The following is a 57,671-nucleotide window of genomic DNA, read 5'->3' on the forward strand; positions in this document are numbered from 1 at the left end:
ACGGCTCATTGGTTTTAGCTCGCTCAATGCGGAAAGCGAATGTAAAGAGCATCGTATTTAGCTCATCTGCAACCGTCTATGGTGATCCTGCCATTGTTCCTATTACTGAAAGTTCACCAACAGGTGCAACAACCAACCCATATGGCCGCAGTAAATACATGGTTGAAGAGTGTTTCTCTGATTTGTTTAATGCAGAGAACGATTGGAGCATCACCTTACTTCGCTATTTCAACCCAGTAGGTGCACACCCATCAGGCACTATGGGTGAAGATCCTCAAGGTATTCCAAATAATCTAATGCCATTTATTGCTCAAGTTGCTGTCGGTCGTCGTGAATCATTGTCTGTATTTGGTAATGATTATCCGACACCAGATGGAACAGGGGTTCGTGATTACATTCATGTAATGGATTTAGCCGATGGGCACATCGCCGCATTAAAAGCGGTGGGTGAAAAATCAGGCCTGCATATTTACAACTTAGGTACTGGTAAAGGCTCAAGTGTATTAGAAATGGTTGAGGCATTTTCTCAAGCATCAGGTAAGCCAGTTCCTTATACATTGTGCCCACGTCGTGCAGGTGATATTGCTGAATGTTGGGCCAGTACAGAAAAAGCAGAAAAAGAATTGGGATGGAAAGCGACTCGCAATGTAATGGAAATGAGCGCAGACACATGGCGCTGGCAGTCGAATAATCCTGAAGGTTATTAAAAGAGCTAAGGTTTCAGGTTTCAGGCTTCAGGCTTCAGGGAGGAGATTTATAAGATAGCTCTTCCTTGAATTAGCTAATCACTTTTAAAGAATTGAGTATAAAAATTATGTCAAATGTTGAGTTTAATCCTGTCGATCATCCGCATCGTCGTTATAACCCATTAACGGGTCAATGGATTTTAGTATCACCACATCGTGCGAAACGCCCATGGAGTGGTCAAGATGAAAAGCCATCGACAGAGCAACTACCACAATACGACAAAGGCTGTTTCTTATGCCCAACCAATGCTCGTATCTCTGGTGACACCAACCCAGATTATAAAGGCACTTACGTATTCAGTAATGATTTTGCTGCACTGATGACAGATTCACCAGAAGCGCCGCAATCATCTAATCCGCTATTTAAAACACAAGGGGTTCGTGGATTAAGTCGAGTGATTTGTTTCTCGCCAGATCACAGTAAAACCTTGCCTGAATTACCTGTAGGTCAAATTCGTAATGTGATTGATACATGGAATGATCAAATTGAAGAGTTAGGAAAAGAATACCTTTGGGTTCAAGCATTTGAGAATAAAGGCGAGACAATGGGCTGCTCTCAACCGCATCCTCACGGCCAAATCTGGGCAAACAGCTTCTTACCTAATGAGATTGAACGTAAAGAAAAACACCTTAAAGAGTATTACCAAGAACACGGTTCAAACTTGTTAGTTGATTATGTTGAATCAGAACGAAAAGATGGCGAGCGCACAGTCGTAGAAACGGAACATTGGATTGCAGTTGTTCCTTATTGGGCTGCATGGCCATTTGAAACCATGTTATTACCAAAAACACACATTCGTCGTATGAGTGAACTGACAGACGAACAACGTGATGATTTGGCGTTAGCCATTAAAAAACTAACCAGCCGTTACGACAACTTATTCCAGTGTTCATTCCCATATTCAATGGGTTGGCATTATGCGCCTTTCTTTGAAGAGGGCACTGACATTGAGCATTGGCAATTACATGCATTGTTTTATCCGCCACTGCTTCGTTCTGCATCGGTTCGTAAATTCATGGTGGGCTACGAAATGTTAGCCGAAAGCCAACGAGACTTAACTGCAGAGCAAGCCGCGCAAAAACTGCGTGATGTGAGTGATGTGCATTATAAGGATTAGGGACGAGGACGCTTCGCTAAAGGGTTCAGGGGTATTTTTTGTGACTATGGTATCTAACGAAGGTCACCCTGAAACCTGCAAGGAAGCTTGCGACCGACCTGAAACCTAAAAATAGAATTCCCTACAAAATTTTGAGAAAAGACTATGACAAACCTAATTAAAAACGTAAAAGACGCATTCAACTCAGTACTTTCTTACGCACCAACGCACATTGTCCAAGCGCCGGGTCGTGTAAATTTAATTGGTGAACACACCGATTATAATGACGGTTTCGTATTACCTTGTGCGATCAATTATCAAACGGTAGTGGCAGCGGCAAAGCGTGATGACAACATCGTTCGCGTGGTGTCGGTTGATTATGGTAATGAAACGGATGAGTTTGATATTACCCAAGAGATCACTTTCCAAGAAAACAAAATGTGGTCGAATTACATTCGAGGCGTAGTGAAATGTTTAATTGGTCGTGGCTATGAGTTTAAAGGTGCGGATATTTCGGTATCGGGTAACGTACCTCAAGGTGCCGGTCTTAGTTCATCAGCCGCATTAGAAGTCGTTATTGGTCAGACGTTTAAAGAACTGTATAACCTAAACATTAGCCAAGCAGAAATCGCACTGAATGGTCAGCAAGCTGAGAACGAATTTGTTGGTTGTAACTGCGGTATCATGGATCAAATGATCTCAGCAGAAGGCAACGAAAACCACGCGATGTTATTGGATTGTCGTTCATTAGAAACTACTGCGGTATCCATGCCAGAAGACATGTCAGTGGTTATTATTAACTCAAATAAAAAACGTGGATTAGTGGATTCGGAATACAACACTCGTCGCGAGCAATGTGAAGAAGCGGCTCGTATCTTTGGTGTGAAAGCACTGCGTGATGTGACTATCGAAGAATTTAACGCAAAAGCACATGAATTGGATGAAATGGTCGCAAAACGTGCGCGCCACGTGATTACAGAAAATGATCGTACCGAAGAAGCGGCAAAAGTGTTAGCGTCAGGGGACATGAAACGCATGGCGGTTTTAATGGCTGAATCTCATGCCTCAATGCGTGATGATTTTGAAATCACGGTTAGTGAAGTGGACACCTTGGTTGATATCGTTAAAAACGTGATTGGCGCAGAAGGTGGTGTACGTATGACAGGTGGTGGTTTTGGTGGATGTATTGTTGCCTTAGTTCCACCTATGTTAGTGGATGAAGTGAAAGCGGCCGTTGAAGAATTATATGAAGCGAAAACAGGCTTAAAAGAATCCATTTATGTTTGCCAAGCAACCAATGGTGCCGGTCTGGTTTTATAAGGAATAAAGATGATAGAACAATCAACATTGTTCGAAACCATGACTAAGGAGGCGACCAGCGATGGTCGCCTTGCTCAGTTATTCGAACTGAAAAATCAACATGGAATGTGTGCCGTATTTATGGATATTGGCGCAACGTGGTTAAGTTGCAAAGTGCCGGTTAAAGGTCAATTACGTGAAGTGTTGTTAGGGCAGTCAACCATGGCTGATTTTTTAGAACAACAAAGTTATATGGGGGTCACTGTTGGCCGCTATGCAAATCGTATCGCAAATGGCCAATTTAAAATTGATGGTATTAAACATCAAGTTGAAACTAATCAAGCAGGAAACACCTTACATGGTGGGCCTGAAGGGTTTAATAAACGTCGTTGGAACGTAGTAGAAGTAACAGAAAACAGTGTTGAATTTGGTTTGGTATCATCAGATGGGGATCAAGGTTTTCCCGGTGATCTCGATGTGACCGTAAAATATCAACTTACCAATGATAATGAAGTAGCCATTAGCTACAAAGCGAAAACGAATAAGACAACACCGGTTAACTTAACTAATCATGCTTATTTTAATTTACTTGGAGCGGACAGTGGACACTTAGGGATAGATCATATCTTAAGTATTAATTCGCAAGAGTTTGTACCAACGACAGAGTTTGGTATTCCTAAAGGGCAATGGAAACGAGTTAAAAACACGAATTTTGATTTCACTTCACCTAAAGTGATTTCGCAAGATTTCATGCTCGATAAAGACCAAGAAAAAGCCAAGGGATACGATCACTCTTTTGTTCTTGATAAATCTTGTTCTAAGGGAGAGAGCGCTGCGAGTTTAACCTCTCCAGACAGCTTGGTAACCATGCATGTATTTACCACTAAGCCGGCAATGCAGCTGTATACCGGAAATTGGTTAGCTAGCACACCAAATCGAGTGGGAGGGAGTATCAGGATTATTCTGGTATTGCATTAGAGACTCAATTCCTGCCTGATGCGTTAAATCACCCAGAATGGGATCACCCAAGTACCATTTTGCAACCAAATGAAACGTATCAACATCAAACTTGCTATCAATTTATTGTTTGATAGTTAAGGTCATTAGATAGAAAAAAGGAGCGATCATTCGCTCCTTTTGATTTCGTTCTTTTTATGGACGATGTTACTCTTCAATCGCTTTGATTCTGAAGAACATGGCATAGAACAATGGAATCACGATTAACGTCAGGATTGTTGCAAATAACAAACCAAACATAATGGTTACTGCCATACTCTTGAAGAATGGGTCAATCAGTAATGGTGCAACCCCTAAGATAGTGGTTAATGCGCCAAGTAATACTGGTCGAGCACGACTTAAAGAGGCGTCGATAATGGCATTATATGGCAGCTTACCTTCTCTAATTTCAGCATCGGCTTGGTCTACTAATACAATGGCATTCTTCACCATCATACCAATTAAGCTTAAGAAACCTAATATCGCCATAAACTCAAATGGGGTTTGGAATATGATCAATCCAACCGTAACCCCAATGATAGCAAGTGGAGCAGTTAACCAAATTACGAGTGGCTGACGTAGCGCATTAAACATGAAAATAACCGATAAGATCATTGCAGCAAAACCATAAGGAGCTGAAATTACTAATCCTTCATTCGCATCTTTAGACGCTTTATATTCACCATACCAAATTAACTCGTATCCTGATGGCAGCTCGATCGCTTCGATTTTTTGACGAACTTGATTAAATGCATCAGCGGTTAATACGCCCGGAGCGGGGTCCGCTTGCACCAGAATCGTCGGCATTCTATCAATACGACGCAAAATCGCATCTTCCCAAACCACATCAGTGGATTCAACTAATTGGCTAACAGAGATAAAACCACCAACAGCATGGCTGTATACTTCTGTGTTTTCAATTGCACGTTGGTGACTACGCTCTGTTTCTGGTGAACGTGCCACAATCGGATAAGATCATTACCTTCACGGTAAACACCGATATTACGTCCAGATAAGGTCTGTGCAATGGCCTGGTTAATTTCTTGTGTTGTTAAGCCAAATTGTTGTGCTTTTTCTTCTGAATAACGAGGACGTAGCACAGGTACTTGTTGACGCCAATCATCTTGAACTGCAATCAATTGTGGATCATTTAGCATGATGGTTTTTGCTTGTTCCGCTAATTGACGAAGTACGGCACTGTCTGGACCTTTAAAGCCAGCTTCAATTTTTTTACCGCCCCACGACCCAGCATGAACTTCCATACTTTGATTGATGCATCTGTGTATTTTTCATCAAGCTCACTTTGTAATTCTCCCAATAATGGCGCAATGTTTTGGTAATCATCAATATCAATTAATAATTGACCGTAACTTGGATTACGCGCCTCTGGAGAATAAGTCAGCATAAAGCGTAGACCACCGCCACCAACAAAGCTGGTGATGTTAGTAATGCCTGCTTTTTGTTTTATGTCTTGCTCAATACTTGCAATAGTTTGCTCTGTACGTTTTATATCTGAGCCTTGAGGTAAATACACATCAACAACAAATTGTGCACGTTGAGATTCGGGCATAAAACCTGGTGGAATATATTTCGCTCCGTAAATAGAGGTAAATAACACCATCAATAGTAGGCTTAGGCTAATTACTCTGTGTTTAATTACCCAAGTTAATAATTGACGATACCAACGGCTTACTCGACCAACAGGTGCTTGTGTGTCTACTGGTTTTACTTTCAAAAAGTCATAACACAGCATCGGTGTAATGGTAACGGCAAATACCCAGCTTAGTAACATAGAGTATAGGATTACCCAAAATAGCGAACCAGCATATTCCCCCATATCAGATGGAGATAAACCAATTGCACTGAATGCACAGATACCAACAACCGTACCACCAAGTAGAGGCCATTTGGTGGCATTAACCACATCAGATACGATGTCATCTCGGCTATCGTTTGGCGTGGTTTGTAAGCGAACCAAAATCCCATCAGTCACTACAATGGCGTTATCCACTAGCATCCCTAATGCGATGATTAAGGCGCCTAATGAAATGCGTTGCATCGCAATGTCTTCAATCAACATTATGCATAAGGTTCCAGCAACGGTTAGTAGCAATACAAAGCCGATGATGATCCCTGAGCGAACGCCCATAAAGAGAAGAAGTACAATAAATACGATCACAACCGCAGCAATCAAGTTATCGATAAAGTTTGTTACCGACGCTCGAACCGAATCTGATTGCATTGAAATAACATTGAGCTCAATGCCTAAAGGACGTTGGTTTTCTAATTCAGCAATACGTGCTTTTACGGCATCACCCATATCAACTACGTTGCCACCTGCGACATTCGAAATACCAAATCCAACCGCTCGTTGACCATTGTAGCGAACCATCATACTTTGCGGTTCTTGATAACCACGAGTTACCGTTGCAATATCACCTAAGCGAAGTACCGCATTGTTATCTCCAAGATTGATTTGCAGATTAATGAGATCATTAAACGAGTTCACATTTGAGCTTGGAATAACAGGGATACGCATTGAATCGGTTTCAATACTTCCTGCAACCGTTACCATGTTCTGCTTTTGCAATACTTGGTACACTTTTTCTGCTGAAACACCAAACTTAGCCATACGCTCGCCAGACATTTCAATAAAAATGGTCTCTTGGCGTTCACCTAACGTGGCTGTTTTTGCTACACCTGGAACCAATACCAGTTCTCGTCTGAGATCATCAACATAATCTTGCAGCTGTTTATCACTAAACCCATCACCAGTAACGGCGAAGAATAGGGCGTAAACGTCTGAGAAATCATCGTTAACGATGGAGGCACCAGCACCCGGAGGTAACATACGTTGTGCATCACCCACTTTACGGCGTAATTTGTCCCACACTTGTTGTAATGCGGCTTGACTACCTGCAAATTCAAGTTTGATCTCAACAGTCACTTCAGACATGCCTTGTTTCGATACCGACTTTATCTCTTTCACTTCTTGAAGAGATTGAACGGCACCTTCAATGATATCAGTAACTTCATCAGAGACTTCTTGTGCAGTCGCACCTGAATAAGGGGTATTTATCACCGCTTGGCGAATAACAAATTCAGGATCTTCAAATCGTCCGAGTTTTAAGTAACTTAAATAGCCACCAAATAAAATTAACGCAATAAGCACCCACACGGAGGTACGCTTAGCAATAGTGTAACGTGCGATATCCATTTGTTATTTCTCAACCTGTGAAGAAAGTGTGTCGGTATATGGTCTCACTTCCATGCCTTCTTTTAAGCTAGAAGCTCCTGCAGTAATAATACGCTCACCAGTATGCAAACCATCATTAATGACAATTCGATTTGATACTAAGGTACCTGCGCTAATAATGCGTTTTTGAACTTTATTCTCTTGAGTTACAACCCATACAAATTGACCACCTTGGTTGTCCGGTACAACCGCTGTTAATGGTACAGTAATGAGTAATGACGCTTGATCTTGTTTATCTGAATAAACAGGTACGACTTTAACGGTCATGCCTGGAAGTACATTGAAGCCACGAAGATCTTCAAATGTAAGAACCACAGGGTAAGTTTGTGTAATTGGATCCGCTTGCGTTCCATAAGTGCTAAGCACAAGAGGGAAGGTTTCATTACGAAGTGCACTGATTTGAGCCAGTGCTTTCGAGCCTTTTAAATCCCCTAACATTACGCTATCAGGAATATTGATGAGTACTTCTAAATCATCAACATTATGAACCGTTAATACTGGACTATTCGCTTGAATTTGGACGTGATTATCAATCATTTTTTTGCCAATTACACCATCAAATGGTGCATGCAACTGCGTATATTCAAGCTGGCGTTGTGCTTCATCTAAACGATTTTTGGCTAGTTGATGACGAGTGGTTAAGGTATCTAAATCACTTTTTGCTATCGCTTGGCTTTTTTCATAAATGGCTTTGCCACGAGTGTATTCAGCTTTACTGTTTTTGTATTCAACACGAGCAGATTCTAGTGCTGTTTGTGCATCACGAGGATCAAGTTGAGCTAATAGTTGTCCTTTTTTAACTTGTTGACCTTCATCAACCAACACACTGATCACACGACCGCTCATTCTAAAAGCTAAATCTGCGCGTTGTGCTGAACGAACTACGCCATTAAAACGCAGTTGTGCGTTAGCACTAGGAGATACTATCTCAGTCAGTGCTGGTCTAATTGTTGGTTGTGAGATCTCTTTAGCTACTTCATTAGTGTCACAACCAGAAATTACTATGGAGCCAACAGCAAGACTTACAGCGATGGCCGTTTTTTTAATTAACATTAATGTAGAAGTGGTAGAACGCATTTACTCAGTCCTCATGAAAGAGCGATTAATCCAATAAATTGATTGAAGGAGTTTTACAGTTATAAAGTAAACTCTTGAGTTTATTTTATACGTAAAAACTATAAAGTAAACTCAAAAGTATACATTTGTTTTTGGAATGGTTAGACTAGGTCATATAGCTTGGAGGGGACATGCAAAAGAAATTGACAAGATCGCAGCAAAAACACTTAGATATCATTAACGCAGCAAAAGAAGAGTTTATTGAATTCGGCTTTTTAGCCGCGAATATGGATAGGATTACCGCGTCTGCAGAAGTGTCTAAACGAACGCTTTATCGACACTTTGAAAGTAAAGAAGTATTGTTTGAATCAGTATTGACCATTATTAATGACTCAGTGAACGAAAGTATCTCTTATCATTTTGACCCAAATAAGAGTACGGAAGAGCAGTTAACAGAGATTGCTTATAAAGAGATTGATGTTCTTTATAATACTTATGGGATAGCTTTAGCTCGAACAATCGTGATGGAGTTTCTACGTCAACCAGAAATGGCCAAAACGCTTATCCAAAATATCTATAGTATCCGAGCTATTACCCAGTGGTTTAGAAGTGCAATTGAAGCGAAAAGACTTAAAGATGCAGATCCAAAACTAATGACAGATGTGTATGTCAGTTTGTTTCAAGGGTTATTTTTTTGGCCTCAAGTAATGCATTTAGATCTAGAGCCTCACGGGGAAGAGCTAAGTCAAAAAATAGAAACATTAACCAGCATTTTTATTCAAAGCTATGAAATAAAATGAGCTAGACCATTTGCATCACTAATGCAATTTCGCTTTATTGTTAACAAAAATTAATGAGGCTTAGATCATAATTAATCGTGTTTTTATGCGACAAAATACCTAGGAAGATTATAGTTAATAATTATATCTACAAATAAAGTGCTAGGTTTTTATGAATAATAATATGTCATTAAAGAAAAAGAGCATTCTTGCTTTAGCTTGCTATGTTTGCTTCTTAATTGCGGTTATTGGTAGTGTTACCTATTATGTTGTTGAACCTCCTATTCGTGAAAACCTTGAGAATAACCTCGATTTACGCACTCAGCTTTTAGCAAGAGAAATTGAGGACCCACTGAATCAATCTCTTTCAACGCTGCATGCTCTTGTCGGTGTTGCTGTAAGTGGTTACTCTAAAAATGTTCTTGAAGATATGATTTATTCTGTTTTTAAAGAAAGTGACGACATTATAATTAGTGGTGGGATCTGGCCTGAGCCAAATACGCTTGAGCCATCTAAGAAGCTAGCCAGTATTTTCTTCTCACGAGATGATGCAGGGAAAATTAGTCTTATAAATGATTACAACCTTTCAAGTAACACGCCTTACCAACAAGAATCATGGTATACGTCAGTGTCTCATGAAAACAGCAGTCAGAACATTTCATGGTCAGAAGTTTACATAGATCCTTTTACTAAACAGAAAATGATTACCGCATCACAACCTTATTTTGAAAATAATCAATTTGTTGGTGTGGCAACCATTGATATTTCATTGAAAGGATTAATAGGTGTTATTGAATCACAAGCAGAGAAGCATCAGTTAGGTATATCTATTTATGATGGGCGTACAATCATTACAGAGTATAAGTTTTCCGTTAATAAAAACATGTACGTTGTTGAACGTCTAATGAGTGAACTTAATTGGGAGTTGAAAGTTGTTAATTCCGTTCTTACTGTAGCTGATGAGACTTTTGCTCAGGTTGTCAATATTGAATTAGGTATTGTACCTATTTTGTTGGCTTGTGTGATTTTGGCTTATTACTTTATTAACCGAAGCTTAATTAATCCAATCGTCTTGATTTCACGACAAGTAAATGAAAGAGAATCAAGTGAAAAAATTGATATTAATTATAGCTATAAAGATGAAATTGGTGATTTGATATATTCATTTAATCAGAAAACAGAATATTTAGAAATTGAAAAAACAAAAGCAGAAGCGTTAGCAAAAGCCAAAAGTTCGTTTTTAGCCAATATGTCTCATGAAATACGAACACCATTAAATGGCATTATTGGTATGTCAGATATTTTAGCAGAAACTGATTTAACACCGGTTCAGTCTGAATATGTTGAAACCATTGATACTTCATCACAAACATTGCTTTTATTAATTAATGACATTCTTGATTTATCAAAAATAGAATCTGGAAATTTAGTTATTGTCCCTCAAGAATCGAATGTTGAAGAAGTTGCCTACGATACTCTGACTGTCATTTTGAGCAAAGCGACGGAAAAAGGCTTGGCGTTACAAGTTGACATTGCTAATGATTTACCTGAACTCGTCATGCTTGATGAACATCGATTGCGCCAAGTACTGATGAACTTAATGTCTAATGCCGTTAAATTTACTCAGGATGGAGCCGTCATTTTATCCATTAATTATCAACAGAAAGAGAATGGAAGAGGGTTATTATTCTTTTCAATTAAAGATACGGGCATTGGAATTAGCAAAGATAAATGTGAACAGATTTTTGAACCGTTTACGCAAGAAGATAGCTCAATAACTCGTCAGTTTGGTGGAACGGGTCTAGGGTTGGCAATATGTCGCCAGTTAGTTGAAATGCTTGGTGGTGAGTTGAAAGTTGATTCAGAAAAAGGGTTTGGAAGTAAATTTCATTTCATATTAGATGTTGAGGTGATTGAGCCAACACATAAAGGATTAGAAGAATATGCTCAGTCCTCATGTGTCATTGTGGGTAATCATATGCTTTATGCAACTCAGCTTGAGATGGAATGTAAAAAGTTGGGAATTAATAGCAGAATCGTCCAAAAATTTGTTCCGCAGGATGATCTAATCAGTCAAAGTGATGTGGTTATTTATTGTCAAAAATCCTCTTCAGAGGCATTAAATCATGTGAGGTTAATGAATGAGTATAAGCATCGACCAGCGATTATCATTTGTAAAAAGCATCAAGATGAAAAGGTGGATTTTGAACGTACAATTGAAGGTGTCATTACTTATCCATTACTTGGTAAACGTTTTTATAAGGTAATGAAGCAAGCGTTTATTGCGAGTGGATCTTTCTCTGAAATAGAGCAAGAAAATACACAATGCGATAAATTAGAGATTGACCAAGTTATAAAAGAACCACATGAAATAGGAAATACATCAAGTGTTGAAAAAACCGTTCTTGTTGTTGAAGATAACGCCATTAATCAAAAAGTAGCGTCATTATTACTTAAAAAAGCCGGATTTTCTGTTGAAATCGCTAATAATGGGCAAGAAGCATTAGATATGGTTATGGCAAAAACGTCGTCTTATAGTTTGGTTCTTATGGATTGTATGATGCCTATAATGGATGGATTTGCTGCGACTGAAGCGATAAGAAAGTGGGAAGAGAATCAAGAACAGAAACGTTTACCTATCATTGCGCTAACCGCAAGTGTTTTCGTTGAAGATATAGACAAATGCTACCAATCGGGCATGGATGATTATGTAGCAAAACCATTTAGAAAAGAGCTTATACTAGAAAAACTGGAAGCGTATACATAAGTAATAATTTATATATACGCTCATTGTTTCTATAGAGTATGTACTGAGTTACGTTTAATGAGTGTTGGTGTATATACTTTTTTCTCTGTTTCTGGTTTTTCATCTTTTGCTAGCAATAGCGATAACATGGCAGCTTGTGAGGCCATCTCACTAATAGGGTAGTCAATGGTTGTTAATTTAGGGTGTAGATATTTGGCAATTAGACCGTTATCGAAACCAATAATGGAAACCTGTTCTGGTACTGAAATACCTGCTTTTTCAAGAGCAGCAATAGCTCCAGCTGCCATGTAATCGTTATAACAAACAACACCCGTAAATGATTGTTTATTTTTAATTAATTCATTCATCGCTTTTTCACCCCCTTCGTCAGTGGGTTCATCTTCACTCAATAAAGAATTATTAATGGTCAGTTCATGCTTTTCTAAGGCTTGAATAAAACCGTGCTTTCGATCAATACAATCATCAATTTGTTGATTAGAGTTAATGTAGGCTAAATGTTGGTGACCACTTTCAATAAGGTGTTCTGTGGCAAGTCTTGACCCAAGTTGGTTATCTAGATAAATACATTTATTAGCTATTTGAGGGATATGACGATTAATAATGACTAATCCAGGTACTTCTTGTGAAAATTGAATTAATTCCTCATCACTTAATCCTTTAGAGTGAATAATCAGAGATTCACAACGGTTGTGGATTAATAGTTCTATGGCCTCTTTCTCAACTTCAGCATTGTGATAGCCATTACCAATTAATAAATGCTTGTTGTTGGCTCTAGCTACACCATCAACGGCTTTGATTAAAGATCCAAAAAATGGGTCAGAAACATCTGCAACTAATACCCCAATAGTATTGGTACTTTTACTGACTAAAGCACGAGCATTAGCATTAGGTCGGTAGCCGAGTTTTGTCATTGCAGCATTAACAGATTTTATGGCTGCTTTACTGGCTTTAGGTGATTTATTTACTACACGAGAAACGGTGGCAACAGATACACCAGCTTCTTTTGCTACGTCTTTAATGGTTGCCATAATGGAGCCTTAGTTATTATTAATTTGATCGAGTTAAAGTTTTAGTAAACTTTTATTTCGTTTTCAATCTTAATGCAATAGGATTGATTTTGTAAACGTTATCATTAATTAATTGTAAGGATAAATTAAAATGGAAACAATAGCATACGGTGATTTTGCTAAATTAGATATTCGCGTAGGAAAGATCACAGAAGTAAAACGTCATGAAAACGCAGATAAACTATATATCGTTCAGATTGATGTTGGTGAGAGAAGTTTACAAACAGTAACAAGCCTTGTTCCATACTATACAGAAGAAGAGCTGATGAATAAGCAAGTTGTTGTGCTTTGTAATTTAGCAAAAGCAAAAATGCGTGGTGAAACTTCAGAATGTATGCTGTTATGTGCTGAAACCGACGATGAATCTGAAAGCGTGTTATTGACTCCTGAACGTATGATGTCAACAGGAGTCAAAATCGTTTAATACCTTTAAAATTAAGTGCCATTACGAAAACATAATGGCGCTTTAAAATAAAAGTCATCTTTTAAACTTCCTCTACAGCATAAAAACACAGTATTGAAATATGAAGTGAATCTTTCATTTGTTAAATCAATTCATTCTGTTATTTAGTGTTGCATTTCACATTTTTGCTCTATTTAAGCTCTCATTGTTAACTTGTTGTTAATTTCTGGTGTATGGTTGGTTGTATTTTATACCAACACTTACAATTAAAGGGATTTTTATGCAGGGTGTAGTTGATTTTTTAAATGGGATTATTTGGAGTCCATTTCTCATTTATTTATGTTTGGGGGCTGGTCTGTTTTATTCAATTCAGACTCGGTTTGTTCAAGTTCGACATTTTAAAGAAATGTGTCGTTTATTAATTTCAAACAAAGAATCCAGTAAAGGGATCAGTTCATTTCAAGCGTTAGCAGTATCTCTGTCTGGACGAGTGGGTACAGGTAATATCGCAGGTGTTGCGGCGGCGATTGGCTTTGGTGGCCCTGGTGCCGTATTTTGGATGTGGGTTGTTGCTTTTTTAGGGGCGGCAACGGCTTATGCGGAGTCTACGCTTGCTCAAATCTATAAAGAAGAAGATGAAGGGCAGTTTCGTGGTGGCCCTGCTTATTATATAGAGAAAGCAATGGGGCAAAAGTGGTATGCGTGGATTTTTGCTATTGCGACTATTTTTGCTTGTGGTGTTTTACTTCCTGGCGTTCAATCAAACAGTATTGGTAATGCAGTCGAAACGGCTTTTGGATCAGGTAGTATGATTGATACTGGGTTGGGTGTATTTAGTTTTGCTAAGATCTTCACCGGTGCAGTTATCTCGATAATTCTTGGCTTCATCATTTTTGGTGGAGTGAAACGTATTGCCAACTTCACGCAAATTGTCGTCCCGTTCATGGCTCTGGCTTATATTATCTTAGCGTTTGTCATTATTCTGCTGAACATTAATGAAGTTCCAGCGATTTTTGCACTGATCATTGGTGATGCATTTACGCCAATGGCAGGGTTTGGTGCTGCTATCGGTTGGGGTGTTAAGCGAGGTGTTTATTCAAACGAAGCGGGTCAAGGTACCGGTCCACACGCAGCTGCTGCGGCAAGTGTTGAGCATCCTGCACAACAAGGGTTAGTTCAGTCATTCTCTATTTACATTGATACCTTGTTAGTTTGTTCTGCTACTGCATTTATGATTTTAATCACTGGTGCTTACAATGTACATGGTAGTGGAGAGGGTGTTTTCTTAGTTCAAAATATCTCTGAAACCATTGGTGCAAATGGCCCTATGTTCACTCAAATGGCGATTGAAAGCACTCTCCCTGGTATCGGTAAAATCTTTATTGCTTTTGCATTATTCTTTTTCGCATTCACAACAATTTTAGCTTATTACTATATTGCTGAAACGAACATTGCTTATATACGTCGAACATTAAAAATTGATGGAATGATGTTTGTTCTTAAAGTGGTGATCATGTCTGCGGTATTTTACGGTACGATTAAAACGGCTAACCTTGCTTGGGCCATGGGTGACGTTGGTGTTGGGGTAATGGCTTGGTTAAATATCATTGGTATTCTGATTATTTTCTTCTTGTCAAAACCTGCATTAAAAGCGCTAAAAGATTATGAAGAACAGCAAAAACAAGGTGTAAAAAGTTTTACTTTCGACCCTGTAAAACTAGGAATTAAAGGCGCAACTTATTGGGAACAAAAGTTAGAAAGAAACAATAAGAAATCCAGAGAAAAATAAATAAGATTGCTATCTAAAATAAGAAAAATGCCGTTAATGTAACGGCATTTTTTATATCAATTAAATATGGAGTACACCATGTCAGGAATTTTAGAATTAGATAAACTGCTTAAAACAATGAAGCCAGAACTGTTAACTCAAGAGTATGTGTTTTGCTGTGTGAAAGGGGAGCTGAAAGAATATATTAGCTTAAACTCTATTGGGAGTTTTGTTGAGCAAGAAGGATTAACCTTAGTTTTAGAGAAAGACGTTGCTCTTAAGGAAAACATCCCATTTGAAGGGGTATTTCGTCAAATAACGTTAACGGTTCATTCAAGTTTAGATGCTGTAGGTCTCACTGCCGCTGTATCAACCAAATTAGCATCAAAAGGGATAAGTGCGAATGTGGTGGCTGCGTTTTATCATGATCATATTTTTGTTCAATCTAGTAAGGCTGAGTTGGCATTATCAGCGTTAAAAGAGATCGAATAATCACTATACATTTTATATGGCATTGCTAATGCCTATGGTAAAATCAGAGCTCATTTTTTTGTTAACCAAGAAGTATAAACATGGATATTCAACGTATTAACCCAAGCGAAAAATGGTCTGATGTAACAGTATTTAATAAAATGGCTCATTTTGTTGAAGTGGCAGAAGATGAAACGGCAGATATGCTAGGCCAAACTGAGCAAGTATTCGCTCAAGCTGAAGCGATGCTAGCAAGTGTAAATAGTGATAAGTCTCGTTTAGTATCGGTTACTATTTATGTAACTGATTTTGCTAATCTAGCCGTATTTAATGAAGCATGGATAAAGTGGTTACCAGAAGGGTGTGCTCCAAGCCGTGCGTGTTTAAAAGTAGAGCTTGCTGATCCTAATTACTTAGTTGAAATCGCATTCGTTGCAGCAGTTAAGTAATGATTATGTCGCTAAATAGGAAGACTATTTAGTGGCATAAATACAGATTTATTCAGTTGTTGTTTGCTTCTGTTTATAATGAAATGCTTATTATCAATAAATATGCTTTACAATCTTCGGGCTTTGATTTAGTTTAACAACAATTATTTTATAGAGTGTATAAGTTATGTTTACGAACATTAAAAACAATCTGACTGCTTATCAAGCAGAATCGAGCAAGATTGCGTATACACTTGTCTCTGTCGTCGTTGTCATTCACTGATACTGACGGCTTTTTTATTCGTCAGTTAGGCTGGCGGATAGAGCACTCCTTTTATATCTTCTAGCCCAACTGATACCAAGTAAACTTATAAGGTATGTTGTGTGAACAGAAGAGATCTCGCTGCTATTGGCTTTATGACCTTCGCCTTGTTTTTAGGTGCTGGCAATCTAATTTATCCACCATTAATGGCTCAACAAGCAGGTGAAAACTGGTTGATTGCTATTGTTGGCTTTTTACTTACTGCCGTTGGTCTACCTGCATTTACACTTGTCGTGTTAGGGCGTTTATCTTCTGCTGATAAATTAACAGCGCTATTACCTAAATGGATGGACCGTTCATTTTGGTTTTTAGTTTTAACCACTTTAGGCCCTGCATTTGTATTACCTCGAGCTGTAACTGTTGCTTATGAAATGGGGGTAAAGCCTTTCTATTCTGGTAATGGCTTAATGGTTTTTTCTGCTTTATTTTGTGCATTAACGCTGTGGTTAGCACTAAAGCCGGGTAAGTTAGTTGATTATATTGGTAAAGTGATGACACCTGCTTTAATCGCTATGCTAGCAGTATTGGTTATTGCAGCATTAGTAAATCCTTTAGGGGAACCAAGCCAAGCGATTGAAGTATATCAACAAGCTCCTGCGGTGAATGGTTTAATTCAGGGTTACATGACATTAGATGCTATTGCTGCAGTTGCGTTTGGTTGGGTGATTATTCAAACTATTCGCAGTAAAGGAATTGAAGAGAAAAAAGCGATTTCTTATTACACCATTCGTATTGCGGTTATTTATTCTGTTTTAATGTCGTTATGTTATTTAGCTATGGGCTATTTGGGTTCTACATCATCTGAAATTGCACCAAGTGCAACCAATGGTGGTGAGATCTTAACGCGTTATGCTGCAGGTGAGTTTGGTATGTTAGGTCAAATTTTATTAGCTGCAATTACATTAATGGCTTGCTTAACGACAACCATCGGCCTAACAAATGCAAACTCAGAGTATTATAAAAATACTTACGGAGTTACATTTAAAGTTAGTGCAACAGTGATCATGGTATTAACGGCAATTATTTCAAACTTCGGTCTAGAAACTATCATTGAAGTAAGTCTTCCAGCGATTTTAATTTTGTGTCCTATTGCGATTTCATTGATCATCGCTATGGTGTTAATTTTTGAAAAATCAGAATCAAATGCGTTAACGATTTCAATGAGCCACACTGCTGTTGTATGTATTGCAGCGCTGTTTGGTACAATTGATGCCTTACATATTTTAGGTAAGTTGCCTGAAAGTATGACAGCGTTTTGTGAACAATGGCTACCGTTGTTCTCATCACATACATCTTGGCTATTACCTGTCTTTATAACTATTTTTGTTCATAAGCTGTTTAATAAAACAGTGTTAAAGAACGTTGCAGTAAATAATTAGTATTATTTTGCGTATTGATAAAGAGCAGCCATAATGGTTGCTCTTTTTGTTTTTGGAATAGGGCTTTTCGTACATGTTGGCGTTAATTTATCATCCGATATATTCTCAGTTGGCTCTGCCTGATGGGCACCGTTATCCTATTCAAAAGTATCAGCGTTTGTATCAAGCTATTCAGTCTCATTATTCTGATGAGCTTTACTGCTGTTTCGAACCAATACCGTTATCTATTGAAGCAATTAAACAAATCCATGAAGAAAACTATGTAAATGCGTTAGTTACTGGAACTTTACCTGCAGCTAAAATGCGACGAATTGGTTTTCCTTGGAGCAAATCATTAATTGAGAGAACACTACTGTCAGCCTCTGGTACTTGTCTAACTGTTGATAAAGCATTAGAAAATGGCAGTGCTATACATTTAAGCGGTGGCTACCATCATGCTCATTATGATTTTGGTAGCGGTTTCTGTTTAGTTAATGATTTAGTTATTGCAGCACATCACGGATTAAACAAAGACAGCATAGATAAAGTATTAATTATTGATAGTGATGTTCACCATGGTGATGGAACCGCGACACTTTGTGCAGACAGAGGTGACATCATCACGCTCTCTTTTCATTGTGATAAAAACTTTCCAGCGCGAAAACCTACCTCTGATTATGACGTCCCGTTAGCTATTGGCACTCAAGATAATGAATTTTTAGAGGCGTTTGAGCAGATTGTTGAAATGGCAATTAATCATCATCAGCCTGATCTTATTATTTATGATGCAGGTGTAGATATTCATATTGATGATGAATTAGGTTATTTAAATATATCAACAGAAGGATTGTATCAACGAGATAAATTTATGAGGAATATTACAGCACAAAAGGGGATCCCTATTGCTTGTGTTGTTGGTGGTGGATACAGGAGTAATCACGAAGACTTAGTTGAACCGCATTTGCAATTGATACGTGCATTTGTTAATTAAGTTTTAACAAGGCTCGTGACAGTGTCACCAATCTGACGAGATGGAAGGGGAATTGTTGTTGGCTGTAGAGAAAGAAATTATATTGTTTTTTAACTTTATGATTTAAAAGATTTATTTTCCTTTTTAGACGTTTGTTTTATCATCTGGTTTTTTTCTTTATTTTTGTATTGTTATGAAAAATAAAAGCGTATACTCCTTTCTTTTTTTAAAAACCAAAAATGAAAAAATTAATCTTGCTGCTTGCAGGTATCATCATTATTTCAGTTGCGACTGCTTTTGTTGTGAATGAAACGCTTCACTCCCATGATGTTAGTGATAGATCTGTTGATTATAAGAAGCAGCTCATTGAACTATCAACGGTATGTAAGTCACTTGAATGCCAAGTTATTGCCGATTTTAACCGCTTTAATAAAAACGAATATCAAAATAATATTGAAGATATAGCTGAAAGTATTCGACCAATTATTAATTATCAAAATGGTCCTAAAATTGGTACTGCAATCTTAAATATTGCATTACAAGATGGCGATCTAAATGAAGACTCTCAATTATTAGTTTTAGATAAAATAGCGACGTTAAGATATAAAGATAATGATCTTTATGGAATGATCGACCCATCATTAAAATATATAGACATTGCTCATGAAAGTGGAGATGAATTAAAAGTTGCCACTGGAGAATTTAGCTTAGCATTAATTATTACTTATTTTAAAGGTTATGATTTTGCAAATAAAATCATTAATTCTATTCAATATAAAGATAGCTCAGATGAGTGGAAAAAATTAAAAACTAGAGCAACATTAAGTTTAGCTGAAAATAAATTAGCAATAAATAAACCTAAAAAAGCATTGGATCTCCTTGAAAATGTAGATCAATACCAAGCCGCTTACAACGAAGAAGATTGGCGTGATTATCATGTTTATCTATTATCTCTGAGAGCTGAAGCTTATGATGAGGTTGGTTTGAGCGAGAAAGCAAATCAATGTCTAATACTTGCTCAGGTTGAGTTAGAGAAAGATAAAGTTAGCTTATTATTAGATAAACATATTTTAATAAAGATAATTGAATTCAAATTAGCATTAAAAAATGAAAATTATTCATTGATTGAAAGTAAGAAAGAAGAGCTATTAAAAATAGCAGATAGGACGAATCAAATAAGATTTACTAAATTAGTGTATTCAACTCTTTTTGATTATTACCTTAAAACGAATAATACAATCGAATTTTACAATTTAAATAAAAGGTACAATGCTGTACGTGATGAAAGACAGAGTGCCAGTTATCATCTTTTAATTTCAAATAAATTAAAGCAAAGTGAAAATAGTCATTTGAATGAAGACCATCAACAATCGTTGTTATTTTTAAAAATTGCATTTGTCATATTACTTGTTATCTCATCATTATTATTAATGATGGTAGTTAAAATAAAGTATCTGAATATTGAAACGTATACGGATCCACTCACTCGTTCATTAAACCGAAGAAAGTTTATGATTGATTATGAGGGGATTGCACTGAAGGATCATGCGTTTTTAATCTTAGACATTGATGGATTTAAGGCAATTAATGACAGTCTTGGTCATGAGGTTGGAGATGAAGTATTAGAAAAAGTCGCAAGTGAAATCGCTCTAATACTTGGGAATCATCATAAATGTTACCGGATAGGCGGTGAAGAATTTGTTGTTCTTTTTACTTTGGTTGAGCCTCTAGATTGTATTGAATTGGCTGAAGATATACGTAGAAGTGTTGAGAACTTACAGTGGAATCATGACCTTAAGGTAACAATTAGCGGTGGGTTGAGTTTCTCTGGTAAAGAAAAAAACACGTATAAACTAGCTGATGAATTGCTTTATAACGCAAAGCGTACAAGCAAAAATGTTATTTTGAACGACAGTATCTATTAAATTATTATCAATTATTCCCACTGATTAAGCCGCTAATTTGAGTTAGCGGTTTTTTTATATGCGTAATTGTTACTGAACTCACACTTTGGATCTGAGGGTACAAAAGTCCAGTAAATGCTTGAAATATCAACTTACCAACCGTGTCATTTATTCATATTATTTCCTCATCGAATGAAACCCAACGCATTTAAAATTGAATTGCTCTAGAAGTTAACTTTTTGAAATGTAATGGTTTTATGTTTTTAAAATATTAGCTCAAACATGAGCGTAGGAAATAAAAATGATTACATCATTAGTTAATACCGACTTAATTACATTGGATTTAAAATCAACTACAAAAGATGGTGTTTTTTCTGAACTTGCTGAAACACTGCTTCAAAATGGTCGCATTAATAATAAAGAAAATTTCTTAACTGATATTTATACACGTGAATCACAATGTGTAACTAGTGACATGGGTATTGCCTATCCGCACGCTAAAAGCCCGTCAGTTATCACACCTGCAATTGCGGTTGGGGTATCTAAAGAGCCTATTGAATATCAAGCTGATGATGAACAGCCAAGCGTATTTTTTATGATTGCCTCACCAGAAAGCGGCGATCACCACATTTATGCACTACAAGCGTTATTTGAAAAATTTGGTGATGACCTGATTGCAGATATGCAAAAAGCGACCACTAAACAACAAATTTTAGATCTATTGACTAACTAACTTTTAGGATTACTTTTATGTCAACGATGACTGCAACGCATAATCAAAGTGATTGGAAACAAACACTATCAAAATTAAAAGGACACTTACTTTTTGGTACTTCTCACATGCTTCCATTCGTGGTTGCTGGTGGGGTTCTGTTAGCTTTAGCGGTAATGGCTACAGGTAAAGGTGCGGTTCCTGATACAGGTATTTTAGCTGATATATCAACCATTGCGATTAAGGGCCTAGTACTTTTCCCTATTATTCTTGGTGGTTTTATTGGTTACTCAATTGCGGACAAACCAGCATTAGCGCCAGCATTTATTGCATCAGGCATTATGGCTGATTTAGGCGGTGGCTTCCTAGGTTGTATCGTCGCAGGTTTCATTGCTGGTGGTGTGGTTCTTCAACTTAAGAAACTTCCAATTCCAGCTCATTTAAGTGCATTAGGTGTATACTTTATTTACCCTCTAGTTGGTACATTAGTATCTGCGGGTATCGTAATGTGGGGCTTAGGTGCTGCTATCTCTTCTTTCATGGTTGGCATGAATGAATTCCTAGCATCAATGGCAGGTTCTTCTAAAGCGGTACTTGGTGCGATTCTTGGTGGTATGACAGCGTTTGATATGGGCGGTCCAATCAACAAAGTAGCAACTCTGTTCGCTCAAACACAAGTAAATACACAACCATGGTTAATGGGTGGTGTTGGTATCGCGATTTGTACTCCACCGCTAGGTATGGCGCTTGCAACTTTCTTATTTAAGAAGAAATTCTCTAAAGAAGAGCAAGAAGCAGGTAAAGCAGCGGCAATCATGGGCTCAATTGGTATCTCTGAAGGTGCAATCCCATTCGCAGCAAACGATCCAGTACGTGTTCTACCATCTATCGTAATTGGCGGTATGGTTGGTTGTGTGTTTGGTTTCTTAACTGACGTGTTACTTCATGCTCCATGGGGTGGTTTAATTACAGCTCCTGTATCTAGCAACATTCCAATGTATGTTGTAGGTATTGCACTAGGTTCGTTAACAACAGCATTAATCGTAGGTTTCTGGAAACCTGTTGTTATCGAAGAAGATGAAGTTGTTGTTGCTGCTCCGTCAGAAACACAAGCAGCAGCACCAGAGGCTGGTGAAGGTGAGTATGATGTTCTAGCTGTGACTTGTTGTCCGTCTGGTGTAGCTCACACATTCATGGCAGCAAAAGCACTAGAAAAAGCAGGTGCGGCAGCTGGTATCAAGATTAAAGTTGAAACTCAAGGCTCTAATGGCCTAATGAATAAGCTAACCGCAAAAGATGTAGAAAACGCTAAATTCATTATTCTTGCTCATGATATTCCAGTAAAAGAAGCAGAACGTTTTACTAACATTCGCCAAGTTGAATGTTCAACAAAAGGTGCAATGAAAACGGCATTATCATTAATTCAAGATAACCTTAAATAATAGTTTGCTCTAAGTTAATTAAAAGCCTCTTACTCCCCCTAAGAGGCTTTTTGCTATTAACAATAAAAAGCCCGCATTATTTCCTTATACTGCGGGCTATCTTTTTTAATTCGGAACTCAGTCGTTCATTACTGGCAGATCTAGAATCTATTTATTATGCCTTTGATGCATTTCTGAGCCGTAAACCAATGAATAGAAAACTCATTCCTTCAAAGATTAGCGATACACCAACAAAAGTACCTAATAAGGATAGAGAAAACTCAGGATTATCGAATAGGCTAAAGAAGTACCCACCGATAATGACAGAAAGTAATCCACTCAAAATAACCATTCCGCTACCAGGAAGGTTTCTATTGGTAAACCCAAAAATCATGCGTGTTAGGCCATTAAAGATCATAACCACAATCATGATGGTAGTGATGGTCATAAGCCCTTCTAGTGGCTTAAAGAGAATAAATAGAGCACCAACAATATAAAATAAAGCACTTAATACATACCATAATTTTTCTTTCCAAGAGTGAATACGAAAAGTATGGTAAACCTGAACTAACCCTGTAATTAATAATAGGGTGCCGATGATTGTTGAAATCGTCACACCAGCCATAACAGGTAGGCTAGTTGCTCCTAATCCAGCAAGCGCGACAATGACGCCAACAATAATAAAATATTTCCAACCTTTGGAAATTAAAGCCTGACTTGGAGTTTGATTTTCCATTTTAACCTCTGAGTTAAATGTAAGAGACCTCGAGATTGTAGTCCTAAAAAGTAGATTTGACTTAAAACAATCTAAGTTTTCAAAATTTGTGATTGTGCGTGTGTTTTACTCTTTTTGTATAAGAAAAATACTATTTTTTGGATGCTATATATTTATTTGTGATTTGCCATGGCTATAGAACCTATACTTAAAATAGTGCTTGTGGAAACAGGCTAAAAGTCTATGATTATTAACATATAAAATGATTGAATAAATTAAGGATGGCTGCGTGTTAGAGCATCATGTACGAGATTATATTTCAGATAAATTAAGTGTTCTAGGGATCAATAGTGATCCTTATGGGGTTGAGTTGACTATCGTATTTGTATCGGTGGTAATCGGTATTGCTATTATTGGTCATCTAATTACTCATCATATTATTGTTCGCACCATTAGAAATGTACTTCATCGAACAAATGAACCCTTATCTGATGCGTTTTCTAAATATAAAGTACTTGAAAAATTAACGCTTCTTGTCCCTGTAATGGTATTGGATCTATTAATCCCATTGGCACTTGGGCATTACACATTACTATCAGCCATTGCAGATAAAGTTCTCAGTATCTCTATTCTTATCAGTTTTATAAGGCTCGTTTTTGCATTACTTGATGCGCTTAATGATGTTGCTACTTTCAAAGGCATTACTCGTCGAATGCCAGTTAAGAGCTTTGTTCAACTCATAAAGTTATTTACCTTTTTTGTTGGCCTTGTGGTATCCATGTCTATCCTTGCCAATGAATCACCAGTTATTTTCTTGAGTGGGCTAGGGGTTGCGACTGGTTTTGTCATGTTGGTATTTAAAGATACGATCTTGGGTTTCGTGGCAGGTATTCAGCTTTCAGCAAACCGTATGATCTCGTTAAATGATTGGATTGAGATGGATTCGTTCAAAGCGAACGGTTCAGTTGAAGAAATTTCACTAACGACGGTCAAAGTTCGGAACTTTGATAATACAGTCAGCATGATCCCAGCTTATGCTTTGGTTCAAAATGCGTTTGTGAACTGGCAAGGAATGTCTGATTCTGGTGGTAGACGTATTAAACGAGCTGTAAATATAGATGTAAATTCAATTCGTTTCATGACCGATGAAGAGATTGAGTCATTGAAAGATATTCGAATTTTAAGAGAGTATTTATTTGAAAAATCAAAAGAAATTAAAGCATATAATGATGAACTAGATGAGATCCCACATTTGGGCAATACACGTCAGATGACCAATTTAGGGATTTTTCGTGCGTATTTAGCCGCTTATTTACGAACAAATAAAGACATTCATTCTTATATGATGTTTATGGTGCGTCAACTAGACCCAACCCCTGAGGGATTACCATTGCAGATTTATGCTTTTACCAATAATACGGATTGGGTCTTTTATGAGGGGGTTCAAGCTGATCTCTTTGATCACATATATTCTATTATGCCGTTATTCGATTTGCGTCCTTATCAAGCCTTAAGTGGACATGATGTGTTATCACTTGCTTCTATCAATTCTCAGCATTTATCATAATTGATGTTAGGGGCTCGTTATTACCTATAATCTTTATTGATTAAATCCATTACTTTCTAATTAATCCAGTGTATCTGCAAAGTACACTGGATTTTTCTTATGTTTAGAAAATAAATCCATAAATGATGGCGACTTACCGTAGGGTTAATATGAATGGTTTGCTACAATCAGCGCCAATTATTGTCTATGCATAGGTTCATCATGTCATTTGCGTCTCTAGGATTAACAGAACAAATCCTAACAACGGTTGCAGAATTAGGTTTTAAAGAAGCAACACCCATTCAGAAACAAGCTATTCCACTAGTATTACAAGGACATGATGTACTGGCTGGAGCACAAACTGGTACAGGTAAAACAGCAGCGTTTGGTCTACCGCTGATCCAACGTTTGATTGAAAGTCCAATTGAACGTCATGAAGAATCCAAAGTGGTGCGAAGCTTAATTCTTACGCCTACTCGTGAATTAGCACAACAAGTTTTTGATAGTTTGGTAAGTTACACTCAAAATACCGAATTAAAGGTTGTAGTGGCGTATGGCGGTACAAGTATTAATGTACAAAAAGAGAATTTGCTTGGTGGGGCAGATATATTAATCGCAACACCAGGGCGTTTGTTAGATCATCTGCATATAAAAACTATCACCTTAAATCAAGCTGAGTATTTAGTGTTAGATGAAGCTGACCGTATGTTAGATATGGGCTTTATTCCTGATATTAAAAAGATTCTGCGTAAAATGCCTGATGAATGTCAAACTCTGTTCTTCTCTGCAACTTTCAGTAAAAAAGTAAGAGAAATAGCTTATTACATGCTGAACAAGCCTAAAGAAGTTCAAGTGACTCCGACAATAGCACAGCAGAAACCGTTGAGCAGATGGTTTACCCAGTAGATAAACATCGTAAGAGTGAATTGCTGGCTTATTTAATTGGTTCTCGTAATTGGCAGCAAGTGTTGGTCTTTACTAAAACCAAACAAGGCTCTGATGAATTAGTAAAAGAGCTAAAAAAAGATGGGATAAAAGCCGCTTCTATTAATGGAGATAAAAGCCAAGGAGCACGCCTGAGAGCTTTAGAAGAGTTTAAGACAGGTAAGGTTCGTGCATTAATAGCAACAGATGTTGCTGCTCGTGGTTTAGATATAGAACAACTTGAATGCGTGATTAACTATGAATTGCCATTTAAGGCTGAAGATTATGTACACCGTATAGGACGTACAGGCAGAGCAGGGCATACGGGTAAAGCAATTTCTTTAATGAGTATGGATGAAGAGTATTTATTAAAGGCGATTGAAACGTTATTAGATACACGCTTACCTCAAGAGTGGTTACAAGGGTATGAACCCGATCCAAACGCTCCGTTAAGAGAAGATCGTCCAAGACAGAGTCGTGGTCGCTCGTCAGATAAACGAAAAATGAAAGCAAAATTAAAAATTCATGCAAATCGCGGAAAAAATAAGCGATAAAAACAAATAAAAAAGGTGCGTACAGCACCTTTTTTTAAATGTAAATGTTACTACAATGTTTGTGTTCGTTAAAAACATTGCTAATATCTATCGGTTGCTTCTAAGTATTCTGTGATTTGATTCTAAAAAACGCAGTGGTATCTCATTTTTAATACAGATTCTATCTATTTGTAAATCAGTGTAAAAGAAGATTGATTATGAAAAGCTGGAGAGTATTATTCATCGAAAACTGAAGCCGCTTTTGGATTACTTACCTTCAGTATTTGGAGTTTTTATGTCGCAAAGAGCACTTACTGTACTTTGCTTGTTATTCTTATCTTATTCATCTTCATTGTTTGCAGAGTCCTTTACGTTACCTATTTGGAAAGATGAAGCAGAAGCTCGTGGTTATGATTTACCTGAAGCATTTGGATTAAATATTAGTTATATGAAACAAACTCAGGATATCTCTGTAGATAGTGTGGGTTTTGAAGGAACTGTTCCTGCGTTATTGCCTTGGAATCCACCTCATCAAATTAGTGATTTAGTGGAAGTTGAACCTATAGGAAACGGTAAACAAATGAGTGAAGTGCTGACATTACGCGGTGATGTTTGGCTTTTTCCTTTTTTGAATTTGTATGGAATTGTTGGTCAGTTAAAAGGGTACTCGGAAACCACGATTAATGTTAAACCGTTTGGTAAAGAAGCGGGTATAAAAATGCCATTTCGCCTAGATTTAAATGGCACACTTTATGGCGCTGGTTTTGTATTAGCGGGTGGATATAAAGATGTATTTGCTTTGGCTGATGCCAGTTATACGGAAACAGAGCTTAATGTTATTGATGGTACTATTAGCTCCATTGTTATTTCTCCACGTATTGGTTATGACTTTAATCGTTTAGGCGCACCACTTCGTTTGTGGGTTGGTGCTATGTATCAAGATGTAGAGCAGTCATTATCTGGTAATTTAACCGATATTGGTTTAACGGGTAGTTTGGGTAGTCTAGTTGGTAAAGTGGATAACGGCCGTTTTAATGTTGAACAGCATCTAGTGACACCATGGAACCCTTTAATTGGTATGCAATATAAACTACATGATCGATTGTATTTGCTCGGTGAAGCTGGACTTGGTGATCGTAAAAGCATTTTCTTTACCGTTGATATGCGATTTTAAGCAATGACACTTTTAAAAATATCGACGGCAGTATTATTGAGCTGCTACGCATTGTCGATCTCGGCAAAAGAAGAACCACAAAGTTGGGTCGACACTTTTCTTGAAGAATTAGGTTCATCTGAAGATATCGATGTTAGCCAAGGTGTTGATTGGGCAGTGCTACCTGGCCCTTTTGCTAACCCTGAGCAAGGCTTTGGTCTCGGTATTGCCGCTGTTGGCTTATATTCGCCATTAGAAGATAAAGACAGCGCTCCATTATCTACGGTTAGTATTACGGGTTATGGTTCGAGCTCTGGTTCCTATGGAATAGGGGTTAATAACCGAACTTATTTTGAAAACGATGAACTTCGATTTTTAGTTCAAGCAAAAGCAAGTCATACGCCCGAATACTATTGGGGGATTGGGAAAGAGCAAGCTGAGAATGAAGGAAACAAAACTTTAGTTGAAGCTGAAATCTTTGGGTTTACTCCGAAAATAGCGTATCAATTTTATCCTAATACCTATTTGCTAGCGGGTTTTGATTTGGAAAGCCATCGTAAGCAGACGACAGATTCGTTGCTTCTTAATTCAAAAGACTTAGAGGATACACTCTTAACAGCAGCAACCATTAGTCTTGAATATGATAGCCGAGACTTTGAACTTAATGCATACAGCGGTACGTTACTCAGTATTAACTGGAATGAATACAGTAAGTCGCTAGGCTCGGATTATGAATTTAATAAAGCGACCTTTAACTATCGCCAATATTACAGAGTAACAAGCGATACTGTACTGGCTTGGGAAGCATACAGCGAAACAGTGCAAGGCGATGTTCCTTGGTTTGCTTTGTCTTCATTAGGTAGTGATAAGCGTATGCGAGGCTATTACAGCGGACAGTATAGGGATAATACACAAGCATCAGCTCAAATCGAAGTGCGTCATCAGTTTAATCACCGTCATGGCATGGTTGCATGGGTTGGTGGTGGTAATGTTGCTGATTCTTATCAACAGTTATTTGATAGTAAATGGCTACCTACGTATGGAGTAGGTTACCGGTTTGCTTTCAAACCAAGAGTCAATGTCAGACTTGATTACGGTATAGGTAAAGATAGCCAAGCCGTGTATTTTCAAATTAACGAAGCATTTTAAGGGCGGGAATATGAATAACAAATCTTTATTCATGATAGCGACCAGTCTTCTTTTCGGAAGCTCATTTTCAGTATATGCGGATGCTCCAGTTGGTGTGAGGCCATGTTGTGCATTTGGCACTAATTTACAAACAGAAGTAGGGGGGATTCCTGTCCCATTTGTCTCTGTAGAAAATGTATTAAATATTGATGATCTTGGTGATCATATATACAACGATGGTAGCCAAAGCGTAGCAAGCAGTTTGATGGGGCTTGGTGATGAGAGTAATGGTATTTTTTATTCTGAAAAAGGTGGATTTTTAGATTCAGCACACGTTCGTGATACCGCAGATTTTACTTACTATTTATATACTGAATTTAAAGCTCATTTAGGAACTGATTACTCGATTACCTTATCGCCTGAGTTAAAAGATAGAGTGATCCAATTAACTGAATCAAAAAGCAATTTTACTTTTGAAGAGAAACAAAATATCAGTGTGGAACTAGCGGCTTTAACTGCATATCGCCTTGCTCAATGGCATGAAATAGCTCAATGGTTTGGTATGGAATCGGTTGGTGGTTTTAAAGAGTTGGCCTCTGCATTTTCGCCGGAAGATTTATATTCGAATATGCTTGGTGCAAAAATAGCGAGTTCTGTTATTGCTAAAAATCCAAATTTGTCAAAAGATGATTTTTCAAAAGCGATGACAAAAGCCATTGAAGCTAAATTTATTGAGCTTGGTATAGTATCGAAAGAAGAGTCAAAAGCTCAAATCAAAAGCATGGATGGAGTATGGTGGGATAGCGATAAGCGATTACCAAATAAATGGGTTGTTATTCATCGTGAATATCACTTAGGGACAGATCTTCGACCAAATGGTTTTAAAAATGGAGTGGAAGAGAGCTTATCAACGGAATATGAAGCGTTAGCTACGTTTAAGTTAATCCATAATAAAAATGATAAAGCGTTTAATGCGTTACCTGAAGCTTTGAGAAATAAAGCTTATTGGACTCCAAGCGATTTCCAAACGATAGCCGATTTTGCTAAGGCGCAAGACGAAAAAGAGCAAGCAAAAAATAAATAATATCGCTTTATTAATAATAAAAGCCCTGTTTCGATTTCTCGTATCAGGGCTTTATTTTTAATTATAACATTAAACAACTTACGCTTTTGCTTTACCCATATTTGGTGTCGTACCAAATTTTTCAGTGCTAAAGCCTTTAATTAAACTGACACACATCATAAGAAGAATAAACGTAAATGGTAGTGCTGTTGATACAGTACCTGCTTGTAGCGCTTGCATAGCTTCTGTACCACCAACCCACAGTAGTACCGCTGCAATCGATCCTTGAACAGTTGCCCAGAAAATACGCTGAGGAACTGGTGCATCAACTTTACCACCAGCAGTAATACTATCGATAACTAATGAGCCAGAATCTGATGATGTTACAAAGAACACCATAATCAGTACGATAGAAATAACTGAAAGAGCAGTGCTCATAGGAATCGCATCATACATATTAAACAGTGCTATAGTGATGTCTTGTAGACCATTCTCACCCAACTCACCAATTTTATTTACGACTTGTTCAATTGCAATACCACCGAATGCAGACATCCATAATGCAGTTGCCAACGTCGGAATGATCATTACAGAGATCAAGAATTGGCGAACGGTACGACCTTTAGATACACGAGCAATGAACATACCTACGAATGGGGACCATGAAATCCACCAAGCCCAGTAGAATACTGTCCAACCGTGCATCCAACCTTCATCTTCACGACCATGAGGATTACTTAGTGGAATGATGTTTTCAATATACCCTGTCACTGTTAATGGTAATGCACTCATTACATCAGAGAAACCAATGAAAATAATGAAGAATAATAAAGCAACAGCCACAAGCATGTTGACGTTACTTAATAGTTTTACACCGCCATCAATGCCTCGTATTACCGAGATCATAGCAAGCATGGTCACAAAAATGATTACGCCAATTTGCATGTTAACGCCACCATCGGTACCAAATACATGATTGATACCACCAGCAGCTTGTTGAGCTCCTAGACCAAGAGAGGTTGCAAGGCCAAATAGTGTCGCTAGTACGGTTAGAATATCAATGATATGACCGAACCAACCCCATGTTCTATCACCTAAAATTGGATAGAAGACAGAGCGCATTGATAGTGGTAAGCCTTTATTAAAAGTAAAGAATGCTAAAGAGAGGGCCACTAAGCCATATATTGCCCATGGGTGGATACCCCAGTGGTACATAGTGCCGCCCAATGCTAGTTTTTTAGCTTCTTCGGTAAATGGTTCAACATCTAAAGGGGTGCCATACCAATCAGTAAAATAAGCAAGAGGCTCAGCAACGCCATAGAACATTAAACCAATACCCATACCAGCAGCAAATAGCATTGCCATCCATGAGATTGTAGAGTGTTCAGGTTTTGCCTTGTCGCCACCAATGCGAATTTTGCCAAAAGGAGAAATGATTAGCGCTAAACAGAATATCAGAAAGATATTACTAGACCACATAAAGAGGCCATCAAAATTGTTGATGATTTGCCACTTAACACCGTCAAGAAGGGATTTTGCTTCTGTTGGGTCCATAACTAGAAGCACAGTAAGAAAAAGAATAATGGAACCAGCACTAATACCAAAAACCTGATTATGAATATCAAAACCCCATTTTTGGATATTGTCCTGTCCAACCTCGTAGTCAGTACTGTCTATACTGTACTTATCCGTAGTACTCATGTGTCCTCACATTAAAATATAATGGCTCCCATTGGAGACCATCAAACGACTGCAACATCAATGTAACAGTTTTTTCATGAGGATGATATCAGAGTTGAGAATTCAATAACATATATAATTTTTTTGTTGATATAAATAAAAACGCCTTAAAACAGTGCTTTAAGGCGTTTATGATATAGGTTAAAGGTGGTTAGTGGTCAAGGTATAGATAGTTTTGCCAAGACTTCATACGAATTAATACTTTACGCATAATCGACACATGTTCGAAGCTATCAGAGTAAACGGAAATTTCAGCATTTGAACCCGCTGGGAGGTGAAATTCGGATACATCATCAGTCAGTTTCAGTTTTACTAATGCTCGACCGTTTGTACGAATAGCATTTGTTCCTAAAAGCGCACCAGATGCTTGTATTTGACCTTCACCAATAGCAGGGATCACTTCTACAACTTCCCCTTTAAATACACGTCCAGGAATCGCTCTAAAAAGAAACTCAGCTTCGAATCCTGCTCGTAATCGTTGTAATGAGTTTTGTCTGAAAGCACCTACAAAGTATTGATCTTCTGTATGTACAAACGTCATTACAGGACGAAGTGGAATAGGGACTGCCATCATACCAGGACGTAGCGCCATTTGAGTTACATACCCATCTGTTGGTGCTTTTACAATTGTTTCGTCAAGATTAAATTGCGCTTGTTCTAACTCTGCACGCATACGAGCTACAGTAGTGTTTTCACCGTTTATTTCAGACTCTAGTGCAAGCTTTGCTTGCTGCTCTTGAGCTTGAACCGATTCTAATGTTGCTTCAGAAGCTTTGTATGTTTGTTTACGAGTATCAAGTTGTTGAGCAGTGAAAGCACCTTTTTTATAGCCTTTTTCATAACGTTTAAATTCACGATAGGCTTTATCTTTATCTGCTGTCGCTTTTATTGTGTTTGATTGTGCTGACTTATAAACTGATTCTAACTGAAGTGCTGCTTGTTCAGCTTCACTTAAAGCAGCTTGTTTACGAATAACTTCAGCTTGAAAAGGAATTGGGTCAATTTTGAATAAAACATCACCAGCGGCAACAGGTTGGTTTGGTGTAACGTTAACCTCGATAACTTTGCCTCTAACACTTGGAACAATTGGCGTGGTTACATAAAATTGTCCACCAAATTGAGTAAATGGGTGGTTGTAGTTCATTAATAGAACTAGAGTTCCAACTAATACAACGCCGCCTAAACCTGCGGTAGGCACTGTCCATTTGTTTAGTGGAATATTAAAGATTTTAAATACCGCAATACATAACGCGGTGTACGTCAAAATAAGCAATAAATCCATTATGCTTGCTCCTCTTGAGATGGTTTTTGAGGCGCCTGTTTAACTTGATTGACTTCTATTTGAGAGAGTTTTTCAGTTAATAGCTCTACTTGGTCATTAAGATGATTAACACGAGTTTGTAGCTCTAATTGATTGTTTTCGATTTTATGGAAGCCCCAACCACGATCTTCACGCCATAGCGTTGCCCAGATCCAAAGAAATGGCCATAAAACATGGAGAGTAAACAGACTTACCCAGCCAGCGACATGAATTGCATCAGAATGTGGGTGGTTGCGTTTGTGAGCTATCTCATAAGGAATATCATGAATGACAATGATGCCATAGAAAATGACAAGGGCAACGAAGACCAATAAACCAAGTGCAAAATAATCTAAAAACATAAACGTATCCTTGTTTACCTTTATTGTTAACAAAAACTATATTTTTTAATAACTTGAGTTTGGCATTTGTAAGAACAATACGCAAGGTTAATAAGTTTTTAGAAACAAAAAAACCGACTATAAGCAAATGAGTCGGTTTTTTGTTTGTTTTTTATACTGGGTTGGTTATTCGCTGACGCAGTTACGTCCGCCTTCTTTGGCTCTGTATAACGCTTCGTCGGCAGCTTTAATAACTAGCTGTGGCTTTCTTAAATCTTCGCTATCGGCAACACCAATACTAATGGTTACGTTTACGACTTTTGTTTTATTCGCTTTACCACGCTTAGCTTGTCCTTCTTTGTTATCTTTAGGACGAGTAGAAGTATCACGAATAATTAAATCATAATCAGCGATGTCTTCTCGTAACTCTTCAAGATATTCTAAACTTTGCTTCGCTGTTTTACCTTTAAATAAAACCGTAAATTCTTCGCCACCATAACGATAAACTTTCGCGTTACCACCAGTTTGAGCCATGATACTGGCAACTAACTTAAGCACGTCATCACCAGTATCGTGTCCATAAGTATCATTAAACTTTTTAAAATGGTCGACATCAAGCATTGCAATGGTGTAGGTGCGACCAAGGTGTTTCATTTCAGATTCTAGAGCTCGTCGCCCCGGAATCCCAGTTAACTGATCGATAAACGCCAATTCATGGCTTGCTGAAATAATGTAAAGAAGCAGAAGTAAGCCAGCAATTGAAAACATCGTGCTTGAGATGTAATCAACACTAAATAATGAAAAAGTCAGTGATGAATAAAGTAAGCACGTGTAAGACGCCAGATCCGTATTGTTACTTCGAGTTAAAACGAAAATAGCGGATAAGCCACACATTACAATACTATAAAGAACAACAATAACAGGCAGAGGTGAGATTTCTGGAATATTGAGCAAATAGGTTTGCCATATTTCAGTCATGTCATTATCAGCAAAGTGTACCGTTATTATCCAGCACCAGAAAAACATGAAGAGTAATATGCATAAATAACCCGCACCGAACTTAGAGAAAATTCGACGTTCAGGGAAAATAAATGTAGCCATCATGCAGATAGGTAATAAAAAGGCGGTTAATGTAAATTCAATTCGTGTCGTACCGTATGATAATGGTACTTGCAACCTTTCTTGAATTATCCAATAAGCAATAGCCATACTTATCGCTATCATACCAATTCGTCCTTGGTTAAAAGGCTGACTTAGTAGTAAAACGATAGATAATACAATATAGGGCAGTATATAGGAGAACCCTTGATTCTCAGATGAGAGTTGGATTATGCCATCCATTCCAGTAATCACAGATACAACTATGATAATAGGGAGCAATAATTTAAATAAAGGATGGCTGAGAAGGTTAAAAGACATTATTTTTTTAACTAATCCTATAAAACTAAAAAAGAAAGAGTGTGTCACTGAACTGATGAGACAATTTGTTATTCTATCAATAACGTGACTCTATTCATATGCTTACGATACACTTAATGCATTAAACAACAATAAGGTGCCTCTATGGAATCAAACATTCATAATTATATGGAAGTTCTCGTCAATAAACGATTTTTTGCATTGGAATTCCACCAGATTTATACGCTTGATCAAATCGCTGACATGAAGTGCATTGCACTTAATCAACTTCCTACACTTTATATTCGTTATAGCTTGGATATGTTAGCGGCAACTTCTCAGAAAAATTAATGCAATATGACGAAATGGTTGCAGCTGCGGTTGAAAATGCGGAAAAAATGATCGCAAATGATAGAAGAGAAAGAAAAGATGACTTTGATGATATTGTGATATATCGCCCTAAAGATCGTTTCGAGTTAGAGGACGAAGAAGATCCATTTTCAGGCAAATTGAATTTAGATTAGTGCTAAGTAATAAAAAGAAAACCCATACTATAAAGTATGGGTTTTTGTTTGTTCTAAATAAAAAGGTTACTTATGCGTCTGCACTTGTAGTTGCATTTGTTGTTGCATCTTCATTTTCAACAACAGGTGTTTCTTCTGGTTCTGGAGCAGGAAAAGCCTGAAGTGGTTTCGCAACCATATTACGAGTGTCTTCTTTCACTTCAGCTAATACAACTGGAAGTTGATCGCCAAGTTTAAACGTTTCATGTTTATCAATAGAGATAATGCCTTGGTCAGCATTGCATTCGATACGTTCTTTATTATCAACGATTAATGAACCCGGAATAAATGCTGCTGCGCCATTTTCAATTAAACGTACACGCATACCTGCACGATTAATATCAAAAATTTCAGCAGTGTATTTAGTCTCTTTTTCAACTTCTGATGCTAATGTTCTGCAGTATAACCAATCACTTACATTTCGTTCTGCCATACGATGGAAGCGGCGGCTAAGTGCTAGTTCTTCTCCAACGATATCATCAGGGCGTTGAACAGGCTCTTTTCCTAAAATGTGAGCTTTAAGCATACGATGATTAATCATATCGCTGTACTTACGGATTGGAGAAGTCCATGTTGCGTAAATATCTAATCCCATAGCGTAGTGAGGTAGTGGTTCATTACCTGTCTCGCTGTAGGTTTGGAATTTACGAATACGCGCATCTAAATAAGACGTTGGTTGCTTTCCTAATAGACGGCGTAATTCACTGAAGCCTTCAAGGGTAGAAATTTGTTCTTCCGTAAATTCGACACCATCTAATTGATTAACAATTTCAACAACGTCTTTTAATTTGTCAGATTTGATACCAGCATGAGAGTTAAATACGCCCATATTAAATGCTGCACGTAATGTTTTACCTGCACAAATGTTTGCCGTTACCATTGCTTCTTCAACAAGCTTGTTCGCTGTACGGCGCATATCAGCATGAATAGCGATAACATCGTTGTCTTCGCTTAATTCAAAACGGTAATCAGGACGATCTGGGAAAATAACCGCGTGAGTTTCTCTCCAAGTTGTACGTACTTGAGCAAACTCATACAGCTCCGTTACTACTTGTGCGATGGTGTCATTTGGTTGCCATTTATCACAAGAGCCCGTTTCTAAGAAATCAGAAACATGGTCATAAGCTAAACGAGCGTGTGATTTGATCGTTGCTGCAAAAAAGTTGATGCTGTCTTCTTGGATATTGCCGTTTGCATCAACCAATACTGTACAGCAAAGAGCAGGGCGTTCTTGGCCTTCAATTAAAGAACATAACTCATCACTTAAATCACGAGGTAACATAGGAATATTACGACCTGGTAGGTAGATCGTATAACCACGTTCACGTGCCACTTTATCCATACTGTCATCTGGTGTGATATAAGCGGTAGGATCTGCAATAGCAATAGTTAGTTCAAATGAACCATTTTCAAGCTTTTTGATATATAACGCATCATCCATGTCTTTGGTTGATTCGCCATCAATGGTTACGAATGGGGTTGCTGTCATATCGACACGAACTAAATCAGCGTCGTCTTTGATTTCCCAATGTTCAATACCTTCAGGCTCTGAGTTAGGTAAATCGTTTTGAGCTAGAGTTACCCACCAAGGTGCAATTTTGTCATCGCTGTCAGTGATTTTATGGGTAATATCACATTGAAAGCCTTGATCCCCTTTTAATGGGTGTTGAGTTAACTCTGCAACAACCCAGTCACCTTCTTTAAGTGTCTCTGGGTTTACGCCTTTGCGAGTTTTTGCCTTAATAGCATTTTTTAAACTAGGGTGATCAGGCATTACTTGTAGACGTTTTTTAAACATCTGAATACGGCCAATGAACCGGGTAATTGATTGTTCGATTAATTGATCTGGTTCTGCTTGCTCTTTTTCATTCTCTGTACGAATAAGAGCCACTACTTTGTCACCATGCATAACTTTTTTCATTTGTGCTGGTGGGATAAAGATGCTTTTTTTCTTATCATCTGATTCTAAGAAGCCAAAGCCACGTTCAGTTGCTTTAATAGTGCCTTCTTTTTTTGGAAGTTTTTCTTGTATTTGCTGCTTCAATTGCGCAAGTAGTGGGTTATCTTGAAACATGAGCCTTCATTATAATAGAGAAATAACGAAGTAATTTTACTATTGCACCTAATTGATTACTAGAAAACTTGGACGAAATGTACAAAAAAGAACATTTAAAGTACAAAAAACTACCAAATCTAAGAAAATGAAGCTAAATTTGTGAACTCGCTCAATTTTTTCTGGTAATTCTTGCCGTATTAGGGCATTATGCGCGCCCTGAGTTAATCCACTTTCTATAATTGAGTGGAATTGACCTGTCCTGTCCCGAGAGCTTGTGTGTGTGTATGGAACTTGCTGAGCAAATGGGACCTTTTTTATATGATTAATTATTGGGATCCCAATGTCAGAATCTATTACTGAATTTCGCCAACTGGCTTTAGACGAATCAATCTTATCTGCACTTGATGATATGGGCTTTGTAGCTCCAACTCCTATTCAAGCAGCTTCGATTCCTCTACTTCTAGAAGGCCGTGATGCTCTTGGTAAAGCGCAAACAGGTACTGGTAAAACAGCTGCATTCTCTTTACCACTATTAAACAAAATCAATCTTAAGCAACATAACCCACAAGCAATTATCATGGCTCCAACTCGTGAACTTGCTATTCAGGTTGCTGCTGAAGTTAAAAACCTTGGTCGTAACATCAAGGGTCTTAAAGTTTTAGAGATCTACGGTGGTGCATCTATCGTTGATCAAATGCGTGCTCTAAGTCGCGGTGCTCATATCATCGTTGGTACTCCTGGCCGTGTTAAAGATTTACTAAATCGTGACCGTCTAAACCTAGGCGAAGTTCATACGTTCATCCTAGATGAAGCAGATGAAATGCTTAAAATGGGTTTTGTTGATGATGTAACTTGGATTCTTGAAAAAGCACCAGATACAGCTCAACGTATCCTTTTCTCTGCAACTATGCCTCCAATGGTTAAAACAATCGTTGATCGTTACCTACGTGAACCTGCTCGTGTAGACGTTGCTGGTACTAACCACACGGTTGATAAAGTAGAGCAAAACTTCTGGGTTGTTAAAGGCGTAGAAAAAGACGAAGCAATGTCTCGTCTACTTGAAACTGAAGAAACTGATGCGTCAATCGTATTCGTTCGTACTCGTCAAGATACTGAGCGTCTAGCTGATTGGTTATCTGCTCGTGGCTTTAAAGCTGCTGCACTGCACGGTGATATCCCTCAGTCTCAACGTGAACGTACTGTTGATAACATCAAAAACGGCGTTATCGATATCCTAGTTGCTACTGACGTAGTTGCACGTGGTCTTGATGTTCCACGTATTACTCACGTATTTAACTACGATATCCCATTTGATGTTGAATCTTACATCCACCGTATCGGTCGTACAGGTCGTGCTGGACGTAAAGGTAAAGCGATCCTTCTAGTTCGCACAAACCAAATGCGTATGCTTCGTACAATCGAGCGTGTAACTAAGTCAACAATGGAAGAAATTCAACTTCCACATCGTGACCAAGTTGCAGAATGTCGTTTAGCTGCTTTAGCTGCTGAACTTCAAGCGGATAAAGAATTTGTTGCTCTTGATGCGTTTACTGATCTAATCAATAAACTTCAAGAAACACTAGAAATCGATGCAACTACAATTGCTGCAATGCTACTTAAGCGTCAGCAAGGCAAGCGTCCTTTATTCTACAAAGGTCCAGACCCAATGATCGCTGCTATGGAACGTGCTAAGAATCGTCGTTCTGATCGTGGCGAACGTGGTGAGCGCGGTGGCCGTGGTGATCGTCCTGAGCGTGGTGAACGTCGTCAATACAATAACGATGACTTCGATACATACCAATTAGAAGTAGGTCGTGAGCAAGGCGTTCAAGTTAAAGACATCGTAGGTGCTCTAGCTAACGAACTTGGTTTCACAAAAGGTTCTATCGGTGCAATTAAACTTGCTCCTGGCCACACATACGTACAACTTCCTAAGAAAATGTCTGCAGATGTTGCTGGTAAACTTAAGAAACTACGTATTCGTCAAAACGAGACAAAAGCAGTTGTTGTTGAAGGTGTTGACCTAACAATCGAACGTCGTCCTCGCACTGGTGGTGGTCGTGATGATAACCGTGGTGGCAATGGCCGTGGCGGTTACCGTGGTAATCGTGAAAACCGTGAAGGTGGCCGTGGTGGCGAGCGTCGTTTCGATCGCAACAAAGGTGGTGATCACCGTGGTAGTCACCGTGGCGAGCGTGCACCAGGCGGCCGTGGCCGTGGTCGCAGCGAGCGTAGCGAAGGTTAATCCTTAGCAAATAATCAAAATAAAAACCGAGCTCATGTAGCTCGGTTTTTTTATGTCTGCATAAAATGGTTTTATATTGTTTCAAGCTTATAAAAAAGTATATAAAGGCAATAGTAGTGTGCCGTTAATATCTTAACTACATGATTAGAGTAGGCAAATAGGCGATGATGATTTAATTATTTATAAGTGAAATAGTTGTTTCTGTTTTCAATAAATAGTGATATTTTTTGAAAAATCAGCAGGGCTTGCGATATTGACTGCTGTGAATACTCTTTTTATTCATAAATGGAAAATAACATGGATAATGAAATCCGATTACGTGCTCTTGAGCAAACCGATCTTCGTTTTATTCACCAACTGAACAACAATAGATCAATTATGTCATACTGGTTTGAAGAACCGTATGAATCGTATTACGAACTCGAAGACCTATTTCGTAAGCATATTCATGATAGTAATGAGCGTCGTTTTATCGCTGAAAATGCACAGCAACAATCAATTGGTTTAGTGGAATTAGTTGAAATTAACTCCATTCACCGTAATGCTGAATTTCAAATTATCATCGCACCAGATTTTCAAGGTTGTGGTTATGCGCGTGGATTAATCAATAAAGCCTTAAATTACGCATTTACTATTTTGAATTTACATAAAGTTTATTTGCACGTTGCGGTAAACAATGAAAAAGCGATTCATTTATATGAAAAATGTGGATTTGTTGAAGAAGGGCATTTGATTAAAGAGATTTTCGTAAATGGAGAATACAGTGACATTAAGCGCATGTATATTCTTCAAGATACATATATAAAGAACCGTCATAATTAATAGAAAAGGGCTTCTAATATTAGAAGCCCTTTTTATGTGCCAACCGTACGTTGTTATTTTTTTAAGCTACGATTGCATCTACTTCTTCAGCTTTTACTGCTTCCATACGTTCACCGTAAATAGAGCGTAACTGGCTAACAACATCTTCACGAGTAACAACGCCAACTAATTGATTGTTTTCAATTACAGGTAAGATACGTGGTTTAGATACACGCATGTCACGAGCGCGGTCATTAATTGATAGTGTGCTGTAGCTTGTTGCAATGCCCATGTCTGTTGTTGGGTAAAGCTTTGGTTTATCAATCGCGTAGAACTCAGCTAACTGCAATAATGTGTCTTTAGGTGAGATGCTTGTGATGTCTGTTTTCATTAAATCAGCAACTGTACGACCTTTTTCTGGTAGATAATCTTCACACCATAGTTCAACTAATACATCATGCTCAGAGAAGAAACCAACCACTTCACTATGACTGTTTACAACGATTGCACCTGAAAGATGGCGGTCTAATAGGTTATCCAGTGCAACTTCTACAGGCATTTCTGGTTGAAGAACGTAAGTGTTAACATCCATAAATTGATTTACTGTTTTGTTCGCGTTCATTTTGATCATTTCCTTAGAGTCTGAATCTGTAAATAGTGGTGTAATTTGTGATGTTTCTACTGCTTTTAATTGAGGGCGAGTGAAGATTGACCAGTAAGCCAAACCAACAAGACCTGCACCACCAACGATATTTCCTAACGTTACAGGGATTAAGTTTGCTGTAATAAAATTAACGATATTTAAGTCTGCGTATTGTTCAGGTGTTGCACCGACTGCAAGCCAAAACTCAGGCGGAGCAAGTTGTTGAATCGCAATACCTAAAGGAACCATAAACATGTTTGCAACACAGTGCTCAAAGCCACTACTAACAAACATTGCAACAGGTAAAATAACCATTACTGCTTTAGTGAGCATATTGGTTGAGCAGAAGGTTAACCACACAGCCAAACACACTAATAAATTACATAAAATACCCAGAGCAAATGCTTCTAACGGTTGGTGGTGCAATTTATGTTGAGCGATATTTAGTGCGTTCAAACCCCATTGACCACCGTCGTTTTGGTACATACCAGCAGAAACCACAAGAGCAAGTAATAGACCAGCACCAATAAAGTTGCCGATATATACTTTTCCCCAGATCCCTAGCATTTTGCCAAAACTGATTTGTCTATTTGCTACAGCGATTGCTGATAAAACCGAGCTTGTAAATAATTCACCGCCACCGATAACAACTAGGATCAAACCTAAACTAAAAGCTAAGCCACCAGCAAAACGACTGATACCCCAACCAGTTTCTGTATTGCCTGTCGTTACCGTTGTATAGAAAATGAATGCTATCCCGATAAAGACACCAGCCATAATGGCTAAGCCAATTACCATGCTTGTTGGCTTCTTAGACTTAGCAAGTGCGTAATAAGCTGCTTGTTCCATCATTTCGCTGGGATTAAATTGTCCAGTTGTGTTTGGACTGAGATTAGAACTCATTTGTCCTCCTTAAGTATTGGTTATAAAAATGCTTAAGGAATATGAGCTAACCCGTCTTGCTTAAGCCCAGTTAGATTATGAGCAAAAGTGCTTGGGGTAAAATTGATTGTTTTTAGGTTCTATATCAGTTTTCCTTATGAAACTAAAATGGTATGATTTACACAAAATAAGTTCTTATAAAAGAGATGGTTATGCGTTATTCATTAAAACAGTTGGCAGTTTTTGATGCAGTAGCGACAACAGGAAGCGTCAGTCAAGCGGCTGAATTATTGTCTTTGACTCAATCAGCTACCAGTATGTCGTTGTCGCAATTAGAAAAAATGTTGGGGCGTTCATTATTTGAACGTCACGGAAAACGAATGGCGCTCACTCATTGGGGTGTATGGCTTCGTCCTAAAGCTAAAAAGCTGATTCATGATGCACAACAGATTGAATTAGGCTTTTATGATCAGCATTTGATCAGTGGTGAAATCTCATTAGGTGCGAGCCAAACCGCAGCTGAACACTTAGTTCCAAACCTTATCAGTAATATTGATAATGATTTCCCAGAAATTCGAATCTCTTTAGGTGTAAAAAACACCTCTGGTATTATTGAAGGGGTATTAGATTACAAATATGAACTAGGAATTATCGAAGGGCGCTGTGATGATAGCCGAATTCATCAAGAAGTTTTTTGTACAGATCATTTGATCATTGTTGCAGCAGCTCATCATCCTTTTGCTAAGCATGAAAAAGTCAGTTTAGCCCAATTAGAGCAAGCAAAATGGGTATTACGTGAGCATGGTGCAGGAACACGAACTATTTTTGATAGTGCTATTCATGGCAAAATTCCTGATTTAGACGTATGGCGTGAGTACGAATACGTTCCAGTATTACGAACATTAGTAGCAAATGGACAATATTTAAGCTGTTTACCTTATTTAGATGTAGTGAAATACATTGAACGCGGTGAATTAGTCGCATTAAACGTACCTGAACTGAATATGGAAAGAACACTTTCATTTATTTGGCGATCATCAATGGATCAAAATCCGATCAGCGATTGCATAAGAAGAGAGGGTATAAGAATGATTAAGAATCATAACGTTATACGATAAGTGATAAGAAAAATTAACTTCTTAGTTTGTTTGATATTTGTTATTCTCATTAAATAACCGTTATTTATTATATTTATTCTTAGGGATAGAAAGATATGCCAGCATTATCAGTTTTATTGATGGATAGTTTCAACTACTTCAAAAAGCATTTTATTGCCTTTTGTATGCTTGTCCTTCCATTCGCGCTTATCACTAATGGGATAGCATTAAGCTTTAATGAGAACGATGGTCCAGGTAAGTTTTTAGTATATATGCTATTTATTTTGACTATCTATCCTTTTTATAAAGGAGCGATTCTTTATTATATCGCTTATTCATTTGATGGAAGAAGAGTTCCATTTAGTCAACTGTATCAAATACCGGCCAAAACATGGTTTTCGTTTGTATTGATGAACATGATTTTGGGATTAGCGATTTTAATGGGGTTCATGGCGCTTATTCTACCAGGTTTGTATTTGATGGCTCGTTTCTCATTTACAGAGATCTATTGTGTTCTCTATAAAGAAAAAACAAATGATGCGATTAAATTGGGTTGGCATGATACAAAAGACAATTACTGGGTGTTATTTAAAGGTTTAGTTATTATTTTTGGTTTTACTACTGGTTTGATGTGGGCACTAGAATATGGACTTGGTTTAATTGGCTTGCAATCGCCAGTATTGTCTTTCATTTTTTCTATTTCTGAAGTGGTTTTATCAATGATGAACACGATTTTTATCTTTAGAGTGTTTACAGTTAATACGACTAAACTAGAAGAAATCCAAGCTATTGAATAATTAATATTTTTATCATTATTTATTATAAAAACGGTCAACTTTATAAGGTTGACCGTTTTTTTATGTAAAATTATTAATGAGACAGCTGTTGCAAAAATGTTGCATTCTGTTGGTCTGTGCAAATTTTAGATGACATGATGTTTCGAAATGTAAATGTAAATATCGGATTTAGGATGTTTCTATGAAGTTTCGACACAAAATTATTTTAGCTTTTTCAATTATTATGACAGTGACTTTGGCTCTATTAAGTACTGTTCAATACCTTAATATGAAAAAAGAAGTAGAGCATGAAGTTCAATCAAGTATTCATGAGATTGTTGATGGTGTACGCACAACGGTGAATTCAGAACTAGCGGGAAAAACGTTATTAGCCGAATACGTAACAGAAATTGCTGAAAGAGATTTGAACTCAAAAACGCTTGAGACAATCTTAAGCCAACCTCAAGTAAAAAAAGCGTTTGTACTCGCAGGCATCGGTTTTGAAGATGGGCATGATTTTGTTAGTAATGATCCAACGTGGGATCCACAGGGGTATGATGCAAGGACTCGAGGTTGGTATAAATCCGCAAAGCAAGAAAATGGCACAATAATCACAGAGCCTTACGAGGATGCCCTTACTGGAGAAATTCTGATTTCAATTGCAACGGCAGTAAAATCAGATAATCAGTTTATTGGGTCTGTTTTTTTCGATTTGAGCTTAGGAAGTTTGGCTGAGTTAGTGAATCAAGTTGAACTATTTGATGCTGGATACTTATTTATTGTTGATAAGGCAGGAATTGTTATCGCTCATCCTGATAGTCAATATAATGGTCAATCTATGGCGTCATTCTTACCAAATATTCAATTAAGTTCAAAATTACAAACAATAGAGATTAATGGGGCGACACATGACGTCTCATTTACCTCTATTGATGGGTACCCTTGGTCGATTGGTGTTGTTCTGGATGAAGGCAAAGTTTTTAAACAAATTAATGAATTAAAAAATGATTCATTAATATATTCAGTCATTGCGGTTATTGTTTCAATTATTTTGATGCTGTTGTTTATTACTCATCTTATTCGTCCTGTTCAAACATTAAATTCTGCAATTCAGAACGTAGCATCAGGAGAAGCGGATTTAACACAGCGACTGGATACCAAAATTGATCCTGAATTTGCGCCTCTAGCGGAAGGCTTTAATCAGTTTATTATTAATCTTCAAACTCAAGTAACAGAAACCAAAGCGTTAAGTCACCAATTAAATCAAGGGGCTCAGAAGATCTTAGTAGGCGCAAATGACTCAGAAACTGCAATGAATACGCAAATGATGGAGTTAGAGCAACTGGCAACGGCCATGAATGAGATGGCTGCTACATCGGTTGATGTGGCTGGAAACGTACAAAGTGCCGCTGAATATGCCAAAAAAGCGGACAGTGCAACCGAGCATGGTATGACGGTTGTAAATCAAACATCAGAAGAAATTACTGATCTATCAACGAACATTAATCAAGCTGTAGAAGAAGTTGGAAAACTAGAAAAAGCGACGGACAGCATTGGTACAATTTTGCGTGTTATCAATGATATTGCAGAGCAAACCAATTTGCTGGCTCTGAATGCGGCAATAGAATCGGCAAGAGCAGGAGAGGCTGGTCGTGGTTTTGCTGTTGTTGCTGATGAAGTCAGAACCCTTGCTAAGCGTACGCAAGAATCGACAACAGAAATAGCGACAATGATTGAACAATTACAATCAGGTGCAGCAAGTGTTTCTTCTTCAATGCTAAGTAGCCAACAAAGGGCGGATTCTACCGTTGATAAAGCAAAACAAACCGCTGAAGCATTAACTCAGATAAGAGAAACAATTCAACAAATTAATGATATGAATATTCATATAGCTTCTGCAGCGGAAGAGCAAAGTCATGTTGCTGAAGAAATAAATGGAAAGACCGTGAATATTAAAGATTTGTCAGTATTGGTTCATGAAGCGGCACAAGGTGCTGCGGTTGCCATTAATGAACAGGTAAGTGTGGTTGAAAGCCAAGAAAAGATAATGAATAAGTTTACAGTGTAACTGACGTATAACTATCAATTAAATTGATATAAAAGCTCAAGAGTATTCTTGAGCTTTTTTAGTTATGCTAGCTATTGGCGTTCCCAGTAATTAAATAGTTGAGAGAGAATAAAACAGAGAACGAAATAACTAAGTGCTACAAAAATCCAAATTTCAAAAATCATACCGCTTGAGTTCGCGATTTCAGTACCTACAAAAGTTAACTCTTGTATTGAAATTAAAGAGATAATAGAAGAATCTTTAACTAAAGAGATACATTGCCCAGCTAGAGGTGGAATGATCACTTTAAATACTTGCGGGGCAATAATGTATCGATATCGATGCCAAGTTGATAACCCCAGTGTTTTTGCTGCTTCATGTTGACCTTTAGGTATTGCATCCAAGCCTGAACGTACGACTTCACCAATATAAGCGGCAGAGATCATACCAATACACAATACTCCCGCCGTTAAGTTTTCCCACAGATTAGCTGAGCCAAAAAGAAATTGTTGCAGTAAGTTAATGTCACCAGAGTGTTCGCGTAATAAGCTCTCAAGACCTAATAAAGGAACCAGTTGGTTGGCAATAAAAAAGTAAAATATGAAAATAAAGACCAAAGGTGGAATGTTTCTGATCAGTTGGATATAGCTATTTGATAACGCTCTAATCACCGTAAAATTTGAACGGCGTCCTAAGCCTAATAAGATACCGAAACAAATGGCAAAGAGCATCCCCAAAACGTTAAACGTAATGTTGAAAACAAACCATCAAAAAAGTAAGGGAGAGAACCATCCGCTTTTGGAGTAAATAAAAGCTGAATGGCTTTAGACCACTGCCAATGATAAGCCAAGGTACCACTGTCTTTGGTCAATAACCAAGTGACAAACCCTATGATAATGATCAGTAATCCCCAATCTAATCGATTGAGCCTAAAAGATGCTCTTTGATACATTTTTTATTTCGCTGTTTGTGATTGCCAATCTAGGCTTGTAAACCAATAGTCGTAACGCTCTTTTAACCAACCGTCGTCGGTACGAGCTTTGATCCACTCATCAAAATACGCTTTTTTATCTTCTTCACCTAAACGAACAGCAAAGGCTTCATTGCCTTGTGATAAACGCTCTTTAAATGGTAAGTAAAGAATATCAGCGTGTTTAAGCGTATCGAATTCTGGTTTAGGCGTTGATGCTGCTACGGCGTGAGCATTAGCATTTAATACTTCTTGGAAGGCTTGTGCTTCATCATCAAATTGTAGAACTTTTGCTTTTGGAAAGTGTTCTTTGATAGCTGCAACGGTAATTGAACCACGGCGTGCTGCAAATTTTACGCGTCTTGAATTGAAATCTTCACGAGTAAAGCCGTCCGTTAACTCTTTATTAGCAGCAACCTGTACACCTGAGTGTGAATATGGAATAGTAAACAGAACACTTTTTGAACGTTCATCAGTAATTGTTAATCCACCGATAATGACGTCAAATTTACCAGAAATAAGAGAGGGAATAATGCCATCCCAAGCTGTAGGTATAAACTCAACTTTTAAACCAGAGTCTTCAGCAAGACGCTTTGCCACATCGACTTCAAAACCAATTAACTCACCTTGTTGATTTCTCATCGCCCATGGAACAAAAGTACTTAAGCCTACTTTTAATGTACCACGCTCTTGAATCTTGTCTAAATTGGGTGTGCTGTCGGTTGTCGTTGCGGAAAATACTGAACTACTAAATAGTAAACTTAATCCAAAAAACGAAAGTAATAGGTGCTTCATGCGAGTTGTTCTCCTTAGTGTGCGTTGTGCATTCTGTATTCTAGCCATGCTGATAAAGCAGAAAGGCTTAATGTAATCATTAAATAGATGGCGGCCACTGTAAACCAAATTTCAAATGGCATGGCTGTATCCGATACAATATTTCTTCCCTCAGTAGTAAGGTCAAAAATAGCCATTACACTGACTATAGAAGAGTTTTTAACTAAGGAAACTAATTCGTTGGTTAGTGAGGGTAAGGTTTTTCTAATTACTTGAGGTAAAACAACATATCGATAGCTGTTGAATTGAGAAAGTCCTAATGTCTTACACGCCTCAAATTGTCCTTTAGGTAGATTGATTAAACCTGAACGTAAGATTTCGGCTGTATATGCACCTTGAAACAAAGCTAAAGCTAAGACGGCAGTAGTGAAACGCTCTAAGCCTAAAAAAGGACCAAAAACGAAATACAATAAATAGATTTGAACCAATAATGGGGTATTACGGATCAACTCAATGTATAGCGTTGATATTGTTTTACCTACAATGGAGTTTGATAGGCGCAATAATGCAGTTACCAGAGCAATAGCAAGTGTTGCAATCGCACTGATGGCGGATATTTTTAAAGTAACCACCAAACCTTCAATTAGTTCTGCAGGAAACCATTCACCATCTTCATAAAAGAAAATGAAGTCAGGAACTCGATCCCATTGCCATTGATAGTTCATGGCTTGAGCACCACTGTCCAAAACCCAAAAAAGACCTAAACTAAGTAATACGATCTGAAGAGTTGCAGAGAGAACTGGTGTAAAAATACGAGTAAAGTAATTCATCTTAATAGCTTAATATTTGGTTTAAAAAGCGTTGAGTTCGAGCGTGTTGCGGGGATTCAAAAAACTGGAGAGGCTCTGCAACCTCAACAATTTCACCTTCATCCATAAAAACGACTCTGTCTGCTACCTTTTTGGCAAATCCCATTTCATGGGTAACACAAACCATTGTGATGCCTTCTTTAGCTAAATCCGACATTACATCAAGCACCTCACTGATCATTTCAGGATCAAGAGCAGAAGTGGGTTCATCAAATAAGAGAATTTTAGGTTCCATACACAATGAACGAGCAATAGCGACGCGTTGTTGTTGGCCACCAGAAAGCTGTGATGGGTACTTATCAGCTTGTTCAGCGATATTGACGCGTTTTAAATACGTTAATGCACGCTCTTTTGCTTGAGCCTTAGAAAGTTTTAACGTTTTGATTGGAGATAGGGTTAGGTTCTCTAACACGGTTAAATGTGGGAAAAGATTAAAGTGTTGAAATACCATGCCAATTTTCCCTTTATCAAGGTGCTTTGGTGATAACACCTCATCAAAAAGTGAAAGCTGACCATTCTGGATGGACTCTAATGCATTAATGCAGCGAATAAGCGTAGATTTTCCTGAACCAGAAGGACCACAAATAACGACTTTTTCACCTTCTTGAATGGCTAAGTTGATATTTTTTAGAGCATGAAATTGGTCGTAAAATTTATCAACAGCTTCAAAAGTAATGACATTTGTTCTCTTTGTATTTTTTATCGTCACAATTAGTCCTTTCAGTTACTAGCCAAAGTTACTGTAACATATTCATTAAACTAAAGAAGTGATTCTTGTTTCTTTGATTGTTTATTGCGCAAAAAATGAGGTTATGTGTGGTTCATGTCAAAAGAGGTATGAGTAGTAAGTTATATTAAATTAACCATTGCACAACAGAACAAGACACGTTACGTTAACAGAATGGAGAATAAAGATGCAGGAAGATAACCTGTATAACAGAGATGGAAGAATAAGCAATGTATCAAACTGATGATGTACGAATTAAACAAGTAAAAGAACTTTTACCGCCTGTTGCTGTACTAGAAAAATTTCCGACAACTGAAACTGCTGCTAAAACGGTGTTTCAGTCTCGTCAAGCTATTCATAATATTCTTCAAGGTGAGGATGACCGTCTTTTAGTAATTATAGGACCATGTTCTATTCATGATCCAAAAGCGGCACTAGAGTATGGTGAAAAGCTAAAAGTATTGCGTGATGAGTTGGGTGATCGTTTAGAAGTAGTGATGCGTGTTTATTTTGAAAAACCGCGTACCACAGTTGGATGGAAAGGGTTAATCAATGACCCTTATATGGATGATTCATTTAAATTGAATGATGGTCTACGCATTGGTCGTAAATTGTTGCTTGATCTAACGGATATGGGATTGCCAACAGCTGGTGAATTTTTAGATATGATCACTCCTCAATACATGGGTGACCTAATCAGTTGGGGAGCAATTGGCGCTCGTACAACCGAATCTCAAGTTCACCGTGAGTTGTCTTCTGGTCTTTCATGCCCGGTAGGATTTAAAAACGGAACGGATGGTAATATCAAGATTGCAACGGATGCGATTCGTTCAGCAGGTTCATCACACCACTTTTTATCAGTAACGAAATATGGCCATTCTGCAATTGTAGAAACAGCAGGTAACCCTGATTGTCATATCATTCTTCGCGGTGGTAAAGAGCCGAACTACAGCGCAGAGCACGTTAAACCAGTTAAAGAGCAACTTGCTGCTTCTGGTTTACCGCAAAAAGTGATGATTGATTTCAGCCATGCAAACAGTTCAAAAGACTTTAAACGTCAAATGGTTGTTGCAGATGATGTTTGTGGCCAAATCTCAGGTGGTGAAGATGCTGTTTTCGGTGTCATGATTGAAAGCCATTTAGTAGAAGGTCGCCAAGATTTAGTTAACGGCAAAGTAGAAACTTATGGTCAATCGATTACAGATGCTTGTATTGGTTGGGATGATACTGAAAAAGTACTTCGTCAATTAGCTGATTCAGTAACGGCACGACGTAATAAATAAGAGTTCTTTATAAAACATAAACGCCAACAGTGTATGCTGTTGGCGTTTTTTTATCCTTGTCCTTTTGCCATTGTAACCGTACGTTTTAATGTCCATCGCAGTAATAAAGGAATACTCTCAGGTCCCATTTCTTCGCAATGCTCCACAATAGCTAATGCGACATCCGGTTTTGCGTATTTTTTTAACGTTTTTACTATGATCTTTTTAGGTGGAACAGGTTGATCGGCTGAAATATTTGATAGTGTTCTGAATAACTCTTCAAAGCCGTGATGATATAAATAATGCTCAATATCTTTATGTGGTAGTTCTGTTAAACGGTGACGCTCATGTTCGTTTTCGAGCTGGTTTTTTACTGCAAAGGCGTATTTTTTCCCAGCTGGATCACCATCAGTAACCACATGCCACTCAATATGAAGTGCTTTGGCCATTTTTATTAATGATTTTAACCCTGACTGAGCAAACTCTATGATTTGTACTCCTTCAGCGGCAAGGTTATAACCAAGAATTCGAGCCATTTCATTAAATAACCATACTTCAGTTTCACCTTCAACAAGTAGCCAACAACGAGCAAATAAAGCATTAGAGCGTTGAAATCGAATATGAAACGTAATTCGACGCAAATCATCACGAGATAAACTTGTCGGGGTTAAGGCGTAACTAGAGGTAGAATCAGACTCTCTAACTAAACGTCTTATGGATGATAATGGAACGGCGCTAAGCAATTCACTGCTGTTTGTTGTGAGTATTTTTTGCATGGGAATGTGGTTGAGTAATGTCCATGCTTGAATTAATTGTGTAGGGTGAAGACGACCTTCTGGATCTTCTACAATCATGACAGGTCGTGCTGATTGTTTTAATGTATTCGGTCCTTTTGCTCGTAAGTAGGTATTAAGTAAGCCTAATAATAATAATTTAGTCTGTTTGCTTTGATTTTGATTCACAAATTGGTTTAAAGAAACACCTTCTGCTTTTTGTCCAAAGAATAAGTCATCACGTACTTTATGTTGACCATGTCGTCTATGATTTCTAAAAGAAAAGTAATGATCAACGAGAGATTGCATTGATTGTAAGGCGCTTTTTATTTCTCCACTGCTTACTTGCCCTGGAGCTGTTAATAGGCGTCGGCAGGTATTATTAATTCGTCGCTCAATTCGATCATCGGGAACGTGATCAGTAAAAGGGCCAGGGCTAAGTCGGCGTGAATCTCGGATCCGAATAACAGGATGTAACTTGATGAGATCATAAACCAAGCATTCAATACGGTGATAACGTAACACATTACCATCTTTATCTAAAAATGAGCTTGAAGAAGTTATCTTTCCATCATTATTTGTCGCACTTACACGATAGTAAATACGTTGTGTATTGCTATTTGCATCATGTTGCCACAGTGAGGAGAGTTTTCTATAGCGACCCGCTTTATGTTCGTTTTTTTCTGTGGTTTGCCAAGTAATAATGATTTGAATATGTTGGTCTTGAGTGTATGAAATAGAGTGGTCTTGGTGAAAATCTTTAAGTGTAAATTGATGTAATTCGCCTGAAATGGGCAGGGCAATAGAAAGCGCATCAAGCAATGATGACTTGCCCCATGTATTTTCGCCTATCAAAGTGGTGAGTTGTTCAAAAGAAAGTGATAAGCGTTTAATGCCTCGAAATCCTGAAACTTCTATTCGTTCTAAGAGCATATGACTTCCTCATCAGATACTTGTATAAGTAACTATATAGCATGTAACGAGAGTAAAGCATTATGGATATCACAATTATAGAATTGATTTTTTTGAATAAATTTCTTTGATAGTGCAATTTTCTTTATCTTCAAAAACGAAAAAGAACAATAAGTGATATGATAGTGGCAGGTTGTTTGATGAAGCTTGCGCAATTGAGTTTTAAAGCTTCGAAAAGGGAAAGAAGATGAGTGATAAGCAAAGCAATAAATTAAGAGTTATGCATATTAATGATACGCACTCTTATTTTGATGAATCTGTAATTGCTTTGAATTGTGAAAGCGTTGACAAATTTTATATAAAGTGTGGTGGCTTTTCGCGACTATCACACCAAATGACTTTACTTAGTGATGAAATGAAAGCAGAAGGTGGCAATGTTGCGACTTATCATGCTGGAGATTGCTTTCAAGGGACACTCTATTTTTCTCTATATAAAGGCAAGGCCAATGCGGAGTTGCTTAACCAATTACCGTTGGATGGTATGGTACTTGGTAATCATGAGTTTGATTTAGGAAATGAATTAGTTAGTCATTTTGTTTCCCAAGTTAACTTTCCAATTTTAATGGGAAACTGGGATTTAAGTGAGGAAGACCAAAGCAAAGGTCAAAAACTAAAATACGAAGATAATGTGTTGTCTTATGATACAGAGCGTGAGATAGCCAATTATATGATTAAACATGCAGGCAACGTCGATATTGCTGTATTTGGTTTAACCATAGATAAAATGGATGTATTGGCAAGCCCAGATCCAGATACACCATTTTTGAATGCGATTGAAACTGCGGAAAAAACCATTGAATATTTAAAAGTAAATGGAATTAATAATGTCATTATTATTAGTCATTTGGGATATGACGCTGATAAACAACTCGCAGAATCTATCTCAGGAATAGATCTTATCATTGGTGGGCATAGTCATGTATTGCAAGGGGACTTTGCCGGTATTGGCTTAGAAACTATCGCTTTATATGGTGAGAAGGTAAATAACACCTATATAGTTCAAGCTGGTTGCCATGCTTTAGCGTTAGGCTATTGTGATTTAGAGTATTCAGATAGTGGTGAGTTAATTTCGTTTAATGGACGAAATATGTTGCTATTAGACGATATTGCTTATCAGGATAAAGCTTGTGAAGCTCCTGTAGATGAAGAAAAACAAAAAGTAATATACAACGCTTTGAATGAGTTTATAGGCGCTGAATTTTGTACAAAAGATCAAAAAATTGAAGAGTTACTGATCGATAAATATCGTGGTGAGGTTGTTCGACTATCTCAACAGGTGATTGGACACAGTTCGATGGATTTAGCTCATCGCAGAGTGCCAAATGAGAAAGGGCAAAGTGATATTGCCCCTTGGGTGGTGGAGGCCTTTTATTCTAAAGCGCACCAAGTAGATGGTAGAGTACAGTTTGCTATGCATAATGCTGGTGGAGTTCGCTCTGGTTTAAACCAAGGAGCCATCACATATGCCGATATTGCCGGAAAAGTTTTGCCATTTGCAATTCCGATTGTCATTTATAGTATCAAAGGTAAATACCTTAAAGCTGCTATTGAGGGAGCAATAGATAATGCGACTAACAATGGAGTGATAGGAAGTGGATCTGGAAGTTTTCCTTATGTATCACAATTAAGTTATCAATATGAAGCGTGTAATCCTACCGGGCAGCGTATTACCGAGTTTGACATATTTAACTCGGTTTCTGGATGGGAGCCTGTTTTAGATGAGCAAATATATTATGGAACATCAACAGCTTATACTATAAAAGGGAAGGAAGGTTACGCTCCTTTACTCAATAAAGAAGATGAGGTGATAACAACCAACCTTTCAATGGCTGATTGCTTCATTGATTATTTAATGCATTACCCTAATTTAACAAAACTAAGATGACACTGAATCGATATAATAAAAACAGTACTGCTATCATTTAGTGGCATGCTAATTGCTATTAAATAACTGAGATGAGTTGTACAGTTTTATAGGTAATAGCATGGACAGTGATTGGTCAGACAAATTGCTAGTCGTAAGCTGGGTGTTCGCTTGGGCATTAATTGTTTACTTCGTCCCTTTTGCAGGGTGACATTTAAAAGGCTTTCTAATTAATTAGGAAGCCTTTTTTATTAGCGTTAATAAAACTTATCCTTTATTGATGATATAAAAGTTTTTATTGTCATATTTAGGTTAACGTAAATTGTTTAAATTATGTTAATTTGATTTTTTATTCGTTAATGTGTATGAAAAGTGCATCTATATGCGCTAATTTAAGTTATTGATTGGTGTAATTTTTACATTAGAAAAACTAATATTACATTGAAGAAAAAGTCATTTTTTGACCAATAAATTAAGCTTTATTATGCGCTCATTGAAATTGATTAATTTAAGTGAGGCAATCATGGCACAAGCAGCAATGAACGTTAATAACATCGCTACTTCTTCACAAAAGAAGGCCTATTCAGTAAGTATCAAAGGATTGATTGCTCATCTTGTGGATGTTTTGTTTGGTAAAGATCAAACTGTATCTGCACAATATACATCTGAACTATCAGAGCACTTACAAAAAGATTTAGGTCTTTATCGTTAAGATATAGACGAATGGAAAAAGCTAGCAAGTTTGCTAGCTTTTTTTATACCTTAATAAAAGTTATTTGTTTAATAAGAGCATACTTTATTTTTCCGGAGCGTTTTGCTTGGTAAAGCGCTTTATCTGCACGAAGAAACGTAGCTTTATGATCTTCTTTATTTCGATTCAATGTTAAGCCGATACTAACGGTAATTGAGCGGTCTTTAAGGGTATCTCGCCAATCGTAATTTGCAATTTCTGATCGGCATTGTTCTGCGATTTTTTTCCCATGCTCAAGGTCGTCAGAAGGAATAATAATAAGAAACTCTTCTCCTCCATAACGTAGTATATAGTGAGAAGGTGAAACTGAATTTTGCAAAATTTTACTAACTAGTTTTAATACAATATCGCCTTTTAGGTGGGAATATTCATCATTTATTGATTTAAAATCATCGATATCAATAACCAATAACTGATAGTGTTTAATCGTAGGTAAAATCTCTTTTATAAACGTAGATTCAAACCATCTTCGTTATATAGCTTCGTTAAACTGTCATGAAAAACATCTTGTTGTAACTTGGCTACCGTGTCTTTTTGTTGATCAGATACTTTTTTTAATTTTAAGTTTTCAGTTTCAGAAATATTTAAGCGTAATTGAAGTTCTAATCGAGTTAATCGTCTTAAAGAGTGACCACCAAGTTCATTAATTGGGAAGTTTTTGATTATTTCGACAGTTAACTGCTGCGCTTTTTTTCACATTCAAGTGCAAGAGCAAAGTTTTTACAACTTGCTAGAGCATCGCTTTTCACTTCAAGTAATTGGCGAATATAGTAGCCATAAGAGTATTTTATTGTTCGCTTTAATTGATGTGAAATGATCACATCGGCAATTTCCCCACGCTGTTGCTTAATAAGACAGTAGGCTGATTCAACAGCAAATAACTTGTTTAACCAAGGAAAAGAGTGTTGGTCGCTATACTCTTGTCTATATTGTATCAGTAGGTTAAGTGCCGTTTCAGGTTGGTTTTTCAGGCGCAATAGTTTTGCGGAATAAAGCAATACTTGCGCTGTTAATTGGGGGTCATCAGAAACGTATTTTAAAGCATAACATTCATCAAGAAGCTCTTTAGCTTTGGAAAGTCTTTTTAAATCGAGAAGGCAAGCAATCATGTAAAGTCGGTAACGAAGCGAGAGATTATTGCTATTAATACTGTTGCTTAACGCTTCTAACTTTTGGTAATAGCGCAGTGCTTTTAGGTGATCACCATAAATAGAGCATAAATTTCCTATACCTAAAATAGCTTGTATATAAAATTCATTATCACCGTATTCTACGGCGAGTTCAGAAAGCGAATGAAGGTACTTTAATGCTTTTTGGTACTGTCCAATATCAGTATAACGATAACTTAATGCCGAATATATTTGCAGCATTAATTCGATGTCTTTAGATGGATCTAATAACAATAAAGCACGGTGTAAATGTTTGATGCTGTTTGTCAGGTTATTGAATTCGACTTCATACTCAGAACTCATTAATAGGGCGTATGCTTTTCGGTTTTTGTTTCAGCGAAGTTGTCTACAATATATAACCAAAACTCTAGGCACTGGTGTGTGTTTAGCTTTAATAAATTAATGTTATTTTCAGCTATTCGATTTAAAAGACTGTCCATATCATATTTCCATTGGTGTTTGAGAAGGCCGCACCGTCGCAAAATATTCCGTAATTGTGAAATAGTTAATCATTGGGGAAGATGCCTCAAAAGAGTAACGTTGCCATGGTAAATGGTAAAAAGTGAGCTTAACGAGCGACAAATATCATCACATTTTTCTTTTGAATCATTAAGCAGTAATAGCACTTCGTTATCCCCTTTACGTGTTAGTAAATCACCGTGTTTACAGTAGTGGTGGATAAGACTTGTAATGGTATCGAGCTTTTCTTCAGAGTTTTCAATAATACTAATAACATAATGATTTTTAAGATCATTAGAGTTATAAACAGAGGATAAATGTTGTGCCCATTTATTAAAAGGTTGTAAGTATATTAGGGCTGATATGCTGTTTAATTCTAATTGCAGTTGGATCCGATTAATTAGCTTTCTTGCTCTAGAATCAAGTTGCTCTTTTGATGAATTAGATTTATCACGACCTAAACTATTGGATTGTTCTTGTAATAAAGCAATTTCATATTGTCGATAACGTTTATAAGAGTAAAGCGCATGTTCATAATCGTTAGTTAATTCAGCAATTCGTGATTGTTCTAGACAAATTTGAGAGCGCAGTTCTCCTTTATCAAATTGTTCAGCAATTAACTCTGCTTCGGTTAATAATTCATAGGCTGGCAGGTAATGAGATTGAGCCGAAGCGACTCTTGCTAAGCTAATAGAAGAGTGTGCCATCATCCAAGTTAGTTGATGTTGTTGAGCTAGTTGGTAGGCGTAGCTGCAGCTTTGTTGAGCCAAGCTCAAATCGTTTAACCAAGAAATGCTAAGCCTCTAAAATCATAGATTTCAGCTTTCCATGTTAAGTTGGAATGATGAACAAGCAATTCTTCGGATTTTATTAGAATAGGTAACATTTCTTGATAGTTACCAAGCAGGTAGTAATCCCACGCTTGTAATATATAGGCCTTAGCTTCGAGATGAGGAATCCGGTAAAATTTGGCTCTTTGTGCGGCAATGTTATGAGCAAAGTTAGCGTCATTAAGGTTATTTGTCATGCGCCAAATATTCCCTAACCCAATAAGTGCTTCAATTTCTATCTCATTATCACCAAGCAGCGAGGCTTGTTCTAGTGCTTGAATCCAGAACTGTTGTGCACTAAACAGTTTGGCTTGGCCCCATGAATGAGATGCCAAAACATGTAGAATCTTAGGTAAGAGATCGTCATCTTCAAGTTCTTGATGCATATGCAACAATTCACGGGCAATTTTGAAACCAATAGGGTATTGCATCAAATGCCAATACGCTAAAGAGATGATCAGTTTTGAATAAGCTTCGCCA

44 protein-coding genes and 5 pseudogenes (2 of these 49 cut by a window edge) are annotated in these 57,671 nt (G+C 37.5%); 30 read left to right on the forward strand and 19 right to left on the reverse strand.

Translation table 11 applies throughout. From position 1 onward, the window contains the following. From galE to galM, 4 genes and pseudogenes are all read left to right on the forward strand, one after another. Positions 1–707: the 3' portion of a UDP-glucose 4-epimerase GalE gene (gene galE, locus AAFX60_015865; protein ID XDF79879.1), read on the forward strand. 304 nt of this gene lie to the left of the window's left edge; 707 of the gene's 1,011 nt are visible here — the last part of the coding sequence; its start codon lies beyond the left edge, outside the window; the stop codon is at positions 705–707. Positions 708–814: 107 nt separating this feature from the next. After that, the gene (locus tag AAFX60_015870) at positions 815–1,864 is read left to right on the forward strand and encodes a UDP-glucose--hexose-1-phosphate uridylyltransferase (GenBank protein ID XDF79880.1); all 1,050 of its coding nucleotides are present in this window, start codon (positions 815–817) and stop codon (positions 1,862–1,864) included. Positions 1,865–2,008: 144 nt separating this feature from the next. Then, positions 2,009–3,163 (forward strand): galactokinase, encoded by a 1,155-nt coding sequence (gene galK / locus AAFX60_015875; protein ID XDF79881.1) that lies wholly within the window; start codon positions 2,009–2,011, stop codon positions 3,161–3,163. Between the two features lie 9 nt (positions 3,164–3,172). Continuing rightward, positions 3,173–4,233 (forward strand): annotated as a pseudogene (gene galM / locus AAFX60_015880) (galactose-1-epimerase). A gap of 73 nt (positions 4,234–4,306) precedes the next feature. Here the strand turns inward: galM and AAFX60_015885 are convergent. Together AAFX60_015885 and AAFX60_015890 are read right to left on the reverse strand one after the other, a co-directional pair. Further along, a pseudogene (locus tag AAFX60_015885) lies at positions 4,307–7,355 on the reverse strand (efflux RND transporter permease subunit). A 3-nt stretch (positions 7,356–7,358) separates the two neighbouring features. Then, positions 7,359–8,471 carry an efflux RND transporter periplasmic adaptor subunit gene (locus tag AAFX60_015890; protein XDF79882.1) on the reverse strand — a complete coding sequence of 371 codons (1,113 nt, stop codon included), beginning with the start codon at positions 8,469–8,471 and terminating at the stop codon, positions 7,359–7,361. A 170-nt stretch (positions 8,472–8,641) separates the two neighbouring features. Between AAFX60_015890 and AAFX60_015895 the strand changes: the two genes are divergently transcribed. Both AAFX60_015895 and AAFX60_015900 read left to right on the forward strand, forming a co-directional pair. After that, positions 8,642–9,250 (forward strand): TetR/AcrR family transcriptional regulator, encoded by a 609-nt coding sequence (locus AAFX60_015895; protein XDF79883.1) that lies wholly within the window; start codon positions 8,642–8,644, stop codon positions 9,248–9,250. Between the two features lie 151 nt (positions 9,251–9,401). Further along, positions 9,402–11,996: an ATP-binding protein gene (locus AAFX60_015900; GenBank protein ID XDF79884.1), complete on the forward strand. Its 2,595-nt coding sequence runs from the start codon at positions 9,402–9,404 to the stop codon at positions 11,994–11,996. Between the two features lie 29 nt (positions 11,997–12,025). On the opposite strand, the gene AAFX60_015905 is transcribed toward AAFX60_015900, so the two are convergent. After that, the gene (locus tag AAFX60_015905; GenBank protein XDF79885.1) at positions 12,026–13,024 is read right to left on the reverse strand and encodes a substrate-binding domain-containing protein; all 999 of its coding nucleotides are present in this window, start codon (positions 13,022–13,024) and stop codon (positions 12,026–12,028) included. Positions 13,025–13,154: 130 nt separating this feature from the next. Between AAFX60_015905 and AAFX60_015910 the strand changes: the two genes are divergently transcribed. From AAFX60_015910 to AAFX60_015950, 9 genes and pseudogenes are all read left to right on the forward strand, one after another. Beyond that, the gene (locus AAFX60_015910) at positions 13,155–13,487 is read left to right on the forward strand and encodes a tRNA-binding protein (GenBank protein XDF79886.1); all 333 of its coding nucleotides are present in this window, start codon (positions 13,155–13,157) and stop codon (positions 13,485–13,487) included. Between the two features lie 259 nt (positions 13,488–13,746). Beyond that, a pseudogene (locus tag AAFX60_015915) lies at positions 13,747–15,228 on the forward strand (alanine/glycine:cation symporter family protein). Between the two features lie 105 nt (positions 15,229–15,333). After that, positions 15,334–15,726, forward strand: a complete 393-nt coding sequence (locus AAFX60_015920; protein XDF79887.1) for an ACT domain-containing protein — start codon at positions 15,334–15,336, stop codon at positions 15,724–15,726. A gap of 80 nt (positions 15,727–15,806) precedes the next feature. Further along, positions 15,807–16,154, forward strand: a complete 348-nt coding sequence (locus AAFX60_015925; protein ID XDF79888.1) for a RidA family protein — start codon at positions 15,807–15,809, stop codon at positions 16,152–16,154. A gap of 363 nt (positions 16,155–16,517) precedes the next feature. Next, positions 16,518–17,834, forward strand: coding sequence for a branched-chain amino acid transport system II carrier protein (brnQ, locus tag AAFX60_015930; protein XDF79889.1), 1,317 nt, complete (start codon positions 16,518–16,520; stop codon positions 17,832–17,834). 73 nt (positions 17,835–17,907) lie between these two features. Continuing rightward, positions 17,908–18,804: a histone deacetylase gene (locus tag AAFX60_015935; GenBank protein ID XDF79890.1), complete on the forward strand. Its 897-nt coding sequence runs from the start codon at positions 17,908–17,910 to the stop codon at positions 18,802–18,804. Between the two features lie 218 nt (positions 18,805–19,022). Then, positions 19,023–20,708 (forward strand): GGDEF domain-containing protein, encoded by a 1,686-nt coding sequence (locus AAFX60_015940; protein XDF79891.1) that lies wholly within the window; start codon positions 19,023–19,025, stop codon positions 20,706–20,708. 280 nt (positions 20,709–20,988) lie between these two features. After that, positions 20,989–21,420 carry a PTS sugar transporter subunit IIA gene (locus AAFX60_015945; protein XDF79892.1) on the forward strand — a complete coding sequence of 144 codons (432 nt, stop codon included), beginning with the start codon at positions 20,989–20,991 and terminating at the stop codon, positions 21,418–21,420. Between the two features lie 17 nt (positions 21,421–21,437). Continuing rightward, entirely contained in the window at positions 21,438–22,841 is a 1,404-nt protein-coding gene (locus AAFX60_015950) for a fructose-specific PTS transporter subunit EIIC (GenBank protein ID XDF79893.1), read from the forward strand. Positions 22,842–22,995: 154 nt separating this feature from the next. On the opposite strand, the gene AAFX60_015955 is transcribed toward AAFX60_015950, so the two are convergent. Beyond that, positions 22,996–23,556: a DUF308 domain-containing protein gene (locus AAFX60_015955; protein ID XDF79894.1), complete on the reverse strand. Its 561-nt coding sequence runs from the start codon at positions 23,554–23,556 to the stop codon at positions 22,996–22,998. Between the two features lie 268 nt (positions 23,557–23,824). Between AAFX60_015955 and AAFX60_015960 the strand changes: the two genes are divergently transcribed. The 5 genes and pseudogenes from AAFX60_015960 (at position 23,825) to AAFX60_015980 (ending at position 29,903) form a co-directional block, all read left to right on the forward strand. After that, the gene (locus tag AAFX60_015960) at positions 23,825–25,102 is read left to right on the forward strand and encodes a mechanosensitive ion channel family protein (GenBank protein XDF79895.1); all 1,278 of its coding nucleotides are present in this window, start codon (positions 23,825–23,827) and stop codon (positions 25,100–25,102) included. Between the two features lie 201 nt (positions 25,103–25,303). After that, positions 25,304–26,559 (forward strand): annotated as a pseudogene (locus tag AAFX60_015965) (DEAD/DEAH box helicase). A 274-nt stretch (positions 26,560–26,833) separates the two neighbouring features. Next, positions 26,834–27,712 carry a TonB-dependent receptor gene (locus AAFX60_015970; protein ID XDF79896.1) on the forward strand — a complete coding sequence of 293 codons (879 nt, stop codon included), beginning with the start codon at positions 26,834–26,836 and terminating at the stop codon, positions 27,710–27,712. Between the two features lie 3 nt (positions 27,713–27,715). Beyond that, positions 27,716–28,840, forward strand: a complete 1,125-nt coding sequence (locus tag AAFX60_015975; GenBank protein ID XDF79897.1) for a BamA/TamA family outer membrane protein — start codon at positions 27,716–27,718, stop codon at positions 28,838–28,840. Between the two features lie 10 nt (positions 28,841–28,850). Next, positions 28,851–29,903 (forward strand): DUF4056 domain-containing protein, encoded by a 1,053-nt coding sequence (locus AAFX60_015980; GenBank protein ID XDF79898.1) that lies wholly within the window; start codon positions 28,851–28,853, stop codon positions 29,901–29,903. A 78-nt stretch (positions 29,904–29,981) separates the two neighbouring features. On the opposite strand, the gene AAFX60_015985 is transcribed toward AAFX60_015980, so the two are convergent. The 4 genes from AAFX60_015985 to AAFX60_016000 form a co-directional block, all read right to left on the reverse strand. Beyond that, positions 29,982–31,583, reverse strand: a complete 1,602-nt coding sequence (locus tag AAFX60_015985; protein XDF79899.1) for a BCCT family transporter — start codon at positions 31,581–31,583, stop codon at positions 29,982–29,984. Positions 31,584–31,773: 190 nt separating this feature from the next. After that, positions 31,774–32,904 carry an HlyD family secretion protein gene (locus tag AAFX60_015990; GenBank protein ID XDF79900.1) on the reverse strand — a complete coding sequence of 377 codons (1,131 nt, stop codon included), beginning with the start codon at positions 32,902–32,904 and terminating at the stop codon, positions 31,774–31,776. Next, on the reverse strand, positions 32,904–33,284 hold the full coding sequence (locus AAFX60_015995) for a DUF3302 domain-containing protein (GenBank protein XDF79901.1): 381 nt from the start codon (positions 33,282–33,284) through the stop codon (positions 32,904–32,906). The genes AAFX60_015990 and AAFX60_015995 overlap by 1 nt, the downstream gene beginning before the upstream one ends. A gap of 165 nt (positions 33,285–33,449) precedes the next feature. Continuing rightward, a complete protein-coding gene (locus AAFX60_016000) occupies positions 33,450–34,682 on the reverse strand; it encodes a GGDEF domain-containing protein (GenBank protein XDF79902.1) in 1,233 nt (410 codons plus the stop codon). Between the two features lie 144 nt (positions 34,683–34,826). Between AAFX60_016000 and AAFX60_016005 the strand changes: the two genes are divergently transcribed. Continuing rightward, a complete protein-coding gene (locus tag AAFX60_016005; GenBank protein ID XDF79903.1) occupies positions 34,827–35,012 on the forward strand; it encodes a late competence development ComFB family protein in 186 nt (61 codons plus the stop codon). Continuing rightward, positions 35,012–35,185: a hypothetical protein gene (locus AAFX60_016010; GenBank protein XDF79904.1), complete on the forward strand. Its 174-nt coding sequence runs from the start codon at positions 35,012–35,014 to the stop codon at positions 35,183–35,185. The genes AAFX60_016005 and AAFX60_016010 overlap by 1 nt, the downstream gene beginning before the upstream one ends. Positions 35,186–35,255: 70 nt before the next feature. Here AAFX60_016010 and AAFX60_016015 read toward each other — a convergent pair whose 3' ends face one another. Further along, on the reverse strand, positions 35,256–37,298 hold the full coding sequence (locus AAFX60_016015; GenBank protein ID XDF79905.1) for an exoribonuclease II: 2,043 nt from the start codon (positions 37,296–37,298) through the stop codon (positions 35,256–35,258). A gap of 322 nt (positions 37,299–37,620) precedes the next feature. Here AAFX60_016015 and AAFX60_016020 point away from each other — a divergent pair, with 322 nt between their 5' ends. Together AAFX60_016020 and speG are read left to right on the forward strand one after the other, a co-directional pair. Next, positions 37,621–39,525 carry a DEAD/DEAH box helicase gene (locus tag AAFX60_016020; GenBank protein ID XDF79906.1) on the forward strand — a complete coding sequence of 635 codons (1,905 nt, stop codon included), beginning with the start codon at positions 37,621–37,623 and terminating at the stop codon, positions 39,523–39,525. A gap of 297 nt (positions 39,526–39,822) precedes the next feature. Next, on the forward strand, positions 39,823–40,347 hold the full coding sequence (speG, locus tag AAFX60_016025) for a spermidine N1-acetyltransferase (GenBank protein ID XDF79907.1): 525 nt from the start codon (positions 39,823–39,825) through the stop codon (positions 40,345–40,347). Positions 40,348–40,408: 61 nt separating this feature from the next. Here speG and focA read toward each other — a convergent pair whose 3' ends face one another. Next, on the reverse strand, positions 40,409–41,872 hold the full coding sequence (focA, locus tag AAFX60_016030; GenBank protein ID XDF79908.1) for a formate transporter FocA: 1,464 nt from the start codon (positions 41,870–41,872) through the stop codon (positions 40,409–40,411). A 191-nt stretch (positions 41,873–42,063) separates the two neighbouring features. Between focA and AAFX60_016035 the strand changes: the two genes are divergently transcribed. The 3 genes from AAFX60_016035 (at position 42,064) to AAFX60_016045 (ending at position 45,792) form a co-directional block, all read left to right on the forward strand. After that, positions 42,064–42,969: a LysR substrate-binding domain-containing protein gene (locus AAFX60_016035; GenBank protein ID XDF79909.1), complete on the forward strand. Its 906-nt coding sequence runs from the start codon at positions 42,064–42,066 to the stop codon at positions 42,967–42,969. A gap of 95 nt (positions 42,970–43,064) precedes the next feature. Then, positions 43,065–43,745 carry a hypothetical protein gene (locus tag AAFX60_016040; protein XDF79910.1) on the forward strand — a complete coding sequence of 227 codons (681 nt, stop codon included), beginning with the start codon at positions 43,065–43,067 and terminating at the stop codon, positions 43,743–43,745. A 181-nt stretch (positions 43,746–43,926) separates the two neighbouring features. After that, positions 43,927–45,792 (forward strand): methyl-accepting chemotaxis protein, encoded by a 1,866-nt coding sequence (locus tag AAFX60_016045; protein ID XDF79911.1) that lies wholly within the window; start codon positions 43,927–43,929, stop codon positions 45,790–45,792. A 71-nt stretch (positions 45,793–45,863) separates the two neighbouring features. On the opposite strand, the pseudogene AAFX60_016050 reads toward AAFX60_016045, so the two are convergent. From AAFX60_016050 to AAFX60_016065, 4 genes and pseudogenes are all read right to left on the reverse strand, one after another. Further along, a pseudogene (locus AAFX60_016050) lies at positions 45,864–46,723 on the reverse strand (amino acid ABC transporter permease). Positions 46,724–46,726: 3 nt separating this feature from the next. Then, on the reverse strand, positions 46,727–47,536 hold the full coding sequence (locus AAFX60_016055; GenBank protein ID XDF79912.1) for a transporter substrate-binding domain-containing protein: 810 nt from the start codon (positions 47,534–47,536) through the stop codon (positions 46,727–46,729). 14 nt (positions 47,537–47,550) lie between these two features. After that, positions 47,551–48,345 carry an amino acid ABC transporter permease gene (locus AAFX60_016060; GenBank protein ID XDF79913.1) on the reverse strand — a complete coding sequence of 265 codons (795 nt, stop codon included), beginning with the start codon at positions 48,343–48,345 and terminating at the stop codon, positions 47,551–47,553. 1 nt (position 48,346) lies between these two features. Then, the gene (locus tag AAFX60_016065; GenBank protein XDF79914.1) at positions 48,347–49,093 is read right to left on the reverse strand and encodes an amino acid ABC transporter ATP-binding protein; all 747 of its coding nucleotides are present in this window, start codon (positions 49,091–49,093) and stop codon (positions 48,347–48,349) included. A gap of 248 nt (positions 49,094–49,341) precedes the next feature. On the opposite strand from AAFX60_016065, the gene aroG reads away from it, so the two are divergent. After that, positions 49,342–50,394 (forward strand): 3-deoxy-7-phosphoheptulonate synthase AroG, encoded by a 1,053-nt coding sequence (gene aroG / locus AAFX60_016070; protein XDF79915.1) that lies wholly within the window; start codon positions 49,342–49,344, stop codon positions 50,392–50,394. Between the two features lie 50 nt (positions 50,395–50,444). Here the strand turns inward: aroG and AAFX60_016075 are convergent, their stop codons facing one another. Further along, on the reverse strand, positions 50,445–52,079 hold the full coding sequence (locus AAFX60_016075) for an ATP-dependent endonuclease (GenBank protein XDF79916.1): 1,635 nt from the start codon (positions 52,077–52,079) through the stop codon (positions 50,445–50,447). A 226-nt stretch (positions 52,080–52,305) separates the two neighbouring features. Here AAFX60_016075 and AAFX60_016080 point away from each other — a divergent pair, with 226 nt between their 5' ends. Next, positions 52,306–54,003 carry a bifunctional UDP-sugar hydrolase/5'-nucleotidase gene (locus AAFX60_016080; GenBank protein ID XDF79917.1) on the forward strand — a complete coding sequence of 566 codons (1,698 nt, stop codon included), beginning with the start codon at positions 52,306–52,308 and terminating at the stop codon, positions 54,001–54,003. Positions 54,004–54,505: 502 nt separating this feature from the next. Continuing rightward, a complete protein-coding gene (locus AAFX60_016085; protein ID XDF80149.1) occupies positions 54,506–54,694 on the forward strand; it encodes a hypothetical protein in 189 nt (62 codons plus the stop codon). Between the two features lie 43 nt (positions 54,695–54,737). Here AAFX60_016085 and AAFX60_016090 read toward each other — a convergent pair whose 3' ends face one another. From AAFX60_016090 to AAFX60_016105, 4 genes are all read right to left on the reverse strand, one after another. Then, positions 54,738–55,142 (reverse strand): GGDEF domain-containing protein, encoded by a 405-nt coding sequence (locus AAFX60_016090; protein XDF79918.1) that lies wholly within the window; start codon positions 55,140–55,142, stop codon positions 54,738–54,740. A gap of 265 nt (positions 55,143–55,407) precedes the next feature. Next, complete coding sequence (locus AAFX60_016095) at positions 55,408–56,205, reverse strand: hypothetical protein (protein XDF79919.1); 798 nt, start codon at positions 56,203–56,205, stop codon at positions 55,408–55,410. 206 nt (positions 56,206–56,411) lie between these two features. Then, a complete protein-coding gene (locus AAFX60_016100; protein XDF79920.1) occupies positions 56,412–57,131 on the reverse strand; it encodes a hypothetical protein in 720 nt (239 codons plus the stop codon). Positions 57,132–57,142: 11 nt separating this feature from the next. Further along, positions 57,143–57,671: the 3' portion of a hypothetical protein gene (locus AAFX60_016105; protein XDF79921.1), read on the reverse strand. It continues 140 nt past the right edge of the window; 529 of the gene's 669 nt are visible here — the last part of the coding sequence; the start codon falls outside the window, past its right edge; its stop codon occupies positions 57,143–57,145.

This window comes from Aliivibrio fischeri (assembly GCA_038993745.2).
In the GTDB taxonomy this organism is placed as follows: domain Bacteria; phylum Pseudomonadota; class Gammaproteobacteria; order Enterobacterales; family Vibrionaceae; genus Aliivibrio; species Aliivibrio fischeri_B.

What these genes read in the sequence shown, in the direction of transcription:
- AAFX60_016075 (XDF79916.1), bottom strand. Translation starts at nt 52,079, where the DNA reads ATGCTCTTAGAACGAATAGAAGTTTCAGGATTTCGAGGCATTAAACGC.
- AAFX60_016055 (XDF79912.1), bottom strand. Translation starts at nt 47,536, where the DNA reads ATGAAGCACCTATTACTTTCGTTTTTTGGATTAAGTTTACTATTTAGT.
- AAFX60_015950 (XDF79893.1), top strand. Translation starts at nt 21,438, where the DNA reads ATGTCAACGATGACTGCAACGCATAATCAAAGTGATTGGAAACAAACA.
- AAFX60_015995 (XDF79901.1), bottom strand. Translation starts at nt 33,284, where the DNA reads ATGTTTTTAGATTATTTTGCACTTGGTTTATTGGTCTTCGTTGCCCTT.
- AAFX60_015940 (XDF79891.1), top strand. Translation starts at nt 19,023, where the DNA reads ATGAAAAAATTAATCTTGCTGCTTGCAGGTATCATCATTATTTCAGTT.
- AAFX60_015970 (XDF79896.1), top strand. Translation starts at nt 26,834, where the DNA reads ATGTCGCAAAGAGCACTTACTGTACTTTGCTTGTTATTCTTATCTTAT.
- AAFX60_016010 (XDF79904.1), top strand. Translation starts at nt 35,012, where the DNA reads ATGCAATATGACGAAATGGTTGCAGCTGCGGTTGAAAATGCGGAAAAA.
- AAFX60_016000 (XDF79902.1), bottom strand. Translation starts at nt 34,682, where the DNA reads ATGTCTTTTAACCTTCTCAGCCATCCTTTATTTAAATTATTGCTCCCT.
- AAFX60_016095 (XDF79919.1), bottom strand. Translation starts at nt 56,205, where the DNA reads ATGAGTTCTGAGTATGAAGTCGAATTCAATAACCTGACAAACAGCATC.
- AAFX60_015890 (XDF79882.1), bottom strand. Translation starts at nt 8,471, where the DNA reads ATGCGTTCTACCACTTCTACATTAATGTTAATTAAAAAAACGGCCATC.
- AAFX60_015990 (XDF79900.1), bottom strand. Translation starts at nt 32,904, where the DNA reads ATGGATTTATTGCTTATTTTGACGTACACCGCGTTATGTATTGCGGTA.
- AAFX60_016020 (XDF79906.1), top strand. Translation starts at nt 37,621, where the DNA reads ATGTCAGAATCTATTACTGAATTTCGCCAACTGGCTTTAGACGAATCA.
- AAFX60_016035 (XDF79909.1), top strand. Translation starts at nt 42,064, where the DNA reads ATGCGTTATTCATTAAAACAGTTGGCAGTTTTTGATGCAGTAGCGACA.
- AAFX60_015900 (XDF79884.1), top strand. Translation starts at nt 9,402, where the DNA reads ATGAATAATAATATGTCATTAAAGAAAAAGAGCATTCTTGCTTTAGCT.
- AAFX60_015920 (XDF79887.1), top strand. Translation starts at nt 15,334, where the DNA reads ATGTCAGGAATTTTAGAATTAGATAAACTGCTTAAAACAATGAAGCCA.
- AAFX60_015985 (XDF79899.1), bottom strand. Translation starts at nt 31,583, where the DNA reads ATGAGTACTACGGATAAGTACAGTATAGACAGTACTGACTACGAGGTT.
- AAFX60_015935 (XDF79890.1), top strand. Translation starts at nt 17,908, where the DNA reads ATGTTGGCGTTAATTTATCATCCGATATATTCTCAGTTGGCTCTGCCT.
- AAFX60_016045 (XDF79911.1), top strand. Translation starts at nt 43,927, where the DNA reads ATGAAGTTTCGACACAAAATTATTTTAGCTTTTTCAATTATTATGACA.
- AAFX60_016080 (XDF79917.1), top strand. Translation starts at nt 52,306, where the DNA reads ATGAGTGATAAGCAAAGCAATAAATTAAGAGTTATGCATATTAATGAT.
- AAFX60_015955 (XDF79894.1), bottom strand. Translation starts at nt 23,556, where the DNA reads ATGGAAAATCAAACTCCAAGTCAGGCTTTAATTTCCAAAGGTTGGAAA.
- AAFX60_015905 (XDF79885.1), bottom strand. Translation starts at nt 13,024, where the DNA reads ATGGCAACCATTAAAGACGTAGCAAAAGAAGCTGGTGTATCTGTTGCC.
- AAFX60_016005 (XDF79903.1), top strand. Translation starts at nt 34,827, where the DNA reads ATGGAATCAAACATTCATAATTATATGGAAGTTCTCGTCAATAAACGA.
- AAFX60_016085 (XDF80149.1), top strand. Translation starts at nt 54,506, where the DNA reads ATGGCACAAGCAGCAATGAACGTTAATAACATCGCTACTTCTTCACAA.
- AAFX60_015980 (XDF79898.1), top strand. Translation starts at nt 28,851, where the DNA reads ATGAATAACAAATCTTTATTCATGATAGCGACCAGTCTTCTTTTCGGA.
- aroG (XDF79915.1), top strand. Translation starts at nt 49,342, where the DNA reads ATGTATCAAACTGATGATGTACGAATTAAACAAGTAAAAGAACTTTTA.
- AAFX60_015895 (XDF79883.1), top strand. Translation starts at nt 8,642, where the DNA reads ATGCAAAAGAAATTGACAAGATCGCAGCAAAAACACTTAGATATCATT.
- AAFX60_015975 (XDF79897.1), top strand. Translation starts at nt 27,716, where the DNA reads ATGACACTTTTAAAAATATCGACGGCAGTATTATTGAGCTGCTACGCA.
- AAFX60_015910 (XDF79886.1), top strand. Translation starts at nt 13,155, where the DNA reads ATGGAAACAATAGCATACGGTGATTTTGCTAAATTAGATATTCGCGTA.
- AAFX60_016060 (XDF79913.1), bottom strand. Translation starts at nt 48,345, where the DNA reads ATGAATTACTTTACTCGTATTTTTACACCAGTTCTCTCTGCAACTCTT.
- AAFX60_015870 (XDF79880.1), top strand. Translation starts at nt 815, where the DNA reads ATGTCAAATGTTGAGTTTAATCCTGTCGATCATCCGCATCGTCGTTAT.
- AAFX60_015925 (XDF79888.1), top strand. Translation starts at nt 15,807, where the DNA reads ATGGATATTCAACGTATTAACCCAAGCGAAAAATGGTCTGATGTAACA.
- speG (XDF79907.1), top strand. Translation starts at nt 39,823, where the DNA reads ATGGATAATGAAATCCGATTACGTGCTCTTGAGCAAACCGATCTTCGT.
- AAFX60_015945 (XDF79892.1), top strand. Translation starts at nt 20,989, where the DNA reads ATGATTACATCATTAGTTAATACCGACTTAATTACATTGGATTTAAAA.
- galK (XDF79881.1), top strand. Translation starts at nt 2,009, where the DNA reads ATGACAAACCTAATTAAAAACGTAAAAGACGCATTCAACTCAGTACTT.
- AAFX60_016015 (XDF79905.1), bottom strand. Translation starts at nt 37,298, where the DNA reads ATGTTTCAAGATAACCCACTACTTGCGCAATTGAAGCAGCAAATACAA.
- focA (XDF79908.1), bottom strand. Translation starts at nt 41,872, where the DNA reads ATGAGTTCTAATCTCAGTCCAAACACAACTGGACAATTTAATCCCAGC.
- AAFX60_016040 (XDF79910.1), top strand. Translation starts at nt 43,065, where the DNA reads ATGCCAGCATTATCAGTTTTATTGATGGATAGTTTCAACTACTTCAAA.